Genomic DNA, 55455 nt, shown 5'->3' with positions numbered 1-55455 from the left:
GCCTTCGGCTTGCGGGCCAGGTAGTCGGTGAGGTCGAGGATCTTCGCCGCGTCCTCGACCTTCTGGCGGATCTCGGCCTTGTTGACGCCGGCGATCTTGAGCGCGAAGCCCATGTTGTCCGCGACCGTCATGTGCGGGTACAGCGCGTAGTTCTGGAACACCATGGCGATGTCCCGGTCCTTGGGCGGCAGGTGCGTGACGTCGCGGTCACCGATGTGGATCGATCCGCCGTTGACGTCCTCGAGACCCGCGAGCATGCGCAGGGAGGTGGACTTTCCGCAGCCGGAGGGACCGACGAGGACGAGGAACTCGCCGTCCGCGACGTCGAGCTCGAGCTGGTCGACGGCGGGCTTGTCGCCACCCGGGTAGATGCGGGTCGCCTTGTTGAACGAGACAGTGGCCATGGTGAGGGCCCCCTTCACCGGCAGGAACGTGCCGGACGATCCGTTGTAAAGGTGGTGTACCGCCACGGAATGATCCGTAGTGGTGTAGTCCACATGAGCGGACAGGATCGAGACGCTACCCCGCGTTCATACGTTCTGTCAGTACTCGGTGGGGAATGAAGTCCGGGGAAATTCTCGCCGGAGCACCACGGTGACGTGGGTACACTGCTTCGGGCGTGCCCGCGGGTACGCGCGGCACACCCGTGTGCAGGCCTCCTTAGCTCAGTCCGGCCAGAGCAACGCACTTGTAATGCGTAGGTCGTCGGTTCGAATCCGACAGGGGGCTCTCTCAAGTGGTTTCTCAGGCCCAGGTCACTCGGTGGCCTGGGTTTTCTGTGCCGGGATGCCGGCCGCCCGGGCGATCACCCCGGCCGTGCGCAGGCCCTCCCGGTGGGCCCGGCCGGAGTGGGCGGGGCGGCAGCGGCCCCATTCCGGGGAGTACTCGGCCATGACCGCGCCCGGGTGGTCCGTGGCGAGCTCCGTGAGGGGGGCCGTGCGGCCGCAGGAGGCCAGGACGCGCTGGAACTCGCCCGCGTTGGCGAAGTCGCACACCGTGTCCTGCGTGCCGTGCACCAGGTGGATCGGCAGCGGCGGGGCGGTGGCGCAGACGTCCATCGGGGAGGGCAGGCCGAGCAGCGGCTCGGGCTGGTTGTAGCGGGCGGAGACGCCGACCACGGCGGCCGGGCGCCAGCCCTCCGGCGGGTCGGGGCGCAGGGCGGTGGCCATGGCGGCGCGCCCGCCCAGGGACCAGCCGACGAGGACGACCTCCGCCGGGTCCCGTACGAAGTCCCAGGTGAAGCGGAGGGACGCGGCGAGCTGGGGGCGGCCGCCGTCGGGGGCGTCGGGGTGCCAGTCGGGGACTATGACGGTGGCGCCGAGGCGGGCGACCTCCGCGGCGAGGGCACCGAGGACGTCGCGTTCGGCGGGGCCGCGGCCGTGCCACAGCAGGACCGTCGGGGCGTCCGGGGCGGCGGCGCGATGGATGTCGAGGAGCTGGCCGTCGGACGAGTAGCGGACGGTGTCCATGACTGCGGTGCTCATGGGGTTCCCCTGTCTCTCAGCGGCCCGCGACCCGGTCGGCGATGCGCGCGATCCGGGACGACTGTGCGGCGTGGGTGGTGAGTTCGCGGCGGTCGGCGGCTCGATACGTCGCGTACATGCCGTGTACCCCGAGCCAGCGGAAAGGCTCGGGTTCCCACTTGCGGACCTTGTGTTCGACCCACGGGAGGGAGGTGAGGCCGGTTTCGCCCGACTGGCCCGAGTCCCGCTGGACCAGGTCCCGCAGGGTGCGGGCGGCGAGGTTGGCCGTGGCGACCCCGGAGCCGACGTAGCCGCCGGCCCAGCCGAGGCCGGTGGAGCGGTCCAGGGTGACCGAGGCGCACCAGTCGCGCGGTACGCCGAGGACGCCGGACCAGGCGTGTGCCACGGCGACGTCCGGGAGCTGGGGGAAGAGGCGGACGAGGAGTTCGCGCAGCGCCCGGACCGTCGACGGCTGCGTACGGCCGTCGTTGTCCGTGCGGGAGCCGTAGCGGTAGGGGACGCCGCGGCCGCCGAGCGCGATGCGGCCGTCGGCGGTGCGCTGGGCGTACATGTAGGCGTGCGCCATGTCGCCGAGGGTCTCGCGGCCCTCCCAGCCGACGGACTCCCACTGGGCGGGGGTCAGCGGCTCGGTGGCGATCATCGAGGAGTTCATGGGGAGCCAGGTGCGCCGGTGGCCCTTCAGGGAGGCGGTGAAGCCCTCCGTGCAGCGCAGTACGTACGGTGCGCGGACCGTTCCGTACGGGGTGACGGCGTGCTTGGGCCTGATCTCGGTGACGGGTGTCGACTCGTGGATGGTGACGCCGAGCGCCTCGACGGCCGCCGCGAGGCCCTTGAGCAGTTTGACCGGGTGCAGGCGGGCGCCGTGCGGGGTCCAGGTGGAGCCGGCGGCGTCCGCGACGCGGACGCGCTCGGCGGTCTCGCGGGCCCCGTACAGCTCACGGTCCTTCTCGCCGTACGAGAGTTCCGTCTCGTGGAAGGCCTTGAGGCGGGCCAGCTGGGCGGGTGTGTACGCGACTTCGAGGACGCCGCCGCGGTGGATGTCGGCCTCGATGCCCTCCTCCTCGGTGACCCTGACGACCTCGGCGACGGTGGCGTTCATGGCCTGCTGGAGGTGTACGGCGGCCTCGTGGCCGTGCAGGCGCGCGTAGCGGTCGCGGCCCGCGATGCCGTTGTAGAGCCAGCCGCCGTTGCGGCCGGAGGCGCCGTAGCCGCAGAACTTCTGCTCCAGGACGGTGATGCGCAGGAAGGGGGCGGCCTTTTTGAGGTAGTACGCGGTCCACAGGCCGGTGTAGCCGCCGCCGACGATCACCACGTCGGCGCTCGCGTCACCCGCGAGGGGCTCGCGGGGGGAGGGGAGACCCTCCTGGACGTACCAGAACGATATGCCGCCGTTGACGACGGCGCGGGGTGCGTCCGCTGCGGCCGGTGCCTGTGATGCGTGGGGCGCGGGGGGTGTGCGGTCGTCCGTACCGGACGCGCTGTCCGCGGTGCCCGCGTTGCCCGCGTTCTCCGTGCTGCTCATGCGCGGGACGTTAGCTTCTCGGGGTGGTGGGTGTCTCCTTCGGATTCCGTGGTGACGGGCAGGACGGGGTGGCGATGACGGGGTACGGGCGGCTGCTGGAGCGGGGCGGGCGGTTCCTCGGGCGGTGGGGGCTGCGGCAGGAGGGCGCGCCGATGCGCGGGCAGGTCTCGGTCGTGCTGCCGGTGGTGTGCCGTGACGGGACGCGGGCCGCGCTGAAACTGCAGGACATCGACGGGGAGACGGCCGGCGAGGGGCTCGCGTTGCGGACCTGGGACGGCGACGGGGTCGTACGGCTGCTGGACGAGGACGCGGAGACCGGCACGTTGCTGCTGGAACGGCTCGACGAGGACCGGCCGTTGTCCGGTGTACCGGATGTGATGAAGGCGACGGAGGTACTGGCCGGGCTGCTGGCACGGATCACGGCCGCGCCGGCGCCGGCGGGGCTGCGGCGGCTGGACGGCATCGTGGCGGGCATGTTCGAGCGGCTGCCGGCGGCGTCGGCGTCCCTGGCGTCGGACGAGGACCGGCGGCTGCTGGCGGACTGCGCGGCGGCCCTGCGGGAGGTTGCGGGGGAGCCCGGGGACCGGTTGCTGCACTGGGACCTCCATTTCGGCAACGTCCTGGCGGGCGGGCGTGAGCCGTGGCTCGTCATCGACCCGAAGCCGCTCGCCGGGGACCCCTGCTTCGAGCTGCTGCCGGCGCTCTGGGACCGGTTCGACGAGGGTGCGTCGGCGCGCCGCTTCGACCTGCTGACGGAGGCGTTGGGCGTGGACCGGGACCGGGCGCGCGCCTGGACGCTGGGGCGGGTGCTGCAGAACTCGCTGTGGCACGCGGCGCAGGGGGAGGAACTGGACGCCGGGCAGGTGGCCGTCGCGCAGGTGATGCTGGGGCGCTGAACGACAGAGCCTAGGGTTCCAGGACCACTTTTCCTGTGGTCGCCCTTGTTTCCAGGGCCCGGTGGGCGGTGGCCGCCGCGTGGAGGGGGAAGCGGTGGAGCGCGGGGGTGAGGCTGCCCTCCGCCGCCGCCGCGAGGGCGCGCAGTTCCAGGGTGCGGATCGGGTTCGGGCCGCCCGCCCGCTGCATCATCACGGGGCCCAGGACCTGCCGGGACAGGCCTTCGACGAGGTACGGGGCGCCCGGGCCGTCGTGCGGGCCCGCGCTCGACCAGCCGAAGACGAGGTGGCTGCCGCCGGGGCGGGCGAGCAGGGCGACCGCCTCGCGGGCCGTGTCGCCGCCCACGCCGTCGAGGACGACCGTGGCCCGGCGGTCGCCGAGGAACCGCCGCACCCGGTCCGGCCAGCCCGGGTCCGTGCGGTCGACGGCCAGGTCGGCGCCGTTCTCCTCGACCAGCGCCGTCTTCGCGGGGCCGCCCGCCAGGCCGATCACGGTGGCGCCCGCGTTCTTCGCGTACTGCACGAGGAGCGTGCCGATGCCGCCCGCCGCGGCCGGTACGACGGCCACGGAGTGAGGGGTGAGGTCGGCGAACTGGACGATCCCCATCGCGGTGCGGCCCGTCCCGATCATCGCGACCGCCTGGGCGGGGTCGAGGTTCGCGGGGATCTCGTGGAGGCGGTCCACGTCCGTGACGGCGAGTTCGGCGTAGCCGCCCGGTCGCAGGCCCAGGTGGGCCACCACGCGCTTGCCGAGCCATCGGGCGGCGACGCCCTCGCCGAGGGACTCGACGGTGCCGGCGACCTCCCTGCCGGGGATCGTGGGGAGGGCGGGGAGCGCCGGGAGCGGGCCCTTGGCGCCGGACCGGATCGCGGTGTCCAGGAGGTGCACGCCGGCCGCGGCGACCGTTATGCGGACCTGGCCGGGGGCGGGGCGGGGGGCGTCCGTCCGCTCGTGGACGAGGGTTTCGGGCGGGCCGAAGGTGTGGTGGCGGACGGCGTGCATGGTGGGCGTGGCCGGCACGGGGGCTCCCTGGGGGTCGTGGCGCGTGGTGGTGGCGCGGTGTGGTGGTTCCCAGGGTTCGACCTCGAGCTTGCTTGAGGTCAAGTGCTGCGGGGCGTTGTCAGTGGGTGGGTGCAGGATGAGGGGATGGTGAGCAGAGCGGCGAGGACGGGCGCGGGCGCGGCGGCGGGGGTCAAGGGGGCGCGGCGGCCCGAGGTGCGGTTGCCGGAGCTCGAGCCGTTCGGAGGCGGCGAGCTGGAGCCGGACGGGGACTACGACGGGCTGCGGTTCACCGAGGTGGACTTCGTGGGGCAGGACGGCGGGGGTGCGCGGTTCATGGACTGCGCGCTGACGGGGTGCGCGGTCGACGAGGCGCGGCTGCACCATGTGCGGGTGCTGGACTCCGTGCTGACCGGGCTGCGGGGGGTGGGGACGGACTTCGGGTCGGCGACCTTCCGGGACGTGGAGGTCGTCGACGCCCGGCTGGGCGGGGTGCAGTTGCACGGGGCCGTGCTGGAGCGGGTGGTCTTTCGCGGGGGGAAGATCGACTATCTGAATCTTCGGGAGGCCCGGATCCGGGACGTGGTGTTCGAGGGGTGCGTGCTCGTCGAGCCGGACTTCGGGGGCGCGCGGTTGGAGCGGGTGGAGTTCGTCGACTGTGTGCTGAAGGGGGCGGACTTCAGCGGGGTGACGCTGACGGACGTGGATCTGCGGCGGGCGGCCGAGGTGGGGTTCGCGCGGGGCGTCGACCGGTTGGCGGGGGCCGTGATCAGTCCCGCGCAGTTGCTGGACCTGGCGGGGGTGTTCGCCGCGGAGGTGGGGGTCCGGGTGGTGGGGACGGACGTGTGATGTCCCCTCGCGCCGGTCCGGCCGGTCAGGGCAGCCTGGGGAAGCGGGCCTGGAGGTTCCAGATCGCCGGGTTGTCGCCGAGCGCCTCGTGGAGGTCGGTCAGGTCCGCCAGGACGTCGTGGAGGAAGTCCCGGGCCTCGCGGCGCAGTTCGGTGTGGGAGAAGGTGAGCGGGGGCTCGTCCGGGTGCATCCAGTCGGACTCGATGTCGACCCAGCCGAAGCGGCGCTCGAAGAGCATACGGTCGGTGGACTCGGTGAAGTCCAGTTCGGCCCGCTGCGGGCGGGACGCCCTGCTGCCCAGCGGATCCTGGTCGAGTTGCTCGACGATGTCGCACAGGGCCCAGGCGAAGTCGAGCACCGGCACCCATCCCCAGGCCGTGGACAGTTCCCGGTCCGCCTTCGTGTCGGCGAGGTAGACGTCCCCGCAGAACAGGTCGTGGCGCAGGGCGTGGACGTCCGCACGGCGGTAGTCGGTCTGCGGGGGGTCCGGGAAGCCGGAGGAGAGGGCGTAGCCGATGTCGAGCACGTGGGTGATGGTGTCACGCCGCTCTAGGATCGCCGTCATGCCCCGGTCTGTCGCCCTCGGTCCTGTCGCCGTTCTGCTCGCGTGTGTGCTGATCGGCTGCGACGGGGGTGTGAAGGGGGCCGCGGGGGCCTCCGGGGTGCGTGATCCGTACTTTCCGAAGCTGGGGAACGGGGGGTACGACGTCACCCACTACGGGCTCACCCTCGACTACCGGCCCGCGGGGCGGAAGCTGGTGGGGAAGGCGGTCGTCGCGGCGCGGGCCGGGAGCGACCTCAGCGCGTTCGACCTCGATCTGAAGGGGATGGAGGTCGAGTCCGTCGAGGTGGACGGGAAGCCCGCCCGGTTCAACCGCAGTGGTGACCACGAGCTGGTCGTGCGTCCGCGGGACGACCTGGACGAGGGGGCCTCCTTCACCACCGTGGTCCGCTACGCGGGGTCGCCCGCGACCATCACCGACCCCGACGGGTCCGAGGAGGGCTGGCTGCCGACCGCGGACGGAGCCCTCGCGCTGGGCGAGCCCACCGGGGCCATGGCCTGGTTCCCCGGGAACCATCACCCGGGCGACAAGGCCACGTACGACATCACCGTCTCGGTGCCCGAGGGACTGCGAGTCGTTTCCAACGGGGAGTTGGCGCGGGAGACGGTGAAGGAGGGGCGGGCCGTCTTCGCCTGGCACGTGGGGGAGCCGATGGCCTCGTACGTGGCGACGGTCGCGGTGGGGAAGTTCGCCGTCCGTCGCTCGGAGGGGAAGGGCGGGGTGCCCGTGTACGCGGCCGTCGATCCGACGCAGGTGGCGGACAGCGAGGAGGTGCTCGACCGCATTCCCGAGATCGTGGAGTGGGGCTCGCGCACCTTCGGGGCGTACCCCTTCTCGTCGGTGGGGGCGATCGTGGAGCGGGAGGACGATGCGGGGTACGCCCTCGAGACCCAGAACCGGCCGGTGTTTCCCGGTGCGCCCGGCGTCGGACTCCTCCTTCACGAACTGGTCCACCAGTGGTACGGGAACTCCGTCACCCCCGAGTCGTGGCGTGACATGTGGCTGAACGAGGGCTTCGCCACGTATGCCGAGTGGTTGTGGGCCGAGGAGCACGGCGGGGACTCGGCCCAGGAGGTCTTCGATCTGCTGTACGCGGGCGACTACTTCGACAAGAAGAGCGACAACGACGCCGTCTGGGCCTTTCCGCCCGCCCGGCCGCCGAGCGCCGCGCGCATTTCCGACAGTCCCGTGTACGAGCGGGGCGCGATGGTGCTGCACAGGATCCGGCAGACGGTCGGCGACGAGGTGTTCCGGGGGATCCTGCGGGGGTGGGCCGCCGCCCACCGGCACGGCAACGCGGACACCGGTGACTTCACCGCCTTCGTGGAGGCGAAGGCGCCGGGCGCGGACTTCTCGGAGATCTGGGACGAGTGGCTGTACGGGGAGGGGAAGCCGGACAGGTCCTAGGACGTTTCTTCCGGATCGGCCCGGCCTTGGGGCAGGCTCTTGCTCCGAGCCCGGCCGCAGGACCTTGCTCCAGCCCGGCGCGGGCCCTAGCGATCCTTGCGCAGGACCTTGCGCAGCACCGCGCAGGGGCGGCCCAGCCGGCGGTCCTCGCGGTGGCCGATCGTCTCGTAGCCGAGCGTCGTCCAGAAGGCGAAGGCGCCGGGGTTGTCGTCCAGGGCGGCCAGGCGTACGGCGTCCCGGCCCGCCGCGCGGAAGCGGTCCTCGATGCGTGCCGCCAGCGCGCGTCCGTGGCCCTTGCCCTGCTGGGCCGCGTCCACCAGCAGCAGGCCGATCCAGGGGTCCGGGTCGGCCGGGTCGGGATGGTGCGCGAGGGTGATCGCGACCGCGACGAGCACTCCGGCGCTGCGGGCCCCCAGGACCTCCACGTCCGGGTTGGCCAGCTCGTCCGCCAGCGCCTTCGCCACCTGCTCCGGACGGATGTCGTGCGGGTCGGGGAAGTCGCCGCTCAGGGAGTAGAACGCGTGGTTCGACGCGTAGAGCGCGGTGAGTTCCGTGAGGAGGGGGCCCGGCAGATCGTGGTCGGGGGTGAGGGCGAGCGGTTCGAGGATCACGCGGGCAGGTTAGGGCACCTCGGCGTGACGAGGGGCCAGGGCGTGACGAGGGGCCAGGGCGTGACGAGGGGCCCGGGCATGACGAGGGGCCCCGGTCGGCCGTGGCCGGGCCGGGGCCCCTCGGGTGTCGTGCGCTTCGGGATCAGACGTTGACGCCGAAGTCCTTCGCGATGCCCGTGAGACCGGACGCGTAGCCCTGGCCGACCGCGCGGAACTTCCACTCCGCGCCGTTGCGGTACAGCTCGCCGAAGACCATGGCCGTCTCCGTGGCCGCGTCCTCCGAGAGGTCGTAGCGGGCGAGCTCGGCGCCGCCGGCCTGGTTCACGATGCGGATGTACGCGTTGCGGACCTGGCCGAAGTTCTGCGAGCGGGTCTCCGCGTCGTAGATGGAGACCGGGAAGACGATCTTGTCGATGTCGGCCGGGAGACCGGCCAGGTTGACGTTGATCGCCTCGTCGTCGCCCGCGCCCTCGCCCGTCCGGTTGTCGCCCGTGTGGACGATCGTCTGGTCCGGGGTCTGCTTGTTGTTGAAGAAGATGAAGTGGGCGTCCGAGTAGACCTTGCCCTCGGGGTTGACCGCGATGGCCGAGGCGTCCAGGTCGAAGTCGGTTCCCGTGGTGGAGCGGACGTCCCAGCCGAGGCCCACGGTGACGGCGGTCAGGCCCGGAGCCTCCTTGGTGAGCGAGACGTTGCCACCCTTGGACAGGCTTACAGCCATTGTTGGGAGTCCTTCCCTCGTTTATGTACGTACGGGTCGTGCGGTGCTGCGCGTCGGGCTTCGTACGGGACGAAGCTACCGCCAACCCTAAGAACGCCTGTGGGGGTCCCCAGGGTTCCGCTCCTCTTTACTTTCTTTACCTGCCGGGCGGGAGAGCGGGCCCGCGCCCGGCCCCGCCCCTTGCCCCTGCCTCGACCCCGCCTTGAAAAGCGGGTGACGTGGGCCGGACGGACAGGGGACCATGGGCGCATGTCCGGTCCCTACGTCATCCGCGGCTCCGTCTCACTGCCCGAGGCCGAGCTCATGTGGCGTTTCTCGCGCTCCTCCGGGCCGGGTGGCCAGCACGTCAACACGACGGATTCACAGGTCGAGCTGCGTTTCGACCTCGCGAAGACGGAGTCGCTGCCGCCGGTGTGGAAGGAGCGGGCGCTCGCCCGGCTCGCCGACCGGCTGGTCGACGGGGTGGTGTCCGTGCGCGCCTCCGAGCACCGGTCCCAGTGGCGCAACCGGGAGACGGCCGCCGTGCGGCTCGCCTCCCTGCTCGCCGAGGCCAGCGCGCCGCCGCCGCGGCCCCGCCGGGCCACCCGCATTCCGCGCGGGATCAATGAGCGCCGGCTGCGTGAGAAGAAGCAGCGGGGCGATACGAAGCGTGGCCGTTCCGGCCGCGATTGGGGATGAGCGCCGGGGAATGAGGCCGAGAGGGCGGCTCTGCCCGGCCCCGGCTTCTCCGCTTTCGGCCGCACGGGACGCGGCTCCCTCGGCACGTACGGATTTCTGACGCCGGAAGAAAAGGCCGGCAGGAAGACCGGCGGGAAGGCTGGCGGGAAGGCCGAAGAAAGCAGAGCCGGCCCCGGCGGTAGTTTTTGTGACTTCCCCGGTTTCCTTCGGTGAACCGGAAGTGCGGGAGCGCCCGTGCCGTGCCGCCCCGCCGGGCGGGCCCGCGCCCCCTCGGGCGCCGCGCCGGTCAGGGCGCGCCCCGCTTCACAGTCGTACACGCTCGGGACCGGCGCGCGGACCCGGCGCCGCGGCTAGCCCAGCCGCCGGTAACGGCCCCGGAAGTACGTGAGCGGGCCGCCGTCCGCGCCCGGCAGGGAGGACGTCAGGACCCGGCCGATCACCAGGGTGTGGTCGCCCGCCGTCACCCGCTGCTCGGTGCGGCATTCCAGGGTCGCGAGGGCGCCGTCCAGCAGCGGGGCGCCGGACGCCTTCCCGGTGACGTACGGCACGTCGGCGAAGAGGAGGCGGTCCGAGATGCGGTTCTTCATGGCGAAGCGGCTCGCGACGGAGCTCTGGTCCTCGGAGAGGAAGGAGACCGCCCACAGCGGCTGCTCGTCGAGCAGGTCGTCCATCCGGGAGCCCTCGCGCAGGCCGACGAGTACCAGCGGCGGGTCCAGGGACACGGACATGAACGAGGTCGCCGTCATGCCGACGTCGTCGCCGCGCGGGCCGTCCGGGTCGGTCTGCGGGTCGTGCGCGGTCACCAGGACCACTCCGGCCGCCAGCCGGGACAGGGCGGCGCGGAACTCGTCGTTGCTCACCCCCTCAGCATGCACGGACGGGGCGGGAGGAGCGGCATGGGAAGTGTTCGGCACGGGAAGACGCTATTCTCCGCCAACGTCCGCCACATCCGACCAACGCCCGAAACGGGTCCTAGGACTGGAGAAGGAGTGTGACTCAGATCTCCTACCAGGCGCGCGCACATGTTCCACAAATTTGCGTTCAGTAAACGCACCGCGAAAGTGCCGAAACTGCACTCAATTGTTCATCTTCCTCTGTGACTTGAGTCACAGGCGCCATAATTTGTTGACCCTGTGTACCGAGTGGGCAGCGCGCTGTGATTCAGTAACGGGGAAGTAAGCCGGGAGAGAACTCTGGAGTTGCTGTCGAGGTCTCGAGGGGAGGGCGAGTGGAGACCGACGAGTCGGAGCCGTATGTCCAACTTGCGAGCCTGCGGCAGCTGCACCGGGTGATGGCCGACATGAACAAGGCGCGCAGCCTCGCCCTCACGCTGCAGACCGTCGCCGACGGCGTCGTGAACGGCCTCGGTTACGAACTGGCCTGCGTCAACCTCGTCCAGCCCGACGGCGACCTCGTCGTCGCCGCCCTCGCCGGGAACTCCGCCGCCGAGGCGCTCATCGCCGGCCGGGTGGGCTCCCGCGCCTCCTGGGAGCGCCGGCTCACCATGGGGGAGGCGTGGGGCGACCTGCGCTTCATACCGCACACCGAGGGCTGGGTCCTCGACGAGGACGACGTCCCGCAGTGGTACACCGACGGGCCCGAACCGCGCTTCGAGGACGAGTGGCACCCCGCCGACCGTCTCTTCGCCCCGATGTACACCCCGGGCGTGCCAGGTGTGTCCTACGGCGAGCTGATAGGTGTCCTGTCCGTGGACCGTCCGCGCAACGGACGGCACCCCGGCGCGTGGGGCCGCGAGGCCCTGCAGATGTACGCGTTCCAGGCCGCCATAGCCATCAGCAACGCGCGCCTGCGGGCCAACATGCAGCGCGCGCTGGTCCGCCTGGAGCGCGAGCAGCAGGCGCTGCGCGCCAGTGAGGAAAGCTTCCGCCAGGCCTTCGAGTACGCGCCGTCCGGCATGGCCGTCGCCGAGATGGGCGGCGACCAGCACGGCCGGATCCTGCGGACGAACGACGCGCTGTGCCGGCTCCTGGGCCGCCCCGCCTCCTCGATGCGCCGCTACGCCTTCTCCGACCTCGTGCACCCCGAGGACATCGGGACCCTGCTCAGGACCTCCGCCGAGGGCGGCCGCACCGAGCTGCGGCTCTGTCGCCGCGACGGTACGTACGTGTGGGTGTCGCTGCGCAACAGCGTGGTCGCGGACGCCGCCGACGGGCCGCGCTTCCTGCTCACGCACGTCGAGGACATCGAGGAGCGCAAGCGCCGCGAGCTGCAGCTCGCCCACCGCGCCTCGCACGACTCGCTCACCGGGCTGCCGAACTCCGCGGAGCTGCGCTCCCGGCTCGCCGCCCGGCTGTGCGCGCGCCCCACGGCGACGGAACCCGGCGTGGTCGACATGATCGACGCGGCGTACGGGGAGGTGGTCGCCGCGCGCAACGCGGGCAGGCAGTACGACGCGAACGGCCGGTACGACGTGAACGGGCACGGCTTCGACTACCGGTCGGCCCCGGACGCGTTCGACGCGTACGACCACCATGTGCACACCGTCACACCCGAGGGCAAGCGCGACGACGGCACGAAGGGACTCGCGGTCCTCTTCTGCGACCTGGACGGCTTCAAGTCGATCAACGACCGCTTCGGGCACAACGCCGGCGACTCCGTGCTGATCGAGGTGGCCCGCCGGCTCAGCGGCGCCGTGCGGGACGGGGACACGGTCGCCCGGCTCGGCGGCGACGAGTTCGTGGTGCTCGCCGACGGCCTCGGACGGGCCGACGCGGAGGACCTCGCGGTGCGGCTGCGCAACGAGATAATCCAGCCCATCAGGGTCGACGGCCGGGCCATGCGCGTGGGCGCCAGCTTCGGGATCGGGTGGGCGCACTGCGGCATGACGGCGGACGAGGTCCTGCAGTCGGCCGACGAGCGGATGTACGTAGAGAAACGGTCTCGTCCCAAAGCGCACAGGCGTGCGGGCTGATCCGCAGGTCAGCGGGTTCGTGCGAGCTGAGTCACCCGTTCGGGGCAGCGGGACCGGGTAGGCTCGCCTTTCGATCCCCCGTACCGCATCTGTACCGCACCCGCTAGGAGACCAAGGGATGACGCCCGGCAGCAACGGCGCGAGCACGCCCGAGGACGACGACCCGTTCGGCTATCTGTACGAGGACGGGAAGGCCGCAGGAGCCCAGCCGCCGAGCGGCGGTGGCGGCTACGGCTACCCCGGCTCGGTCAACCGGGTGCGTCCGGTCGGTGAGCGCAAGTACGGCCAGGCCGCCGCCGCGCCCACCGCGCAGTACGGGCAGGCGCCGCAGCAGCAGAGCACGTACGGGCAGCCGACCGCGAGCTACTCCGCGGCGCCGGAGAGCTTCTCCGGCGGCGCCACCGCGACCCACCAGTCGGACGCCGGCAGCCGGCACGGCGGTGGCGGCCGGGGCCGCGGGCCCAACACCAGGGGACTGCTGATCGGCGCCGTCGCCGTGGTCGCGGCCGTGGTGATCGGCATCGGGATCGTGATGCTCGGCGGTGACTCGGACGACGACAAGAGCGGCGACGACACCGCGGGGCCGACCGCGTCGGCCGGCCGGAGCGCCGAGCCGAGCAAGTCCTCCACCAAGGAGGCCGCGGAGCCGGACGAGCTCCCCGAGATCGACGCGAAGTCCCTGAAACTGGGCGCCGGTGTGAGCACCGCCTCGGACGTCGAGGGCGCGAGCGCGGACGGCGGCCTCTACGTGACCGGCCTGAACCAGGTGGGCGCCGAGGTCACCTGGACCGTCAACGGCATCCCGGAGTCCGGCACGTACACCGTCTTCACGCGGTACAGCGTCGCCGGCAAGGACGCCAAGATGACGCTCACCGTGAACGGCAAGGAGTTCGGCACGAAGCTGAATCTCGGCAACTTCACGGGCGCCAAGGAGAACGAGTGGGAGAAGGGCTGGACGGAGACCTACTCCTGGCCCACCCTCACCAAGGGCACGAACACGATCTCCATCTCCTGCCAACAGGGCGACGACTGCGACGTCCTCCTGGACCAGCTGAGGCTGAAGGCGGGCCAGGTCAAGGACTGACGCCGTCCCGCGGGCGCCCCGCGAGGGGCGCGGGGAACAGCGCGCGGAGCGCGATCCCCGGGCCGATCCAAAAGAAACGCCCTAGGCCGCGGCGGTCTCCCGTGTCACGCGGACCCGCCCCAGCAGTTCCTCGTACACGTCCCGGTCGAACTCCCCGGCGACCGGTGCCGACACCGTCGCCGCGGACAGCGCGACGGCCCGCTCCAGCCGCTCGGGCCACGGCAGCCGCTCCACCAGCCCCGACAGCAGCCCCGCCACCGCGGAGTCGCCGGCCCCCGTCGGATTGCCCCGCACCGGACGGGGCGGGGCGGCCCGCCAGTCCCCGTCGGGCGTCCGCGCGAGCAGCCCCTCGGCGCCGAGCGAGGCCACCACCGCGTGGGCGCCCCGGCGGCGGGCGTCACGGGTGGCCTGCGCCGGATCGCGCGCCCCGGTCAGCTCGGCCAGTTCGTCCGCGTTCGGCTTCACGACGTCGGGCCGCGCCGCGATCCCCCGCCGCAACGGCTCCCCGCTCGTGTCGAGCAGCACCGGCACCGCCAGCGCCCGTGCGGTGCGCACCAGCTGGGCGTACGCCCCGACCGGTACCCCGGGCGGCAGGCTGCCGCACAGGGCCACCGCCGAGGAGGACCGCAGCAGCACCTCGTACGCCTCCTGGAAGGCGGCCCACTCGCGGGGCGTGATCTGCGGGCCGGGCTCGTTGAGCTGGGTCGTGTCACCGGTCGCCGTGTCGACGACCGCGATCGTGCGGCGGCTGGCACCGCTCACCGGGACCAGCGCGTCGACGACCCCCGGCGCGTGTGCGAGCCGCTCCCGCAGGGCGCGCCCGGTGGCGCCGCCCACGAATCCCGTCACCGACACCTCGTGGCCGAGGGCCGCCAGTACCCGGGCCACGTTCAGCCCCTTGCCGCCGGGCCGTTCGGTCACCTCGGTGACCCGGTGGGACGTGTGCGGGCGCAGCCCCCGTACGCGGTACGTGATGTCGAGAGCGGTGTTGAGCGTGACCGTCAGGATCACCTGGGCCGGCCTCCCCCGATGTGAACGCGCCCACCGGGCGCGCCTGTCTGGTTGAAGGCTCGATCATGCCAGGCACGGCACCGGTCGGCCCAGTCCCCCTCGCCGGTCAGCGCGGCCGGACGGGCGGTCCGACCAGCCATTCGCCCCGCCGCATCACGCCCTTGACCTCGAAGCCGGAGTCCAGGACCACCAGGTCGGCGTCCTTGCCCGGTTCCAGGGAGCCCACCCGGTCGTACAGGCCCAACTGCCGTGCGGGGTTGGCGGAGATGGCCGACACGACGTCCTCGACGGGCAGCCGGTCCACGGTCACCGCCCGCTTGAAGGCCCGGTCCAGCGTGAGCGTCGAGCCGGCGATCGAACCGCCCTCCACCAGGCGTGCCACGCCGTCCGCGACCTCCACCTCCAGCGGGCCGAGCATGTACCGGCCGTCGCCGAAACCGGCCGCGTCCATGGCGTCCGTGATGAACGCCACCCGTCCGCCGCCCGCGTGGTGGAAGGCCAACTGGAGGGAGGCCGGGTGGAGATGGACGCCGTCGTTGATCAGCTCGACGGTGATCCGCTCGTCCTCCAGCAGGGCCGCGATCGGTCCCGGTGTGCGGTGGCCGAGCACGGGCATCGCGTTGAACAGGTGCGTCGCCACGGTCGCGCCCGCGTCGACGGCCTCCACCGTCTGCTCGTACGTGGCGTCCGTGTGCCCGATCGCCGCGATGACGCCGTGCTCGACGAGGAGGCGTACGGAGTCGATGCCGCCCGGGAGTTCGGTGGCGAGGGTGACCATGCGGGCCTGGCCGCGCGCGGCGTCGACCAGCTTGCGGACCTCCGCCGGGTCGGGGTCGCGCAGCAGTTCCTCGGAGTGCGCGCCCTTGCGGCACGGGGAGATGAACGGACCTTCGAAGTGGATGCCCGCGAGGTCGCCCTGCTCGGCCAGCTCCGAGAGCAGCCCGGCGCGCTGGGCGAGGCCGTCCATGTCGCCGGTGACGGTGGAGGCGACGAGGGTGGTCGTGCCGTGCAGGCGGTGGGTGCGCACGCCCTGGAGGATCTCCTCGACCGTGCCCGAGGTGAAGGAGGCCCCGCCGCCGCCGTGGTTGTGCATGTCCACGAAGCCGGGCACCACCCAGTGGCCGGACAGGTCCACCGCGGGGATGCCCTCGGGAGCGCTGCCGGCGATACGGGTGCCGTCGACGATGACCCGTCCGCCGTGCACCGTGCCGGTGGGCAGGACGACGTTCGCTCCGGTGAGGATCGTCGGCCGCGGGGCGGTGGGGGCCGGTCGCGCGGTTCCCCGCGCCCCTGACGGGGCGCTCTCGTGCGGGCCGGCCGGAGGGATGCGCTCAGTGGTCATCGGGCGGATACCTCCGAAGTGGTGGCCAGCAGGTCCCAGGCGAGGAGGCCCGCGCCGAGGCAGCCGGCCGTGTCCCCCAGCGCCGCGGGGACGATGGACGGCAGTTTCTGGAAGGTGACGCGCCGCTCGACCGCGGCCCGCAGGGGGGTGAACAGGGTGTCCCCCGCCTCGGCGAGACCGCCGCCGATGATCAGGGTGCGCGGGTCCAGCAGGGTGAGCGCGGTGACGAGCCCGTCGGCCAGCGCGTCCACGGCCGCCTGCCAGACCGTCCGCGCGCGGGGGTCCCCGGACTCGACGGCCTTCGCACAGTCGGCCGCGTCGGCGGCCGGGTCGCCGGTGGCCGCGGCCCACGCCTCGCTGACGGCGGCGGCCGACGCGAACCGTTCGAGGCAGCCGCGCTGTCCGCACGGACAGGGGGCGCCCCCGGGGCGTACGACGATGTGGCCGATCTCGCCGGCGAAGCCGTGCGCGCCCGCCTCCACCCGGCCGTCGATGCCGATCGCGCCGGCGATGCCCGTGCCCAGCGGTACGAAGAGGAAGCGGTCGGTGCCCCGGCCCGCGCCGATCCGGCCCTCGGCGAGACCACCGGTGCGTACGTCGTGGCCGAGGGCGACCGGCACCCCGGACAGCCGCTCGCTGAGCAGGTCCCGCAGGGGCACGTCGCGCCAGCCGAGGTTGGCCGCGTAGGCGGCGATGCCGCGGTCGGCGTCCACGATGCCGGGGACGGCGACGCCGGCCGCCGCCGCGGGCTCGCCGAAGTGGCGTTCGCCGTGCGCCCGCAGGTCGGCGGCGAAGGCGAGGATCGACTCGACGACGGCGTGCGGACCGCGCTCCCGGCCCGTCGTGCGGCGGGCCTGGTGCAGCAGCCCGCCGTCCGCCCCCACGAGGGCGGCCTTCATCCCGGTGCCGCCCACATCAAGGGCGATGACGTGTCTCACACCCACAGTGTCGCCCCTTACCCCATGAGAGGTCTAGTCCACTCGCGTGGTGTAGACCTTAGAGCGAAAATTGCTCATCAGAAGATGCGATCGCACGAGCGAATCCCCGCGTACGCGGAGGAGCGGGTGCGACGGCAGGGTTGAGGACGGCAGCAGTGCAGCGGCGAGTGACAGGTCTGATCGCGGTGGTGTCCGCACTGAGTGCGACGGTGGCCCTCGGGGGCTGCGGAAGCTCCGCCGGGGACGGGCCCGTCACCCTGAGACTGGTGGCGGCCGACTACGGCGACTCCCGGGCGAACAGCTCGCAGAAGTACTGGGACGAACTGGCGAAGGCGTACGAGGCGGAGCACCCGGACGTCGACGTCCAGGTGAGCGTCTACTCGTGGAACGACGTGGACGCCAAGGTCAGGAGCATGGTCGCCGACGGCGACCCGCCCGACCTGGCCCAGATCGGCGCGTACGCCGACTACGCCGCCGAGGGCCGGCTCTACCGCGTCGACGACCTGCTCTCCATAGACACCCAGTCCGACTTCGTGACGCAGCTGTCCGACGCCGGGAGGGTCGACCGGACGCAGTACGGCATGCCGTTCGCCTCCTCCACGCGGCTGCTCTTCTACAACAAGAAGCTCTTCTCCGACGCCGGGCTCACCCCGCCGCGGAGCTGGAGCCGGCTCGCGTCCGACGCCGCGGTCCTCAAGGCGCGGGGCGTGAAGTACCCGTACGCGCTGCCGCTCGGGCCCGAGGAGGCGCAGGCCGAGACGATGATGTGGCTGCTCAGCGGCGGCGGCGGGTACACCGACGAGGTCGGCTCCTACAGCATCGACTCGCAGCAGAACGTCGAGACCTTCACCTGGCTGAAGGACAAGCTGGTCGACAAGGGCCTCACCGGGCCGGTCGCGCCCGCGCAGCTCAACCGGGCGCAGGCCTTCGCGGCGTTCACGCGCGGTGAGGTCGGCATGCTGAACGGTCATCCCACCCTCATGAAGGCCGCCGCCGACAAGGGCGTGAAGTTCGGCATGGTGCCGATGCCGGGCGTCGACGGGCGGTCCGAGACCACCATGGGCGTCGCCGACTGGATGATGGCGTTCAAGAAGGGCGGGCACCGGGAGCAGGTCGGGGACTTCCTCGACTACGTGTACAGCGAGAAGAACGTGCTGGAGTTCTCGCACGAGTACGACCTGCTGCCGGTGACCACGTCCGCGTCCGAGGCGATGGCCGCCGACGCGGGCGACGCGGATCTGCTGGACTTCCTCCAGGAACTGCCCAACGCGGAGCTGCCCCCGGTGGGCCAGACGTCGTGGGCGGAGGTCAGCGCGGACATCAAGCAGCAGATCGGTACGGCGGTGGCGTCGCAGGGGAGCCCGACGGCGGTGCTGGGACGGCTGCAGCGCAGCGCCGTCGCGAGGCAGAACGCGGAGTAGTTCCGGCGGTCGGCTGTCGGCGGTCGGGTGCGGGTGGGCGGGGCGTTGTCGGTGGGGGTCGTTACCGTTGGTGGGTATGGACGATCGAGGGCTGACCGCGCTGGAGCGGGCCGTGCTCGCCCTGGAGGGGCGCGGGTGGGGGTCGCCGGGGGCCAAGGAGCGGGCCGTCCGGGAGGAGCTGGGGCTCGTCCCGGTCCGTTACTACCAGTTGCTGAACGCCCTGCTGGACACGGAGCGGGCCCTGGCCCACGACCCGGTGACCGTCAACCGGCTGCGCCGCATCCGCGAGATACGCAGGACCGGGCGCGAGGAATAAGACCCCACCTCGGCGGATAGGGTCGCAGCATGGCCAGTCACCCCGGCGCAGCGTCGCTCCCGAGCCCCGTGACCACGGCGGGCCGGGACGGTCTCCACGCCATCCTCGCGCGGCCCCACGAGGCCGTCCTCGCCTTCGACTTCGACGGCACCCTCGCGCCGATCGTGCCGGACCCCGAGCAGGCCCGCGCCCACCCGGCCGCCGTACCCGCACTCGCGGCGCTGGCGCCGAAGGTGGCCTCGGTGGCCGTCGTCACCGGCCGGCCCGCGGGGGTCGCCGTGCGGTACGGCGGCTTCGCCGGAGTCGCGGGGCTCGACCACCTCGTCGTGCTCGGCCACTACGGGGCCGAGCGCTGGGACGCCGTCACCGGTACGGTCCGGGCGCCCGCCCCGCACCCCGGCGTGGCCGCCGCCCGCGCCGAACTCCCCGGTTTCCTCGACGGCATCGGCGCCTGGCAGGGCAGCTGGATCGAGGAGAAGGGCCGGGCCGTCGCGGTCCACACCCGCCGCGCCCAGGACCCGCAGGCCGCCTTCGAGGCACTGCGCGAACCGCTCGCGCGGCTCGCCCGCGAGCACGGCCTGATCGTCGAACCGGGGCGGATGGTCCTGGAGCTGCGTCCGCCGGGCATGGACAAGGGCGTCGCCCTCGGCGAGTACGTACGCGAGACCGGCGCCGGGTCGGTCATGTACTGCGGCGACGACCTGGGCGACCTGCCGGCCTTCGCCGCGGTCGAGAAACTCCGCTCCGACGGCGTCCCGGGCCTCCTGGTCTGCAGCGGCAGCACGGAGGTCACCGAACTGGCCGACCGCGCCGACCTGGTGGTGGACGGTCCGGAGGGAGTGGCCGGCCTGCTCACGGCCCTGGCCGGCCGACTGACGTCCCGCTAGGGCCTGTCCGACAATTCCCGTCGTCGCCCGGAGGGCGGCCTCGCGGCGTCAGGTGCGTGCTCTGGGGGTCCCCCCGGCCGAAGGCTGGGGGAGTGCCGGGCGCAGAGCCTCGTACTGGACGTACTTGGCTCTGTGCCCGGTGCGGCGAGTGGGGGTCCCCCGGCCGGAGGCTGGGGGAGCGTGCATGGCGTCGCGAGGCAGACGGGAATTGTCAGACAGGCCCTAGGGGCGCGGGGAACTGCGCGGTCGGCCCCCACCGGACCCGCGGCTCGGAACGAACCCGCGGCAGCGCCACCGCACAACCGCGGACGCTACCTCCGCAGCGCGTGCAACTGGTCCAGGAACCACTGCGCCGGAGGCAGCGCGGTGGCCGCCGCGGCCAGCCGCTTGGTCCTCTCGGCCCGCTCGTCCAGGGGCAGCGTCAACGCCTCGTGCAGCGCCGCCGCCGTACCCACCACGTCGTACGGGTTCACGACGACGGCGTCCTCGCCCAGCTCCTCGTACGCCCCCGCCTCCCGCGACAGCACCAGCACGCACCCGTCGTCGGACACGACCGGGACCTCCTTCGCGACGAGGTTCATGCCGTCGCGGATGGGGTTGACCAGGGCCACGTCGGCCAGCCGGTACGCCGCGAGCGAGCGCGCGAAGTCGTCCTTCACGTGCAGCACGACCGGGGTCCAGCCGGCCGTCCCGTACCGGGAGTTGATCTCGTCGGCGACCCGCTGCACCTCGGCCGTGTAGTCGCGGTAGACCGCGAGGTCCTGGCGCGACGGGTAGGCGAACGCCACGTGCACCACCCGCTCGCGCCACTCGGGCCGGTCCTCCAGCAGCTGCCGGTACGCCAGCAGGCCGCGCACGATGTTCTTCGACAGCTCGGTCCGGTCCACCCGCACGACGGTCCTGCGGGCGCCCCCGTCGGGGGCGGTGCCGATCTGCTCCCGCAGCGCGGCCATCCGCTCGTCGACGTCCGCGCGGTGCGAGCGTTCGCGCAGGAAGTCCGCGTCGGCGCCCAGGCCGTGCACGCCGATCTTCGTGTCCGGAGCGGCGTCCGGCCCCAGCACGGCCCGGCAGCACGCGGTGAACGCGTCCGCCCACCGCCGGGTGAGGAACGCGGCGCGGTCGGCGCCGAGGATCCCGTCGAGGACCTTCGCCGCGATGTCGTCCGGCAGCAGGCGGAAGTAGTCCGCCGGTGCCCACGGCGTGTGCGAGAAGTGCCCGATCCGCAGGTCGGGACGGAGCTCGCGGAGCATCCGCGGCACCAGCGTCAGGTGGTAGTCCTGCACGAGGACCGCGGCGCCGTCCGCCGCCTCCTCGGCCAGTGCCTCGGCGAAGGCCCGGTTGTACATCTCGTAGGCCGCCCACTGACGCCGGAACTCCGCGTCGAAGACGGGCTCCAGGGGCGTCTGGTACAGCATGTGGTGGACGAACCAGAGCGCGGAGTTCGCGATGCCGTTGTAGGCGGCGGCATGGGTGTCGGCGTCGATGTCGAGCATCCGGACGCCCTCCTCGCCGACTCCGCGCCGGACGGCCTCGCGGTCGCCGTCGGTGAGGGCCGAGCAGACCCACAGGGCGCCGGCGTCCGGGCCGATGGCGGAGAGGCCCGACACGAGTCCGCCTCCACCGCGTTTGGCGGTGAGCTCACCGGACTCGTCCTTCGTGTACGAGACCGGGCCGCGGTTGGACGCGACGAGGACGGGGTGGGTGCCGTGGGTAGGAGCCATGACTCGAAATCTAGCCGCAGCCCTGTCCGCTCAAACGTTCCACTCGTCGTGCGGCGGGAGTCGTGCGTCACCCGCCCGCCGGCGGGGGCCGACCGCGCGGTTCCCCGCGCCCCTGGGAAGCCGGGGGCGCGGGGCGCCGCCGCTAGGCCGCGCGGCGCGACACGTACTCCGTGACGTCGATCATCGGGGGGCGTTCCTCCAGGTCCACCGAGTACGTGCGCGGCTCGAAGCCGTGTTCCCCCCGCTCGAACTGGGTCAGCACGGGCCGGATCATGTGCCCGCGGGCGAGCCGCAGCTGAGCCGTCCGGTAGATCGCCGCGGACATCCGCCCGAGCGCCTGCCCGTCCTGGTGCCGGTGCCTGCGCACCCCCACGTCCACCTGTGCGAGCGCGTCGAGCCCGACGAGGTGCAGCGCGTCGACGAGCATGCCCAGCTCCACCCCGTACCCGACGGGGAACGGAAGCTGTTCGAGGAGCGAGCGGCGCGCCGCGTACTCCCCGCCCAGCGGCTGGACGAAGCCCGCCAGGTGCGGCCAGTGCATGTTGAGCAGCGGGCGGGCCATCAGCTCGGTGACCCGGCCGCCCTGGCCGGCGGCGGCGCCCAGCGGGCGGTCGTACATCGCCTTGACGAGGTCCACGCCCGGCTCGGTGAGCAGCGGACCGACGATCCCGGTGACGAAGTCCGCCGAGAACTCCCTCAGGTCCGCGTCGACGAAGGCGACGATGTCCCCGCGGGTGACGAGCAGCGAGCGCCACAGCACCTCGCCCTTGCCGGGCACGGCCGGGAGGCGCGGGAGTATCTCGTCCCGGTGCACCACCCGGGCCCCCGCGGCGGCGGCGACCTCGGAGGTGCGGTCCGTCGACCCCGAGTCGATCACCACCACCTCGTCGACGAGCGGCACCTTCGCGGTCATCAGCTCACGGCGGATCACGGCGACGATCTCGCCGACGGTCGCCTCCTCGTTGAGCGCGGGCAGTACGACGCTCACCGTGGAACCGGTGGAGCGCTTCGCGGCGATCAGCTTCTTGAGCGGGCGGTCCTTCACGGACCAGGAGCGCGTGCTCAGCCAGCGCTCGACGTCTTCCAGCACGTGCGGCTCTCCCTTGCGTTCATCGGGATGCGTGTGCCCGCCGCGACCGATGCCGGTGTGACGGTCATCTCGCGGTTCGGACGGCTCTCTCCACCATCCAGGCCTTCGGTTACAGTCTTGAGCAACGTTGATGACCATCGCATGTCGAGGGTCGTTGCGTGTAAAACTAAAAGCACGACGAACACCGCAGACGAACACCACAATCGAATACCGCTCATCCAGAGGGGCAGAGGGATACGGCCCGTTGAAGCCCCGGCAACCCTCCAGCCGGTCTCGTCCTGGTCATCGCCGATCAGCGCAGCGAGGCTCCCGGCTCGGGAAGGTGCCAAATCCGTCTCACGGCGAAGTGCGCCGTGAGGAAGATGAGGAGAAAGGGCCTCGCCTCCATGGCTGCGCAGACTGTTGCAAGCACCACGAATGCAACCACCACGAACCCCACCGCCCCCGCCGCGGACTCCGTCGACCTCGGCCCGGCCGCCGCGCTGTCCTGCCGCGAGTGCGGCCACCGCGTCCCGCTCGGTCCGGTCTTCGCCTGCGAGGAGTGTTTCGGCCCGCTGGAGATCGCGTACGACTTCTCGGGCTACGACACCGAAGAGCTCCGCAAGCGCATCGAGGCGGGCCCCGCGAACATCTGGCGCTACGCGCCGCTGCTGCCCGTCCCCGCGGACGTCGCCGACAAGCCGAACATCAACCCCGGCTGGACCAAGCTCGTCCAGGCCGACAACCTGGCGCGCGAGCTGGGCGTCGACGCCGGCAAGCTCTTCGTGAAGGACGACTCCGGCAATCCGACGCACTCCTTCAAGGACCGGGTCGTCGCCCAGGCGCTGGAGGCCGCGCGCGCGTTCGGCTTCACCACGCTCTCCTGCTCCTCCACCGGCAACCTCGCGGGCGCGGTGGGCGCCGCCGCCGCGCGGGCGGGCCTGCGCTCGTGCGTGTTCATCCCGCACGACCTGGAGCAGGGCAAGGTCGTCATGGCCGCGGTCTACGGCGGCGAGCTCGTCGGCATCGAGGGCAACTACGACGACGTGAACCGCTTCTGCTCCGAGCTGATCGGCGACCCGGCCGGCGAGGGCTGGGGCTTCGTCAACGTCAACCTGCGGCCGTACTACGCGGAGGGGTCCAAGACCCTGGCGTACGAGATCTGCGAGCAGCTCGGCTGGCGGCTGCCGGACCAGCTGGTCGTGCCGATCGCCTCCGGCTCGCAGCTCACGAAGATCGACAAGGGCCTGAAGGAACTGATCGCGCTGGGCCTCGTCGAGGACCGGCCGTACAAGATCTTCGGCGCCCAGGCCGAGGGCTGCTCGCCGGTGTCCGTCGCGTACAAGGCCGGGCACGACGTCGTACGGCCGCAGAAGCCGGACACGATCGCCAAGTCGCTGGCGATCGGCAACCCGGCCGACGGCCCGTACGTGCTCGACATCGCCCGCCGAACCGGGGGCGCGGTGGAGGACGTGGACGACGTCCAGATCGTCGACGCGATCAAGCTGCTGGCGCGGACCGAGGGCATCTTCGCGGAGACCGCCGGCGGGGTGACGGTGGGCGTGGCGAAGAAGCTGATCGAGAGCGGTCTGCTGGACCCGGCCCTGACGACCGTCGTCCTCAACACCGGGGACGGTCTGAAGACCCTGGACGCGGTCGCGTCCGACACCGGGCTCACCGCGACCATCCGCCCGAACCTCGACTCCTTCCACGAGGCCGGGCTCGGTTCCTAGCCGCTGTCCGCACGCCGCGGGCCGGTGAGGGCCGGCCGCGCGGTTCCCCGCGCCCCCCGACGGGGCGCCCTGCACCCAGCCACACCCGACGGAGGTCCCCGTGAGCGTCAACGTCCGTATCCCCACCATCCTGCGTACCTACACGGGTGGGCAGGCCGAGGTGGCCGCCGAAGGGGCGACCCTCGGTGATGTCATCGCCGACCTGGAGAAGAACCACACCGGGATCGCGGCCCGGGTCCTGGACGACCAGGGGAAGCTGCGGCGGTTCGTCAACGTGTACGTGAACGACGACGACGTCCGGTTCGAGCAGGGCCTGGAGACGGCCACGCCGGACGGCGCCGGCGTCTCGATCATCCCGGCGGTCGCCGGAGGCTGAGGGTCCGCCGCGGTGGCCGGAGGCCGGAACCGGCGCGCCGACCGGAATTACCCCACGTGACGCCGAACACGCAGAGTTCATCGAATTGCCCCCTCCGTGAGAGAAGCGGAGGGGGCAATTCTGTATGGTTGAGCGAGGTACAGTTGGGGAAGCTGCTTCGTTCCGCCCGCCCGACCTCTGTGAGTCCGCGCCCGGAGCCCGACAAGAAGCGGCCAAAGTACCCGGTCCTTTCAAGCCGTATATGGCAATTCCCGGGCCCGACTTGCCCTGAATCTTCTTGAATCCTTCACATATTTCCGATCAGCCGCGCCCGGAATTCTCGTCGGATTGACCTGTTGCAGAGGGCAGTTGGACGGATACATTCGGCCGCGGTCGACGCGTTCCGGCGCACACCCCCAACCGTTGGGGGGTGAGGTCTGACCCGGATCCGCGAAGTGCGGGTCTGTGCAAGGGCCAGTAATAGGGGAGTTAGGCATGGCTCAGGGCACCGTCAAATGGTTCAACGCGGAGAAGGGGTACGGCTTCATCGCGGTCGACGGTGGTGCGGATGTTTTCGTCCACTACAGCGCGATTCAGATGGACGGCTACCGCACCCTGGAAGAGGGTCAGCGGGTCGATTTCGAGATCTCGCAAGGCCAGAAGGGGCCGCAGGCGGACATGGTCCGTCTGGCGACCGGCTGAAGCACGCGCCGACTTACTGCAGCGACGTTCTTCTCCGAAGGGCCCGCACCTCCCGGGTGCGGGCCCTTCGGCATGCCCGGGGCGGTCCTCCGGTGCCCCCGGCGCGGGTGCCGGCGGGCCGGAACGCCGACAGCATGATCATCGACTCCCCGTCGCCGCACCCGCTCCCACCTGCGGATCATCGAGAGGCGCTTGCACTCTCATGGGTCGAGTGCTAATCATTGCGTTAGCACTCTGAAGGTGAGAGTGACAACGAGGACCGGGTCGGTGAGGCCCGCAGGCCAGGTGGGGCAAGGAACCACCGAGGTCGGCAGGCCGTCCGTCGCGGGCGCAGGCGCGGTCCTGGAGATTCCACCCCAGTCCGGGAGGACCACTTCACATGGCCAAGATCATCGCGTTCGACGAGGAGGCACGGCGCGGTCTCGAGCGCGGGATGAACCAGCTCGCCGACGCCGTCAAGGTCACCCTTGGTCCCAAGGGTCGCAACGTCGTCCTCGAGAAGAAGTGGGGCGCCCCCACGATCACCAACGATGGTGTTTCCATCGCCAAGGAGATCGAGCTCGAGGACCCGTACGAGAAGATCGGCGCCGAGCTGGTCAAGGAAGTCGCCAAGAAGACGGACGACGTCGCCGGTGACGGAACGACCACCGCGACCGTTCTCGCCCAGGCGCTGGTCCGCGAGGGCCTGCGCAACGTAGCCGCCGGCGCCAACCCGATGGCTCTCAAGCGCGGTATCGAGAAGGCCGTCGAGGCCGTCTCCGGTGCCCTGCTGGAGCAGGCGAAGGATGTCGAGACCAAGGAGCAGATCGCTTCGACGGCCTCCATCTCCGCCGCCGACACCCAGATCGGCGAGCTCATCGCCGAGGCGATGGACAAGGTCGGCAAGGAAGGCGTCATCACGGTCGAGGAGTCCCAGACCTTCGGTCTGGAGCTCGAGCTCACCGAGGGCATGCGCTTCGACAAGGGCTACATCTCGGCGTACTTCGCCACCGACATGGAGCGTATGGAGGCCGTCCTCGACGACCCGTACATCCTGATCGCCAACTCGAAGATCGCCAACGTCAAGGACCTGCTCCCGCTCCTCGAGAAGGTCATGCAGGGCGGCAAGCCGCTGCTGATCATCGCCGAGGACGTCGAGGGCGAGGCGCTGTCGACGCTGGTCGTCAACAAGATCCGTGGCACCTTCAAGTCCGTCGCCGTCAAGGCCCCGGGCTTCGGTGACCGCCGCAAGGCCATGCTCGGCGACATCGCCATCCTCACGGGCGGCGAGGTCATCTCCGAGGAGGTCGGCCTGAAGCTGGAGAACGCGGGTCTGGACCTGCTGGGCCGTGCCCGCAAGGTCGTCATCACCAAGGACGAGACCACGATCGTGGACGGCTCCGGCTCCGCCGACCAGGTCCAGGGCCGGGTCAACCAGATCCGTGCCGAGATCGAGAACTCCGACTCGGACTACGACCGCGAGAAGCTCCAGGAGCGTCTGGCGAAGCTGGCCGGCGGCGTGGCCGTCATCAAGGCCGGTGCCGCCACGGAGGTCGAGCTCAAGGAGCGCAAGCACCGCATCGAGGACGCCGTCCGCAACGCGAAGGCGGCCGTCGAGGAGGGCATCGTCGCCGGTGGTGGCGTGGCCCTGCTCCAGGCCTCCTCGGTGTTCGAGAAGCTCGAGCTCACGGGTGACGAGGCGACCGGCGCCAACGCCGTGAAGCTCGCCCTGGAGGCCCCGCTCAAGCAGATCGCCGTCAACGGTGGTCTCGAGGGTGGCGTCATCGTCGAGAAGGTCCGCAACCTGCCCGTCGGCCACGGCCTGAACGCCGCGACCGGTGAGTACGTGGACATGATCGCCGAGGGCATCATCGACCCGGCGAAGGTCACGCGTTCCGCCCTGCAGAACGCCGCCTCCATCGCCGCGCTGTTCCTCACCACCGAGGCCGTCATCGCCGACAAGCCGGAGAAGGCCTCGGCCGGTGCCGGCGCCGGTGGCGGCATGCCGGGCGGTGACATGGACTTCTGAGCCCCGGCTCGGTAGTCCACGGCTCGCGGTTCGCAGCCGGTAGTACGCGCAGGAGGGCGGTACCCCGTTCCGGGGGTGCCGCCCTTCGGCGTGTCCGGGGTCACAGCGGTGTGCGGCGGCCCGGTGGAATGTCCCGATCGCCCGGGCGGTTGCCAGGGGAAGGGTTCATGCGCATGCACATACCCGATGGGATGTGTGCGGGCGATCCCCTGGACCCGCCGACCGTTCGACCACTCCACCCCACGAGGAGCCCCTGCGTGACTGTCGACACCACCGCCTCCGAGTCCGCCTCCGTCTCCCGCGTGGCCGGGATCCTCTCCCGGCCCCTCGCCCTCAACGGCCTGACCGTCCCGAACCGGATCGCGATGGCGCCGATGACCCGGCAGTTCTCGCCGGGCGGCGTCCCCGGGGAGGACGTGGTGTCGTACTACGCGCGCCGGGCCGCCGCCGGGGTCGGCCTCATCGTCACCGAGGGCACGTACGTGGGCCACGAGTCGGCCGGGAACAGCGACCGGGTGCCGCGGTTCCACGGTGCGGAGCAGCTGGCCGGCTGGGCGAAGGTCGCCGAGGGGGTGCACGCGGCGGGCGGGACGATCGTGCCGCAGCTCTGGCACATCGGCATGGTGCGGTCCGCCGGGGAGCCGCCGTTCGCCGACGCGCCCGCGGTCGGCCCCTCCGGGCTGCGTCCCGACGGGACCGCCGGTCAGGGCAAGGAGATGACGCAGGCCGACCTGGACGACGTCATCGGTGCCTTCGCCGAGGCCGCGGCCGCCGCCGAGCGCATCGGCTTCGACGGGGTCGAGCTGCACGGCGCGCACGGCTACCTGCTCGACCAGTTCCTGTGGGCGGGCACGAACCGGCGCACGGACGCGTACGGCGGTGACCTCGTCGCCCGTACGAGGTTCGCGGCGGAGATCGTGGCCGCGGTGCGGGCCGCCGTCTCCCCGGCCTTCCCCGTGATCTTCCGCTACTCGCAGTGGAAGCAGGGCGTCTACAAGGCGCGCCTCGCCGAGACCCCGGCGGAGCTGGAGGCGGTGCTGGCGCCCCTCGCGGCGGCCGGTGTGGACACCTTCCACGCGTCGACGCGGCGCTACTGGCTGCCGGAGTTCGACGGGTCCGGCCTGAACCTGGCCGGCTGGACGAAGAAGCTCACCGGGAAGCCCGTCATCACGGTCGGGTCGGTGGGCCTGGACGGCGACTTCGTCAAGGGCTTCCGCGGCGAGGGTGCCCCGGTCAAGGGCATCGACGACCTGCTCGACCGGCTGGAGAACGAGGAGTTCGACATGATCGCGGTCGGCCGGGCGCTGCTGCAGGACCCGCAGTGGGCGGCGAAGGTGCTGGCGGGGCGGTTCGGTGAACTGGCCCCCTTCGACGCGAAGGCGCTGGGCTCGCTGAGCTGACCGGGATCCGGCACGCGGACACGTCCGCCGCCACGGGAGGGTGGCCCCTGTCGGGGGGCCACCCTCCCGTGGCGACGGGGCGGTGTCAGGCCGCCAGGCGCAGGTGCTGCCGCGTCCACTCCTCGAACGTGGTCAGCGGGATGCCGAACTCCCTGGCGTACTGCGGCCGGGCGGGCTGGCCGGTCACGTTCAGCCGGTCGTGCGAGGCCCCCATCGGCGGCATGCCCGCGGCAAGGGCCTCCTCCTCCGTCATGTCCGGCGCACGCAGGGGTGTCCCCAGGGCCCGGGAGAGGACCTCGGCGATCCGCGTCATCGTCAGGTAGTCGCTCGCCAGCTCCAGTTCGACGCGGTGGAACCGCTCCGGATCGGCGACCGCCGCGGCCGCCGCCGCGCCGATGTCGTCCGTCGCGACGAGGGACAGGTGCGTCGCGGGCCTGAGGACGCTCACGATGCCGCCCTCGACACCGCGCGGGAACAGGAACCCCGTGGACGGGCGGAAGTTGTCCATGAAGAAGCTCGGCTTGAGCAGCGTCCAGCGCGGGAAACCTGCCTCGCGGAGCCGGTCCTGGATCGCGGTCTTGGCTCTCAGGGGAGCCTGCGACGACTTCCACCGGCCCGCTGCCCAGCCGGGGTGCTCGACGTGTTGGCCGGCGCCGCTCACCGACGTGTGCACGAACTGCGGCACGCCCGCCGCCCTGGCGCCCTCGATGAGGTTGACCCCCTGCCGGACCTCTCCCTCGAAGTCGAAGCCGGTTTCGGTGATCCCGGCCATCTGCACGGAGAAGACCGCGCGGGCGCCCTCCGCGGCCCGCGCCACCGAGTCGCGGTCGTGGAGGTCCCCGGTGACCGGTTCCGCGCCGAGCGCCCGGACGGCCCTGGCGCGGGGGGAGGCCGGATCGCGCACCAGGGCCCGCACGGGGACGCCCGCCGCGAGCAGGGCGCGGACGGTGGCTCCGCCCTGCCTGCCGGTCGCGCCGGTGACCAGGACCGGTGCCTGTCCTGTACGGGGATCTGTGGGCATACGGGTGCTCCTTCGAGGCGCCGGCAAAAAAAACGGCGGGGCCCGCCGTTTCCTCTCGGCTAAGATACGGCGGGGCCCGCCATTTAACAACGGACGAGGTGAACGCCATGGTGGAACGCCGGCGTGCGGACGCGAGGCGCAACTACGCGCGCATTCTGACCGTGGCCGAGGAGGAGGTCGCCGCCCACGGGGCCGACGCCTCCCTGGAGCAGATCGCCCGCACCGCGGGGGTCGGGTCCGCCACCGTGCGCCGGCACTTCCCGACGCGTCGCGCGCTGCTCGAAGCGGTGGCGCAGACGCGGATCGCGGCGCTGGGCGTCCGCGCGGACGAGCTGACCGGCCGGGACGACAGCAGGGACGCCCTGCTGGAGTGGCTCGGGGAGGTCGTCGCCTACTGCGTGTCCGCCCGCGGGCTGGCGGTCGCGCTGTCCTACGACGACCCGGCGGCCGACCCGGTGCACGAGAACTCGTGCTCACGGTCCTTGGAGGAGGCGGGCGGCCCGCTGCTCCGGCGCGCCGTGCGGGACGGCGCGGTGGCGGCGGACGTCACGGTCGGCGACCTGATCACGCTGGCGGTCGGCATCGTCCTGGCCACGGAACACCGCGGCGACCCGGCCGCCGAGGCGGACCGGCTGTTCCGGCTGGCCGTGGAGGGGCTGAGCCCGAGGGGGCGATGAGCGGCGGGCCACCGCCGGGCGGGGGCGGACCCGGTGTGCGTGACGCCCTGTCATACAAGCGGGGTTGTCGGGACGCTGTCTATGGCCAGGTCGGCGGGGTAGTGGCAACTCTGTGTGAGAAGACCAGCACTCACAGTTGAGGAAGTGACGTGATGGACATGACGTCGAGTGAGCGGGCGCGGCCGGCGCGGGGGGCGGCGGACGAACCGTGCGGGGCGTACGTGATCGACGTACGCGACGGGCGGATCGGACAGGTCGTGGGACGCGAGGACGGTTGCGTGCGGCTGCGGCCCGTGGGCGGCGGACGGGAGTGGGACTGTCCGCCGGGCGCGGTGGGCGAGGCCTCGGCGGGCGAGGTGCTGCTGGCCCGGGTGCGGCGGATCAACCAGGAGGGGCGATTGCCGTGACCCGCGCCGGCCGGGGCCCGGGCGACTCCGTGGAGCGGACCGGGAAAGGCCGCGGGCCGCTCGGGGGAGGCGCGGACCACCGGTCCTACAGGTTGCCCATCGGCTCGATGTCGATCTTCACCGGGGTGCCCCAGATGCGCAGCACCTCGTAGTCCGTGAACTCGTGGACCAGGCGGTAGGCCATGCTCGGGCGCGGGCCGCGGCGCTGCGCCGCGAGGTACAGCTCGGCCTCCTGCTTGTCGCGGCGGGGCGTGCCGCAGAGCTGCCAGGTCTGGCCGGTCCACATCTCGGGGAGCCAGCGCTGCTGGGGCACGGGCCGGTCGCCGCGGACGCCGTAGCGGGATGTCGTACGCTCCCCGCCGCCCGGGGCGGCCGGGCGGCTCTGCGGGTAGGAATCCTGGTAGGAGTCCTGGAACGAGTCGTTCACCTTCGAGCGGCGGGCGAGGCGGCGCCGGGTCTCGCAGAGCAGGCACAGGTCCGCGGCGTCCTCGTCGACCGGACCCGTGGGGTGCTCCGCGCAGCGGGTGGTGGGCGCGGCCGTGGTGACGGTCTCCTCCAGGAGGTCGAGGGCGCGCTTCAGATCCGCCTTCACCTCGTGGAGCTTGGCGTCCGGCATCTCGGTGGAGAGGGCGTCCCCGTGCTCCCCGAGCACGCGGAGGGCTCTGCCCAGAGCGGTCAATTGCGCGTGGTTCACGGTGTCGGGTCCCTTCCGATCGGCCTGCCCAGCGTCGCACGTCCCACTGACAGGACGCGGGGCGGCCACGCGCCCCGGGAAGGACGAAGGACTGTGCCGTTCTCCGCGGCGCGGCGCCCAGGACCGTGTCCGGGGGCCGGTCACGGGCTCCGTTCCGCCGCCGCGGCCAGAGCCGCGCGCAGGTGGCCGTCCGTCTCCTTCAGGAGCTCGGCGGCGGTGGGGGCGTCCACGGCGGCCAGGATCGTCAGGATCGCGTTCTTCACCTCGCCGTCCGTCGCGGACAGCGCCGCCTCGATCTCCCCGTCGTCGGCGCCGGTGGCGAGGGCGACGATACGGCGGGAGCGGGCCCGGAGCTTCTCGTTCGAGGCACGTACGTCGACCATCAGATTCCCGTACGTCTTGCCCAGGCGGATCATCGTGATCGTCGAGAACATGTTGAGGACGAGCTTCTGCGCCGTGCCCGCCTTCAGGCGGGTGGAGCCCGTGAGCAGCTCGGGCCCCACCACCACCTCGATGCCGTGGTCCGCCGCGGCCGCCAGCGCGCTGTCCGCGTTGCAGGACAGGCCGACCGTGAGGGCGCCGAGCGCACGGGCGTGCCCGACGGCTCCGATCGCGTACGGGGTGCGGCCCGAGGCGGAGACGCCCACGACCACGTCGTCCGCCGTCAGGCCCAGGGCGGACAGGTCCTCGACGGCCAGCTCCGCGGAGTCCTCCGCGCCCTCGACCGACGTCGTCATCGCGGTCGGGCCGCCCGCGATCAGTCCGACGACCTCGGTGGGGTCGGTGTTGAACGTCGGCGGGCACTCCGACGCGTCCAGCACGCCGAGCCGGCCCGCGGTGCCGGCGCCGGCGTAGACCAGGCGCCCGCCCCGCCCCATCCGCTCCGCGACGGCGTCGATCGCGGCCGCGATGCGCGGCAGCTGTGCGGCGACGGCGGCCGGCACGGTGGCGTCCTCGCCGTTCATGATCTCCGCGATGTCGAGCGTCGGGAGTCGGTCGATGTCGGAGTGCTCCGGGCGGAACGCCTCCGTGGTCAGTCCGTCCAGCTCGGCGCGCACGTCGCGGTGGCCGGCGGGCGAGGAGGGGGAGGGGGCGTCGGCGCGTGAGGTCATGTGCGGCGGCTCTTTCCGGTGCGGGGCCAGTCTTGTGTCGTGTGCGTTCAGGGGGGCGGGGCCCGGCCGTCCGGTCAGCGCGGAGCGCTCCGGTGGCGGTGGGCCAGCGCCTCGTACGATGCCGAAAGGGCCGGCGCCGCCGTCTCGTACGTCCGTTGGGCGACGCCTATGAACAGGCAGTCGACCACCAGCAGCTGACTCGTCCGGGACGACATCGCGGCCGGCCGCAACTCGCTCTCCCGGGCCGTGGACGTGGTCAGGACGTGATCCGCGTACTGGGTCACCGGGCCGTCCGGGCGGCCCGTGATCGCGATCGTCGTGGCGCCGTGCTCGAACGCGACCCGCAGCGGTTCGATGACGTCGCCCGTCGATCCGGAGTGCGTGATCGCGATCGCCACGTCCTTGGCGCGCAGCTGCACGGCGTTGGTCACGGCGAGGTGGGGGTCGTTGTGCGCGTGGGCCATGAGCCCTATGCGCAGCAGCTTCTGCGTGAGGTCCTGGGCGACCAGCCCGGACGCGCCGACGCCGTACACGTCGATGCGGCGGGCCACCGCGAGCGCCCCGACCGCGGCGCCGAGCTGGACCGTGTCCAGCGCGGCGGCGGTGTCGGCGAGCGTCTGCTGTTCGTCGTACGCCAGCTTGGCGACGACGTCCGTGAGGGGGTCGTCGACCGCGATGTCGGCCGTCACGGCGGGGGCCCGGCCCGACTGCTGCTGGGCGGCGAGGCCGGCGAGGGCGAGGCGGAGGTCGCGGTAGCCGGGGTAGCCGAGGAGGCGGGCGGTGCGGACGACCGTGGCCTCGCTGGTGCCGGTCAGCTCCGCGAGGCCGGTGACCGTGAGGGCCGCGCAGCCGGCGGGGTCCTTGGCCACGGCCTCCGCCACTCGCTGCATGGAGCGGGTCATGGAGGGGGCGAGGGTGCGGACCTTTGCGGCGAGGGCTGCGGGGGGTGGCGGGGTTTCCCCCGCGAAAATTTCCTTCACTTGGTGGGTCACGTATGAAAGATATTTTCGGGCGGGGGGAGGGTCAAGGGGAGGGGTGGTCCGTCGGGTGCCGGTCCGGTGGGGGCTGGTCGCGCAGTTCCCCGCGCCCCTGAAAGACGAAAGACTGTGCGGTTCCCCGCGGCCTGGGAACGAAGGGCTGCGCCGTTGCCCGCGGCCCTGGGATCCGGGGGTGTGTGAGGCTGGCGCACAATGAACGTATGGCTTCGTCCTCCGTTCCCTCCTCCTCCCCTTCCCCTTCCGTCAGTGCGCTGGAGCAGGCTCTGCATGCCGCGCGGGCGCTCGTGATCGCCGATCTCGTGGCGGGGGAGGTCGCCGAGGCCGATGTGGTGTCGATGGTGGAGGAGTCGGTCGTACAGCGGCGGTGGTGGGTGGAGCAGTGGCCCGAGGGGGTCACGTACGTGGCCGGGCTGGTGGCCCAGGACGTCCAGGACGCGCTGCTGGAGACGTACGGCCGCTGGCCGCTGTGTCCCGTCTGCGACGACGGTGATCCGCACGCCCTGGAGGTGGAGCCCGAGCTGGGGCCCGACCCGCACTGGGTGTGCCACAAGGCCGGTGTGAGCGTCGCCCCGGTGGGTGCGCTCGGAGCGGCCACGGGCGGGTCCGGCGGCGGGGCGGACGGCTCGTGACCGTCTACATCGATCCGCCCGACTGGCCCGGGCACGGCCGCATGTGGTCCCACCTCGTGAGCGACGTGTCGTACGACGAACTGCACGCGTTCGCCCGGCTGCTGCGCATTCCCGCCCGCGCCTTCGAGCGGGACCACTACGACATCCCCTCGCACCGGTACGAGGACGCCGTGCGGGCCGGCGCGGTGCGGGTGCGCAGCCGCGAGGTCGTACGCCTCCTGCACGCGTCCGGGCTGCGCAGGCCCAAGGGGCGTCCGGGCCCGGGCGGACATCCGGACCCGGTCGGGCGTCCGGACTCAGCCGCGTAGTTCGTACGCGTACTGCTCCCCGTCCTCACCCTCCACCGTGCCCACCTCGGTGAAGCCCACCCGCGAGATCACGCCCTGGGAGGGGACGTTGGCGCGGTCGACCGTCGCGAACAGGTACGTGAGGTCCTCGCGGGCCAGCGCCCAGGCCGACAGGGCGCGCAGCGCCTCGGTGGCGTAGCCGTTGCCGCGGGCCGACTCCGCCAGGTCGTAACCGACCTCCGCGCGGCCCTCCCCGTCCGGGGCGCCATGGAAGCCCATGCCGCCGACCGCGCGGCCGTCCTCGCGCCTGACCAGCACGAACATGCCCCACTCGGGCCGGTGCACCCCGGCCTCGTACGCCTTGACGACCATGCCCGCCGCGTCCCGGGTGCCCTGGAAGGGGCCGCCCGTGATCCACTCGAAGCCGCCGGTGCCGCCCGCGCGCAGGTCGGCGGCGGCGGCCGGGGTGACGCCCTGGAGGGTGAGCCGTTCGGCCGGGACGACGAGGGTGTTGCTCCAGTGCCAGGAGGTGAGGGCGGGCCGGCCGGGCAGTTCGCCGCGGCCCGTGGCCCACAGGAGCGTCCGCCAGTGGTCGGGGCCCGGCTCCGGGCGGACGTGCGGGAAGATGCGGGTCAGCACATCGGCGCAGAGCGCGGCCGGCGGCTCGTACGCGATGCCGAGGCCCTCGGCCACGTCGTGCGCGTGCACGAGCACCTCCGTGACGCCCATCGCGGCGAAGCCCTCACGGTCGGCGCCGCGGAAGGGGTACGGGTGGAAGGCCCGCACCTCCCGCGGGGTGGTGCGCACGGCTGCCGCGAGCAGGGCGCCGGTCGCCTCGACGACCTGGAGCAGGTCCTCGGGGCTCTCGCACTCGTCGCAGTCGATGCGGAACGGTACGTAACGGTCGGCGGAGCGGCCCGCCAGCTGGCCCGCGTACGAGATGAGGTCCGAGGCGATGTGCTCGGCCGTCCTGCGGCAACTCCATTCGAGACGGCCCGCCCTGACGCCCCAGTCCCGGTCGGCCGCGCCCCGCAGGGCCGCCACCGCACCCGAGACGGCCTCTTCCACCTGGTCCCCGCCCATGGCTCGCATGCCGGTGAGGATAGATGATCAGTTCGCGGAGCGGTCCAGCGTTTTTCCGGTCGCGGCGGTCCGGGGCGGGGGTACGGTCACGGCTCCGGTGACCACCCGCGACGCCGCCGTCCCGCGTCGGTGCAGGTGCAGCGAGAGCGCGGTCAGTACGCCCGCCGCGACGGTCAGGCCCGCTCCGGCCCAGGCCGTGGAGGCGAAGCCGAGCCCCGCGTCGATGGTGGCGCCGCCGATCCAGGGGCCGGCGGTGTTGCCGAGGTTGAAGGCGGCGGTGGTGGTCGCGGCGGCCAGGGTGGGGGCGGCGGACGCGACGTCGAACAGCCGGGAGTTGAGGGCCGGGGCGGTGTAGAAGGCGGAGACGCCGAGCAGGAAGGCGAGGGCGGCCGCCGCGACGGCGTACTGCGCGAGCAGGGCGAGCGTCACGAGCAGGACCGTCGAGGCCGCGATGCCGGAGAGCAGCACCCCGAAGAGGTGGGCGTCCGCGATCCGGCCGCCGATCGCCGTGCCGAGGAGCGCGCCGATCCCGAACAGCGCGAGCACGGCGGGCACCCAGCCCTCGTCGAGCCCGGCCACGTCCGTGAGCAGCGGGGCGAGGTAGCTGAACGCGCAGAAGACGCCGCCCGCGGAGAACGCGATCAGCGAGACGGTGAGCCAGACCTGCCGGTCGCGGTAGATCCGCAGCTCGTTCCTGAGCCGGGGCCTCTCGTCGGGCAGCGGGATGCGGGGGATGAGCGTGGCCACCCCGGCGAGCGCGATCGCGGAGGCCCCGCCGACCGCCCAGAAGGCCGCGCGCCAGCCGAGCCTCTCGCCGAGGAAGGCGCCCGCGGGGACGCCGAGGACGTTCGCGATCGACAGCCCGCCGATCATCACCGCGAGCGCGCGGGCGCGGGCGTTCACCGGGACCATGGCGACGGCGACGGCCGCGCCGACCGCCCAGAACCCGGCGCAGGCCAGCGCGCTGACGACCCGGGACACGAAGAGCACGGTGTAGTCGGGGGCGAGGGCGCCCGCGATCTGGCCGAGGCCGAAGACCCCGATGAGTGCGACGAGGGTCGTACGGCGGGGCAGCCGCAGCGTCGCCACGGCCAGCAGGGGCGCGCCGACGACCATGCCGACCGCGAAGGCCGATATCAGCAGGCCCGCCCGCGGGATGGACACGTGCATGTCGTCCGCGACCGCCGGCAGCAGACCGGAGAGCATGAACTCGCTGGTGCCGAGCGCGAAGACGGAGAGCCCGAGGACGTAGACGGCCAGGGGCATACGTGCGGAGGAGGCGGAGGAAGGGGTACGGCCGGTGGTGCCGGTGTTCTTGCGCGTGGGGACGGGCATGTCAGGTGCCAACCTCGACGGGGGACACGCCATTCCACCGGGCGGGGTTCAGTCCGTCAACAGGCTCAGCTCGCTCGTCAGGTTGCGGCGGGCCGGGCCCTCCCACCGCCTGGCCCCGTACGGGGTGTGGAAGAGGCGGGGCAGGTCCAGGAGCCGGCGCAGGATCGCGGCGCGGCCCTCGCGGAAGGCGTCCGGGGGCACGAAGGCGTACTCCTCGCGGACCGCCGCGGTGTACGCGCTGTAGGCGTCGGCCGGTGAGGCGAGGACCGCCAGGTCGGCGTCGCACAGGACCTGGCCGTTCGGGTCGTCGCCGGCCGGGGCGTGCGTGACCGTCAGGCGCACGAGGCGGGCGACCTCGGCCGTGGCGGCTGCGCAGAGGCCGGCCTCGGGGAGGGCGCGCTCGGCGAGCCGGGCCGAGCGTTCCTCGTTCTCGGAGCGGTCGGGGAGGTAGACCGCGTCGTGGAACCAGGCGGCCAGCCGCACCAGGTCCGGGTCGGCGGCGGCCTCCGCCAGCACGTCGACGTGGTCCAGCACCGCCGTGAGGTGGTCGAGGGTGTGGTAGCGGCGCTGCGGCTCCGACCAGCGGGCGAGGAGGCGGTCGGCGTAGGGGGAGGGGTCGGGGAGGCCGGGGAGCTCCGTCCCGCGGCTGCCGTCGAGTGCGTGGGCCCAGCGGGTGCGGAGGGCGTCGAGGTCGGCCATGCGCCCCATTGTCCGCCCGGTGACGGCTGTAGGGTGCCCATTGGACTAGACCTGTCGCCGTCCGAGGGAAGAGGTCCTATGAGCGAGCGTGCAGTCCTGGAGGTGATCGCCCTCGACGCCGGGGACGCGGTCGCCGCCGAGGCCGGAGGCGCGGACCGGCTGGAACTGGTCACCGACATGGCCGCCGACGGGCTCACCCCGCCGGTCGCGGTCTTCGCCGGGGTCCGGGCCGCCGTCGGCATCCCGCTGCGCGTGATGCTGCGGCTGGCCGACGGGTTCGACGCCGGTGACGTACGGGCGCTCGTACGGGCCGCGCGGGAGCTGCGGGCGGCCGGGGCGGACGAGTTCGTGCTCGGGTTCCTGGACGGGGCGGGGGACCCGGACCTGCCCGCGCTGGAGTCGGTACTGGGTGAACTGGACGGCTGCCGCTGGACGTTCCACCGGGCGATCGACCGGGCCGCCGACCGGGACGCCCTGCGCAAGCGGCTCAGCGACCTGCCGGGGCTGGACACGTACCTCACGGCGGGGGCGGCGGGCGGGGTGGACGAGGGGTTGCCGACGCTGCTCGCGGAGGCGGGGCGCCGGGGCGAGCCCGGGTACGAACCGCGGCTCCTCGTCGGCGGGGGACTCCGCCTGGAACACGTGCCCCGGCTGGTCGCGGGTGGTGTGGACGCGTTCCACATCGGCGGCGCGGCGCGGCCGGGCGGCTGGTCGGCCCCGGTCTCCGCGACCGCGGTCCGCACCTGGCGCGCCGCCCTGGACACGGCCTGAGCCCACGGTCCGGACCCCGGCGGCCGGTTCGCCCGTGACGGGCGGAACGCCACCGGGCTCCTCGCTCAGCGGTCGGTGGGATCCGGCGGGGGCAGCGGCGGCAGGCGCAGCCCCTCGTGGACGACGGCCCGGGCCAGGTCGTGCAGATCCGTCCGGCGGGTGTGGGCATGGGCGCGCAGCAGAGCCAGCGCCTGACCGGTGGTGACGTCGTGGCGGTAGCTGATCATGCCCGTGGCCTGGTGGACGACGGCGTCGGCCGGCAGGAGCCAGGCGTCGGCGATGTCGTCCTCGCCGGGGACGGGCACCGTCAGGAGCAGCAGGTCGGCGGCGTGCAGGTGGACGCGCACGGCCTCCAGGTCCGCGTCGGGCAGGGGGCCGGGCCGGGCGCGGTAGACGGACAGGACGAGACCCGGCTGAGGGCCGGTCCGCCCGGGCTGGAGGACGGCGCAGAGCGCGAAGGCGGCCCGGATGCCGTCCGCGCGGGCCTGCTGGGCGTAGACGGGCCAGGCGGCGGTGGCGTCCGGGTCGTCGAGGTCGGGGACGAGAACCGCCCTGCGGTGGTTGAGGGCCTCGACGCACGGGCCTTCCCCGAGGTTGATCTGCAGGGCTTCGCCCCGGGCGGCCAGGGGGCCCGTGGCGGCCAGGGAGACGCGCTGGGCGAGAGCGGCGTCCACCGCCAGCGTCAGTCCCACCGAGCAGACGTCCCCCAGCTCCGTCCGGCACGACCGCACGAGGCTGCTCGACGGATCGGGGTAGTCCATGTGGAGGGCGGCCAGCTCGACAGCTGCCGTCCGGGAGGCTGTCATGAGAAGAGAGCGAAAGAGGCGGGGGAGGGCTGCGTGCCCGAAAGCGTGGACATGGCGGTGTGTCCGATCTTTGGCACCTACCGCCGATGCTGCCCGTGATCGGAAGCCAATGTCAGGGTTGTCGTGCGAGACGAAACCATCTGCTCGGAGGCGGGGACAGTCTGGCTCTCCACCCTACGCTCCTGGACCCCGCGGCGGATCGCCCGTCTACGACGGGCCGGTGCCCGCATAGACTGGAGGTGCCGTTCCCCGGACGGGTTCGGCCGGGCAGGAGGTGGCGCGCTGTGGCCCTGGGAGATCTTGCCGCCGTGCTGGAGAGCCTGCGCCCGGTCCCCGGCGGCGGGAGCCTGGTCGGCGCGGACGCCGAGCGGTGCGCCCACGCGCTGGGCGTCGACGGGGTGGCCGTGTCCGTGACACCCGGCAGTGGGCTGGACGAACTGCTGTGGGCCACCCGCGGTGTCAGCAGGCAGCTCGAGGACCTGCAGTTCACGCTGGGCCAGGGACCGGGCCCGGAGGTCGCAGCCTCGGGCACGGCCGTTCTGGTGCCCGACCTGTCGGCCGAACCGCCCGCCCGGTGGCCCGCCCTGCTGCCCGAGGCCCTGACGCTGGGCATCGGTGCGGTGTTCTGTCTTCCGCTGCGGCTCGGTGGGGTCTGCCTGGGCGCCATGACCCTGCAGCGGGCGAGGGCCGGCCCGCTGGAGAAGTCGCTGCTGACCGATGCGTGGATCGTCACGCACGCGCTGACCGCCGCACTGGTCCAGGACGAGGAGTCGTGGGAGGCCTTCGCCGCCGCCGAGGACAGTTCGCACTTCTACCGGGCCGCCGTGCACCAGGCCACCGGAGTGATCAGTGTGCAGGCGGGCGTGTCCCTGGCCGAGGCCCTGATCCGGCTGCGGGCGTACGCCTTCCGCCAGGGGCGGCCGCTGCTGGAGGTCGCCCAGGACGTGGTGGCCCGGCGGGTGCACTTCCGCCAGGATGATGGAGACGAGCCGGACTCTTTCGCCGGCGGAGGGACTGAGGGGCCATGACCCGAGAAGAACACCTGCTGGCGGCCGTCATCGACGCGGTCGACACGCTCGTCGACGACTTCGATCTGATCGACTTCCTGCACACGCTGTGCGATCGCTGTGTCGAGCTGCTCGATGTGTCGGCGGTGGGAGTCATGCTCGAGGACCCCACCGGCAGACTGCAGCTGATCGCCGCGTCCGACGAACACACCCGGCTGCTGGAACTCTTCGCCCTCCAGCACGACCAGGGCCCCTGCGTGGAATGCCACCACAGCGGCGCGGTCCGGCTGAACATCGACCTCACCTCGCCGGAGGAGACCGACGCCTTCCCCGTCTTCGCGGCCCAGGCCCGCGAGACCGGCTTCGTCATGACCCACGCGCTGCCGATGCGGCTGCGCGACACGGTCATCGGCGCGATGAACCTCTTCGACTCCCGCCCGCAGAACCTCTCCCCCTCGGACGCGCGGGTCGCCCAGGCGCTGGCGGACGTGGCGACCATCGCCATCCTCCAGCACCGCACCGTGGCCCACGTCAACCAGCAACGCACCCAGATGCACGCGGCCCTGAAGAGCCGTGTCGTCATCGAACAGGCCAAGGGCATCCTCGCCGAACGCTGGAGCACCGGTGTCGACGACGCCTTCGACGCCCTGCGCCGCCACGCCCGCTCCCACCGGCTCGGCCTGACCCAGGTCTGCCGCCAACTCATCGACGGCCGGCTCGACACCGAGGCCATCGACCGCCCCTGACCGGCACCGGTCTCCGAGCCCCCGAGCGGCACAGATCATTGAAACCCGGTCCCCGGTCCCCGGACCGCTACCTCTGGTGAGGCACCCCATGGATGACGACGACCATGCCGCCGCCTGGCGCCGTATCGGCGCCGCGGAAGGCGGCATCAGCCTCGCCACCGCCGCCCGGGCCTGCGCGGCGGACCTGGACGTCGACAGCCTCGGCGTGAGCCTGGTCGTCGCCGGCGAACTGCGCGTCATGGGCCACGCCACCGACGAGCGCGCCCGGCGTATGGAGGACGCCCAGCTCACCACCGGAGAAGGGCCCTGCACCGACGCCTACGTGCAGCGCACCCTGATCGAAGAGGCGGACCTGCACCAGGCGTTCGGCCGGTGGCCGGCGTTCACCCACGCCGCGGCCGAGCAGGGGATGCGCTCCGTGACGGCCCTGCCGCTGTCCCTCGGGCACCTGTGCATCGGCGCCGTGGACCTCTACCGGGCCGCGCCCGGCCTCCTCACGGACCGGCACAAGGCGCGGGCCGGCTCCTACGCCCGCATCCTCACCCTGCTCGCGTTCGACGAACACCCCCACCTGCTGACCGCCGAGCACCGCCCCACCCGGCCCGGCCCGCAGGGCTATCCGCCCAGCGTCCACATGGCCGCCGGTGTCCTCGCCGAGATCAAGCAGCTGCTCCCGGACGACGCCCTGGCCCGGATGCGCGCACACGCCTTCCAGCACGGCCAGTCCCTCCACCAGACGGCGGACCACGTCCTGGCCCACCACGCCCTCGACTGACCCCCGGGCCCCCGGCGGGGACGCGGCCTACCGCGCCAGCTGGGCCGGCAAGGCGCTCGCGTGGGCCACGATCAGGCCCGAGACCGCTCGGGTCAGGGCGACGTACAGGCGCCGCAGCCCCGTCCGCTCGTCCGGTTCCCCGGACACGACCGCCCGGGGTTCGTCCAGGACCACGTAGTCGTACTCCAGCCCCTTGGCGAGCGACGCCGGCACCAGCGTGAGCCGCGCCGCGGGCGTCGTCTCCTGGCCGGGGTCGAGGTACGGCAGGCCCGCCTGCGCCAGGGCCGCCGAAAGCGCCGGCACGCGCGCGTCCGCCGCGATCAGGCCCACCGAACCCTCGTGCGCCAGCAACTCCTCGCACGCCGCCACCACGTCCCCGGCGGAGGCGACCGCACGGACCTCGAAGAAGCCCGGGTTCTCCCGCACCGACGCCACCGGCGCCAGCCCCGGCGCGATGTGCGGGAGCAGCCGGGACGCGTACGCGATCACGTCCGTCGGGACGCGGAAGCCCGCCGTCAGCTCCTCCACCACCGCCTCCGGCTTGCCGAGGTGCGCCAGCGCCTCCTCCCAGCTCCGCGTCGCCCACGGCGTCGTGCCCTGCGCCAGGTCGCCCAGCACCGTCGCCGAACCGGTCGTGCAGCGCCGCCCCACCGCCCGGTACTGCATGGGCGACAGGTCCTGCGCCTCGTCGAGCACCACATGCCCGAGGGAGTGCGTGCGCCGTACGAGGTCGGTCACCTCGTCGATCAGCACGGCGTCCGCGGCCGACCACCTGGCGGACTTCACCGACCGTACGGGCTTCGCCCAGAGGATCGTCTCCTGCTCCTCCTGCGTGAGGACACCCTCGGCGTGCACGGCCAGGTACTCCGCGTCGCAGAGGAGACGCAGGACCAGCTTCGCCGGGTCCACCGGCGGCCAGACGGCCTTCACCGCCGCCTTCACCGCGGGGTTGCGGGCGACCGCGTCCTGCACCCGGTCGTCCGGCGCCTCGCCCGACCGCTCCATCTGCACCAGCACGGCGTGCGCGATGCGCTGCGGCAGTGCCTCGCGGGCGGCGCCGTACCGGATGTCCCGGGCCAGCAACTCCCGCACGATGTCGGTCAGTTCGTGTGCCGGGACGCGCCAGCGCCGCGAGCCGCGCACCACCACGACCGGCTCGGTGGGCAGCGTCACGTGCGCGCGGACGGCCCGGCGCAGCACCTCGGCCATCCGCGCGTCGCCCTTGACGACGGCCGCCGGGGCCGCGTCCGCCCCCCGCACCTCCACATGTGCGACCAGGTCGTCGACCGTGGCCTGCCTGACCTCCAGCTCGCCCAGCGCGGGCAGCACCTGCTCGATGTAGTGCAGGAAGGACGCGTTCGGCCCGATGACCAGGGTGCCGGTGCGGGCGAGCCGGTCGCGGTGGGCGTACAGGAGGTACGCGACCCGGTGCAGGCCGACGGCCGTCTTCCCGGTGCCGGGGCCGCCCTGCACGCAGACCGTGCCGCCCAGACCGGACCGTACGATCTCGTCCTGCTCCGGCTGGATCGTCGCCACGATGTCGCGCATCGGGCCCACGCGCGGACGCTCGATCTCCCGCTGGAGCAGCTTGCCGGTGGTGTCCGCCTCGGCGGGGTCGGAGAGGTGCTCGTCCTCGTACGCGGTGAGGTCGCCGCCCGTGTAGCCGAAGCGGCGGCGCAGCGCGATGTCCATCGGGCTCTTCCGGGAGGCCCGGTAGAAGGGCTGGGACACCGGGGCGCGCCAGTCGATGACCATCGGGTCGCCGCCGGCGTCGTGCACGTGCCGGCGGCCGATGTAGAAGCGCTCGCCCTGCGCGCCCTCCGCCTGCTCGGCGCCCGGGGCGTGCAGGTAGTCGAGGCGGCCGAAGAAGAGCGGGGTGTGGGACAGGTCGGCGAGGGCCTTGATGCGCTCGCCGATCTGGCGGGTCAGGACCTCCGCGTTGACCCAGTTCGCGGTGACGTCCCGGATGTCGAGGGACTGGACGTCCTCGCGCATCGAACGCAGCGCGGCACGGGACCGCGCGAGATGGGCCCGCTCGCGCGAGAGCGGATCGCCGGACGGTACGGGAGAAGGTGCGGGGGGTGCCGTGGGGGAGGGCACGGCGGAGTCGGACGGGGTGGACACGGGTGTTGCCTCCGGGGCCTGCGGGAACCGCGGGGCCGGGCGGGCCCCGCTGACTGTGGCGGTGGGCCGGCCGGTTTCCGTCCGGGCGGCGGCGCTCCACGAGGGGAGGCGGGCGAAGCGGAGATCCTAGGCGAACGGGGGAGGCCGTGGCCAACCGTTTTTCCCGTACGGGCGACGCGCGCTCCCGATCCCCTAGGGGACGCCGTCCCCCTCCCTGCGGGGTGGAGGTCGGCCCGGAGGCGTACGCGGGGGCAGGGAGGTTCGGTCCGCAGGCCGATGGAAGCGCGGCGCCCACCTCGCACCATGGACATATGAGTACCGCGACCTTCACCCCGGCCCCCGTCCGCCCGCTGCCGCCGCCCGGCGCGACCGCCCTGCGGGGCAGCCACCACCACCGGCTCGGCGACACCCTGCGCGCCGTCAGGGTCTTCGCCGGCGCCGCCCTCGGAGTGGTCCTCCTCGGCGAGTACGGCGAGGAGGCGGGCGTACGCCACCGGTAGGCGACGACCGCGCGGTCGTGTCCGGACCGGCCGGTCGTCGGTCCGGGTGTGCCGCCCACGGCGTGCGGGAGCGGGTGTTCACCGCGCTGAGGGCCGGGTCGGCACCGAGGTGGCCGCGGCGCACTTCGATTTCGTCGCGGCCAGAAGCGCTCCGACCGCCGTCGCCAGGGCGGTAGGGGCCGCGTCACCGCCGGGGAAGGCATGCCGTACGGCCGAGGTCACGTACCTCGAGACGGCGGCGGTCGCGGTCAGGCGCTCCTCGCCGCCCGAACCGCAGGGCTCGGCGAACATCGCGCGGCACAGGGCCGGGTTGCCAAGGCGAACCGCACGTGGGCGACGGCCACGGTCTCCAGGTCCTCAGGCGCTGCGGGGGCCGGACGCGCCGCGTTCAGGAACGCGGCGAGTTCTCGGTAGCCCTCCGCCGCGACCGCCGGGACGAGGGCGTCCCGGTCGGCGAAGTGGCGGTGGGGCGCGGTCGGTGAGACGCCGGCCCGGCGGACCACCGCGCGCAGCGACAGCGCCGTGTCACCCGTGCTGCGCGTCGACGGCGGCATCGGAGAGCTCGCGTACGAGCGCGTATGAGACGGGGACCCCTGCGGTGGGACGGAGCGCGGTCTCCTGCGAGACGCTGCCTCAACCAGGCGAGACGGTGGAGCATTTCGCGTCCCACCACCGCTGCCTACGGTCGGGGGATGGAGAAAATGATCCTCGGTGATGTCGAGGTTTCGCGGGTGGTCGAGTACCACGGTGCTTTCGGCACCACCGATGTCCTGTTCCCGTCCGTGCCCGCTGAACTGTGGCGCCGACACGAATCCTGGCTGGCGCCCGACTTCCTGAACGCCGGGACGGGTGAGTGGCAGTCGAGCGTTCAGACCTGGGTGCTGCGCAGCGCGGGCCGCACCGTGCTGGTCGACACCGGCCTGGGCGACACCGGTCCGGGCGACACCGGTCCGGGCGGTGGCAGGCCGTCGGAAGCCGAAGCGCCCCACCGGCACGACGGCGACCTCCTCGACCGGCTGGCGGCGATGGGGGTACGGCCGCAGGACGTGGACCTCGTCGTCAACACCCACCTGCACGACGACCACGTGGGGTGGAACACCCGGCTCGTCGACGGCGAGTGGGTTCCGACGTTCCCCCACGCGCGCTATCTGATCAGCCGTGCCGACTTCGACTTCTGGAACCCCGCCAACGGCCACGCCCCGAGGTTCGCCGACACGGCGGCCAGGTTCGACGACAGCGTCCTGCCCGTCCACCGGGCCGGTCAGACGGTGCTGTGGGAGGGCGACAGCCACCGCATCGACGAGGACCTGGTGCTGGAGCCGGCGCCCGGTCACACGCCCGGCTCGGCTGTGCTGCGGCTCGAGTCCGGTACGGACCGGGCACTGTTCGTCGGCGACGTCATCCACACCCCGCTTCAGATGATCGAGCCCGATCACGACATCTGCGTGAGCGAGGACCGGACCGGGGCCGCCCGGTCCCGGCGTCGCGTCCTGGAGCAGGCGGCCGCGACGAACAGCCTGGTGGTGCCGGCGCACCTGGGCGGGGCGGGCGCCGCCGAGGTCGTGCGGTCGAACGGGGCTTTCTCGATCAAGAGATGGGCGCCGCTCTCGGACGCCTGATCCAGTAATCCAGTAATCCGGTAGGGAAGAATTCCGCCATGGACGTGCTCAGCGACGCGATCAGCACCATGCGGGTGGGACGTCCCTCCGTATCGCTGACGACGGCGGACCCGTCCTGGAGCACGGAGGTCGAGATCTTCGGGGGCGCCCGGTTCTACGTGGTCACCACCGGAGGAATGCAGGTGACGGGGGCGGACGAACCGGCCGTCACCTTGGCGGCGGGCGACGCCGTGCTGTTCCCGTACGGGACCGCGCACACGCTGGCGAACGTCACCGACGGCACGGCCCGGTTCCTGGCCGGTGCCTACCGGCTCGACCAGGTCCGCCCCCACCCGCTGTTCCAGAACCTCCCCGCTCTGGTACGTCTGCTCGCGGGAGCGGACCGCCACCGGGGTCTCCAGGCGTCGATCGACCTGGTGCGCGGCGAGCTCGACGAACAGATGTACGGCAGGGACTTGGCGCTGCCGGCCCTGCTCGACGTGCTCCTCGTACACCTGGTCCGCGCCTGCCTCGCCGACAGCGCGGGACCGCAGGCCACCGGCTGGTGCGTCGCCCTCGACGACAAGGTGATCGCACGGTCGCTGCGCGCCGTGCACGAGCACCCCGCCGATCCGTGGACCGTGGAGTCGCTGGGCGCGCACGCGGGCCTGTCCCGTGCCGCCTTCGCCCGCAGGTTCACCGCCATGGTCGGGCAGCCACCGCTCACCTATCTGACATGGTGGCGGCTCACCACGGCGGCACGCCTGCTCCAGGCGACCGACATCCCGCTGTCCGCCGTCGCGCAGCGCAGCGGCTACGGCTCCGCGTACGCGTTCGCCAACGCCTTCAAACGCGAGTACGGAATCTCCGCCGGCCGGTACCGGCAGCAGCACCGCACCGACCGGCGGCACTCGTCCGAGGGCTAGGGTCCGACAGCCGTGAAACCGGCGGATCGTCCTGAAACGGACAAGGGTCGAGACGACCGGTCTAGTTTTTATAGACAACCGGTCTACTTGGCGGCTATGGTCGAGTCATGTCAGTCACCAAGGCGGAAACGCGCCAGAACCTTCTGGACACGGCACGGCGCATCGTGGCCGCGAAGGGCTACACCGCGGTGGGCATCAACGAGATCCTCACCGCGGCCGGTGTCCCGAAGGGGTCGTTCTACCACTACTTCGGCTCCAAGGACGCCTTCGGCGAAGCGATGATGCGGAGCTACTTCGACGACTACCTCGCGACCATCGACGGCATCGTCGCCGACAAGGGCAAGAAGTCCGCGGAGCACCTGATGGCGTACTGGCGGAACTTCTACGACACGCAGGTCGCGGACGACTGCCAGGGCGGCTGCCTGGTCGTCAAGCTCGGCGCGGAGATCGCCGACCTCTCCGAGGTGATGAGGGTGGTGACGAAGGCCGGGACCACGGCGATCGTCGACCGTCTGGAGCGGATGATCACCGCCGGCACCGCGGACGGGTCCGTGTCCGTCGACGGCGACCCCCGCATGACGGCCGAGGCTCTCTACAGTCTGTGGCTCGGGGCGGGCATGATGGCGAAGATCCGTCGTGGCCCGGACCCCCTCGACCGCGCCATGACGGTCACGCGCCAGGTCCTGCACGTCTGACGGACCCCGTCACCCCCGTCACCCCCGCCACCCCCGTCACCCGCGACGCACCGCCCCGGACAGCGCCGCAACAGCGAACCGATATCAAGTAGACCGGTCTAATTAAATCCAGTCCAGTCCAGTCCAGTCCAACCGAGTCCGATCAAGGAGATCGTCATGACCGCCGACCTCATCCGCTCCGACGCGAGCGAACTGGCCGAACTGATCCGCACCGGGAAGGTGTCGTCCGTCGAGGTGGTGCAGGCGCACCTGGATCGCATCAAGGCCGTCGATCCGAGGATCAATGCCGTCGTCACGCTCGCCGACGGTGCTCTGGAGGCCGCGAAGGCCGCGGACGAGGCGCTCGCGGCGGGCGCGGAGGTCGGACCGCTGCACGGTGTGCCGTTCACGGCCAAGGACTCGTTCGACACCGCCGGGGTGCTGACCCAGCGCGGTTCCCCGATCTTCAGGGGCCGTGTCCCGGACACGGACGCCACCAGCGTGGCGCGCATGAAGCGGGCCGGCGGCATCCTGCTCGCGAAGACCAACCTCCCGGAGTTCTCGTACTCGACCGAGTCCGACAACCTCCTGACCGGCAGGACGAACAACCCCTGGAACCTCGACCGCACGCCCGGCGGTTCCAGTGGCGGGGAATCGGCGGCGATCGCCGCCGGTATGTCACCGCTCGGACTCGAAAGCGACCTGGCCATCTCGGTGCGCGGGCCGGCCGCCCACACCGGCATCGTCGCCCTCAAGGCGACGCACGGGCGCATCCCGATGACCGGGGTCTGGCCGCGGGCGCCGCGCCGTGACTGGCACGTCGGCCCGATGGCCCGCACCATCCGCGACCTCGCACTGGCGTACTCGGTGCTTTCCGGCCCGGACGGCGCCGACGGCTTCGCCACCGTCCCGCGCGCATTCGACACCGGCCTGGGCGCGTCGCCGGACCGGCCCGTGCGCGTCGGCTGGCTGGTCGACTCCGGACTCGGCCCGATCGACCCGCAGGTCGCCGCCACCGTGCGTGCGGCCGCCGAAGCCCTCAAGGGCGCCGGGGCTCGGGTCGAGGCCGTGGACATCCCGGCACTGGAGCGGGACAACCCCCTCGACCTCTTCTACCGCCAGCACGTCATGGAGGTGAAGCCGGCCTTCCAGGACGTCACCGCCGGCCACGAGGACCAGCTGGGCAAGGTCTCCAGGTCCATGCTCGCCGGCCCCGACACCTCCGTCCGCGACTACGTCCTGGCCGAGCAGGGCATCGAACGTCTTCGGGACGCCTTCACCGAGTACTTCCGGCAGTACGACGCACTCCTGCTCCCGGTCCTGCCCGTCCCCGCCCACGAACACGGACTCACCCGGTTCACCATCGACGGCCGGACGGTGGACGCCGCCCACATCCAGACGGCGACCATCCCGTTCAACCTGACCGGCCTCCCGGCCCTGTCCATGCGGTTCGGCACCAGCGGCGACGGCCTGCCGATCGGCGTGCAACTGGCCGCCGACTGGCATGCGGAGTCGACGATCCTGCACATCGCGTCGCTGCTGGAATCGCTCAGCCCGGTCCGTGACCAGCACCCCGCCCTCTGACAAGAACCGACAACCGCGACAGGGCCGCACCGGACGGCTTCGCCTCCGCCTCCGCGCGGTTCGACCGATCGCTTCCGCTCGACGCAACCAGTCCCATCAAAGATCGACAAGATCGACAGGATCGACAAGAAGGAGCAGGACATGAACACGTTCATCATCGGGATCACCGGCGGGGTCGGGTCCCTCCTGGCACGCGAGCTGATCGAACGGGGCGACGACGTCAGCGGGCTCGTCCGCACGGCGGAGCAGCGACAGGCTCTCGCGGAGATCGGCGTCGACGGGAAGTCCGGAGACCTCACGAGCATTGCTGCGGACGAACTCGCGGAACTGATCGGTCCCGCGGACGCCCTCGTGTTCACCGCAGGAGCCGGCGGTGCCGGCAAGGAGGCCACCACCGCCATCGACGGCGACGGAGTCGTGAAGGCGATCGAGGCCGCACGTCTCGCCGGTGTCACCCGCTTCGCCCTGGTCTCGGTGTTCCCCGAGGCCTGGCGCGAGCGCAACCTCGGGCAGGGCTTCGACCACTACATCGCCGTGAAGAAGTCTGCCGACATCGCGCTCAGCAGAAGCGGACTCGACTGGGTCATCCTGCGTCCGGCCGCCCTCCTGAACGCCCCTGGGCAGGGGACCGTGGCGCTCGGCCCCGCCGAGACACACGGAGAGATTCCCCGGGCGGACGTGGCCCTGACCCTCGCGGAACTCCTCCACGAGCCCGGAATCACCCGGCAGATCCTCGAACTGACCGCCGGCGACACCCCGATCCCGGACGCGGTGCACGCAAACGTACGCACCCGCTGAGATCCGTACCGCGGCGATGTCCCGGACGTCCGAGGGGCCGTGACGGAACCGGCTCGTCCGGCTCGCACGGCCGCACGAGCCGGACGAAACGTCCTAGCTGTCGGCCAGCAGCTCGTCCGCGTCCACGATTCGGTACGCGTAGCCCTGCTCGGCCAGGAACCGCTGGCGGTGCGCCGCGAAGTCCTGGTCGATGGTGTCGCGCGCCACGACCGAGTAGAAGTGGGCCTGGTGGCCGTCCGCCTTCGGGCGCAGCACCCGGCCGAGACGCTGGGCCTCCTCCTGGCGGGAGCCGAAGGTGCCCGACACCTGGATGGCGACCGTCGCCTCCGGCAGGTCGATGGAGAAGTTCGCGACCTTGGAGACCACCAGGACATTGATCTCCCCCTGCCGGAACGCCTCGAAGAGCTTCTCCCGCTGCGCGTTCGACGTCTCGCCCTTGATGACCGGCGCGTCCAGGTGCTCGCCCAGTTCGTCGAGCTGGTCGATGTACTGGCCGATGACGAGCGTCTGCATCCCCGCGAACCGGCGGACCAGCGCCTCCGTGACCTTGCGTTTCGTCGCCGTCGTCGCGCAGAACCGGTACTTCTCCTCCGCCTCGGCGGTCGCGTACGCGAGCCGCTCGGAGTCCGTGAGGTTCACCCGGACCTCGACGCAGTCGGCCGGCGCGATGTACCCCTGCGCCTCGATCTCCTTCCAGGGCGCGTCGAACCGCTTCGGCCCGATGAGCGAGAACACGTCCGACTCGCGGCCGTCCTCGCGCACCAGCGTGGCCGTCAGCCCGAGGCGGCGGCGCGCCTGGAGGTCGGCGGTGAACTTGAAGACCGGCGCGGGCAGCAGGTGCACCTCGTCGTAGATGATCAGCCCCCAGTCGCGGGAGTCGAACAGCTCCAGGTGCGGGTAGACGCCCTTCCGCCGGGTCGTCAGCACCTGGTACGTCGCGATGGTGACCGGCCGGATCTCCTTGCGCGTACCGCTGTACTCGCCGATCTCCTCCTCGGTCAGACTCGTGCGCTTGACCAGCTCGTGCTTCCACTGCCGGGCCGAGACGGTGTTCGTGACGAGGATGAGGGTGGTGGCCTTCGCCTCCGCCATGGCCCCCGCCCCGACCAGCGTCTTGCCGGCGCCGCAGGGGAGCACGACCACACCGGACCCGCCGTGCCAGAAGTTCTCCACGGCCTGCTTCTGGTACGGCCGCAGGGACCAGCCCTCCTCGGCGAGCCCGATGGGGTGCGCCTCCCCGTCCACGTACCCGGCGAGGTCCTCGGCCGGCCAGCCCAGCTTCAGCAGCGTCTGCTTGATCTGGCCGCGCTCGGAGGGGTGCACGGCCACGGTGTCCGCGTCGAGCCGGTTGCCCACGAGCGGGGTGATCCGCTTCGAGCGCAGGATCTCCTCCAGCACGGGCCGGTCGGTGGTGGTCAGGACGAGTCCGTGGGCCGGGTGCTTGCTCAGCGTCAGCCGGCCGTAGCGGCCCATCGTCTCCGCGATGTCGACCAGCAGCGCGTGCGGCACCGGGTAGCGGCTGTACTGCACGAGCGCGTCCACGACCTGCTCGGCGTCGTGTCCCGCCGCGCGCGCGTTCCAGAGTCCGAGCGGGGTCACCCGGTAGGTGTGGATGTGCTCGGGCGCGCGCTCCAGCTCCGCGAAGGGCGCGATGACCCGGCGGCACTCGTCGGCCAGCTCGTGGTCGACCTCCAGGAGCAGGGTTTTGTCGGACTGGACGATGAGTGGACCATTCACGCGCGCGTCCCCTTCTGCACAGCCGTGACAGCCGTACGGCGTGCACGGCCAAACGTCCAGTGTGCCTGATCGCCGGCGTGTGATGTCGTGAACGGTCCGCGCCCCCCGAAGGTCTGTCCTACTGAATGTCTATTCATCCCAATGAGTGGTGTGAATTCAGGATTGTGGCCGCGGCCCCGAAGAATGGCGACCCCGCAGGTCACTGCCCCGGTCGTCGCCCAGGGAGAGTCCACCGTTGTCCGGTCACCGCCATGCCCCGCCGTCCGCCGTGCCGCCGCCCGCCGCCTCACAGCCGACCACGACGCTCGGATACGCGCTCTTCGCCACCCGCTGGCTCCAGGCCCCGCTGTACTTCGGCCTGGTGGCCGCGCAGGGCGTGTACGTCTACAAGTTCTTCTACGAGTTGTGGAATTTAATCCTCCGGTGCGTGACCGGGCAGGCGAACGAGACGTACGTGATGCTCGCGGTGCTCAAACTGGTCGACGTCGTCATGATCGCCAACCTGCTGATCATGGTGATCGTCGGCGGCTACGAGACGTTCGTCTCGCGCATCGGTCTGCAGGGCCACCGGGACCAGCCGGAGTGGCTCTCGCACGTCAACTCCAACGTGCTGAAGGTCAAGCTCGCCACGGCCATCGTGGGCATCTCGTCCGTGCATCTCCTCCAGATGTTCGTCGACGTGCACCACACCTCGCACCACTCGCTGCTGTGGGGGACGGTGATCCACATGGCGTTCATCGCCTCGGCGGCGATCCTGGCGTACATGTCGGGGCCGATGGCGGCGCAGGGGGATCGCTCGCACAGGGCCGTGGCGGAGCCCTCCGCGTCGACCGTCCCGACCGAGTTCTCCCCACCGCAGCCGCAGCCGCAGCTCCAGCACCAGCCCCAGTCCCGGTCGGTCCCGATTCCGGTTCAGGCGACCTCCTCCCCGTACGAGGCCGGTGCCGAGGCCCGGATCCGTGACGCCCGGTTCCCCGCCAGGAAGCTGCTGGAGGAGTTCGACGAGGAGCACCCCCGACTCTTCGACCGGGAGGCCGTGGCCCGGCTCGGGAAGCTGGACTTCGTCGCCGCCAGGCGCAACGTCGTCTTCGTCGGGCCGCCCGGCACCGGCAAGACGCACCTCGCCGTCGGCCTCGGCGTGCGGGCCTGCCAGGCGGGGCACCAGGTGCTGTTCGCGACCGCGGCGCAGTGGGCCGCGCGGCTCACCGAGGCCCGCGCGGCCGGCCGCCTCGCCGACGAACTGGCCGCCCTCGACGCCCATCCCCTCCTGATCATCGACGAGATCGGCTACACCCCCTTCGACCCGGACACCGCCCAGCTCTTCTTCCAGCTGGTCGCGCACCGCTACGAGCGGGCCTCCCTGATCGCGACCACCGACCGCCCCCTCGGCCGCTGGGACGAGGTCTTCGGCGCCGCCGCCCCCGCGACGGTCGACCGGCTCGCCCACCACGCGGAGATCGTCCGCCTCGAAGGCGACAGCTACCGCCTGCGCCGGACTACCTCAGCATGGGCAGAGTGACGTTGTTGATCAACGGCCCCTCGATCGTCACCCCCTCGCTCACGATCGGCTCGACGCCGGCCACCGGCAGCGGCAGCGGCAGCGGCAGGGCGCCCCGCACGGACCGGAGGGCCTGGGGGGCCTGGGGGGCCTGCCCGGCCTGAGCTGCGACGGCCTGGGCTGCGACGGCCCGGGGGGCGAGTATGCCGATGAGCGCCGCCGAGACGACGGCCGCGACCGCGAGGGCGATGGTGATGGCGAGGGTGATGGCGGTGTGCAAGGGCCGGACGGGACTCGGCGGACTCAACGGACTCGGCGGACTCACGGAACCCATGGAGACTTCGGGACCTTTCGAGAGCTGTGGGACCAGGGCTGGGACCCGGACGGGGGCCGGGTCCGGTCCGGGGCCGGACCGGACCCGGGGTGCGCCCGGTCCGGCCCGCGGGACGTACGGGGGCGAGTCAGAGCGTCAGGCCCCCGCCGAGATCGATGCCGATCGCCGCGGCCTGGGACGCGAGTGCCCCGAGCAGTGCGGCGGTGCCGATCAGGACGGTGGCGACACGACGGGCAGTACGCATGGGATTTCCTCTCTGTGGCGCAGTGTCACTGCTCGCGACGCTGCGTGATCGGTGCTCCCGGTGGCTGCCCGGCGACGCGCACGGTGATGCCGGAGACCTCGCAAGGTCCCTCATGGGTGGGAAGCTCCCGCGTGGCGCGCATGAACCGCCGCGTACACCCGAACGAGTGACCGGAAAGCCCGAACGGGCGGCCGGACCCCGTCGGCGGGCGGACTCAGGCCTGCTCGTCCGCCAGTTCCGCCACGCCCGTCACCCGGTGCAGGGGGTAGGTACGGACCTCGTCCGCGGTGTGGTCGTACGCCGTGACGAACCCGCCCTCGACCCGGACGGGGGCGATCACGCGCTGGCTGGCGGAGCCCTCCGCGTTGACGTAACCGATCAAGAGGGTGCTGCCGGTCAGGACGGCGGCCTGCATGGTGGCCAGCGTCTCGGCGGCCGTGGTGCGGGGGAGGCCGCCGTCCGGTCCGGGGGCGGCGGCGGACGGCTTGCGCGGTGTCGTGGAGGCGAGGTCGCCCGCGCGGACGGCCCGGATCGCGGCGCTCAGCAGGGTCGCGTCGGGGACCGGGGGGCCGTCGGGGACCGGCTCGGGCGCCCTGCGCGGCGGCGTGCGGCGGGCGTGCGCGCGGGTGATCAGCACGTCGCCCTCGGCGGACTCGGCGGCCGGTGCGAAACCCATGGCCCGCAGGCCTTCGAGGAGCGTGGCCGGATCGGCCTGGGCGGCCAGGACCGTCGGTGCGAGCCGGCGCAGCCGCAGCCCCTGCGACCGCTTGTCGGCGACGATCTCGTTCAGCAGCGCGTCGTCGTCGCAGCGCACGTACGCCGAGGCCGCGCCGATCCGCAGGTGGCCGTGCCGGCGGGCCACGTCGTCGATCAGGTAGGCGAGCGGCTGCGGCACCGGCGTACGGGAGTGGGCGGCGAGGAACGCCTGCAGGTCGGAGGCCGAGCGGCCCGCGTCCAGGGCCCGGCGGACCGAGCCCGGCGTGAAGCGGTACACCGTCGCCCCGCCCTTCGACTCCACGTCCGCGAGCACGTTCAGCACGTCGGCGAGGGGCCGCTCCAGCGGGCCGGGGGCCACCGCCGTCAGGTCCGCCTGGAGGAGGACGTGGTCCAGGGGTTCCGGGAGCAGCGGGGCGAGGAGCCTGCCCGCCCGGGCCGCCGCGGCGGCCAGTTCGGCGGGGGAGCGGGGCTCGGGCGGGGGCGCCGGGAGGTGGTGGTGCCGGTGGTGGACGGGGAGCTTGTCGCCGGGACCGGTGGCGGGCTCCGGGGCGGGCGCGGGCGGCGCCGCCGCGCCCAGGAGCGCGCGCCCGTGCGCGGACAGCGCGCCCCGGCCGGTGACGCCCAGCGACTCGGCCTCGGTGAGCGTCCACCGGGCGAGGCGGGCCCGCAGGTCGTCCGAGGACGCCGCGCCGCGCAGGGCGCGTTCCCAGTGGAGGCGTTCGACGAGGGCGTCGGGGGACGCGGTGCCGCCCTCGGGCAGCGCGGCGAGGAGCGTCAGGACCCGGTGCCGGACCTCCGGGGCGGCCGAGCGGTCCAGCCCGGGGCCCAGCGCCGACAGGGTGCGGTCCTTGGCGTCCCGGCCGCCGATCACGCCCGCCGTGCGGGTCGCCGACAGCCACGCCGTGGCCAGCCGGGTCCAGCGCTCGGCCGCCGGGAGGTCCAGCCACTCGTCGTGGGCGGGCGTCACCGCGTACCGCTCGTCGGCCTCGCCGTCCGAGGCCAGCAGGCCCGCCGCGTAGGCGAGTTCGAT

54 protein-coding genes, 1 tRNA gene, 1 pseudogene and 1 riboswitch (2 of these 57 cut by a window edge) are annotated in these 55455 nt (G+C 72.5%); of the genes and pseudogenes, 30 read left to right on the top strand and 26 right to left on the bottom strand.

Features of this window, described 5'->3' with window-relative positions:
* A protein-coding gene (locus QFZ75_RS17540; RefSeq protein WP_307544575.1) for an ABC transporter ATP-binding protein crosses the window boundary here: on the bottom strand, positions 1–404 show its 5' portion. Its footprint begins 733 nt before the window's first position; the window shows 404 of its 1137 coding nt (coding positions 1–404); it begins with the start codon at positions 402–404; its stop codon lies beyond the left edge, outside the window.
* Between the two features lie 250 nt (positions 405–654).
* On the opposite strand from QFZ75_RS17540, the gene QFZ75_RS17535 reads away from it, so the two are divergent.
* Positions 655–729, top strand: a tRNA-Thr gene (locus QFZ75_RS17535).
* Between the two features lie 26 nt (positions 730–755).
* Here the strand turns inward: QFZ75_RS17535 and QFZ75_RS17530 are convergent.
* Complete coding sequence (locus tag QFZ75_RS17530; RefSeq protein ID WP_307538036.1) at positions 756–1484, bottom strand: alpha/beta hydrolase; 729 nt, start codon at positions 1482–1484, stop codon at positions 756–758.
* 16 nt (positions 1485–1500) lie between these two features.
* Complete coding sequence (locus QFZ75_RS17525; RefSeq protein WP_307538035.1) at positions 1501–3006, bottom strand: FAD-binding oxidoreductase; 1506 nt, start codon at positions 3004–3006, stop codon at positions 1501–1503.
* 74 nt (positions 3007–3080) lie between these two features.
* Here QFZ75_RS17525 and QFZ75_RS17520 point away from each other — a divergent pair, with 74 nt between their 5' ends.
* Positions 3081–3902, top strand: coding sequence for an aminoglycoside phosphotransferase family protein (locus QFZ75_RS17520; protein WP_307544573.1), 822 nt, complete (start codon positions 3081–3083; stop codon positions 3900–3902).
* 10 nt (positions 3903–3912) lie between these two features.
* Here the strand turns inward: QFZ75_RS17520 and QFZ75_RS17515 are convergent, their stop codons facing one another.
* Positions 3913–4902: a zinc-binding dehydrogenase gene (locus tag QFZ75_RS17515; protein ID WP_307544571.1), complete on the bottom strand. Its 990-nt coding sequence runs from the start codon at positions 4900–4902 to the stop codon at positions 3913–3915.
* A 144-nt stretch (positions 4903–5046) separates the two neighbouring features.
* Between QFZ75_RS17515 and QFZ75_RS17510 the strand changes: the two genes are divergently transcribed.
* Positions 5047–5748 carry a pentapeptide repeat-containing protein gene (locus tag QFZ75_RS17510; protein ID WP_307538033.1) on the top strand — a complete coding sequence of 234 codons (702 nt, stop codon included), beginning with the start codon at positions 5047–5049 and terminating at the stop codon, positions 5746–5748.
* Positions 5749–5773: 25 nt separating this feature from the next.
* On the opposite strand, the gene QFZ75_RS17505 is transcribed toward QFZ75_RS17510, so the two are convergent.
* Positions 5774–6274, bottom strand: coding sequence for a hypothetical protein (locus QFZ75_RS17505; RefSeq protein WP_307544569.1), 501 nt, complete (start codon positions 6272–6274; stop codon positions 5774–5776).
* A gap of 37 nt (positions 6275–6311) precedes the next feature.
* On the opposite strand from QFZ75_RS17505, the gene QFZ75_RS17500 reads away from it, so the two are divergent.
* The gene (locus tag QFZ75_RS17500; protein WP_307538031.1) at positions 6312–7718 is read left to right on the top strand and encodes a M1 family metallopeptidase; all 1407 of its coding nucleotides are present in this window, start codon (positions 6312–6314) and stop codon (positions 7716–7718) included.
* Between the two features lie 86 nt (positions 7719–7804).
* Here QFZ75_RS17500 and QFZ75_RS17495 read toward each other — a convergent pair whose 3' ends face one another.
* Together QFZ75_RS17495 and QFZ75_RS17490 are read right to left on the bottom strand one after the other, a co-directional pair.
* Positions 7805–8329: an N-acetyltransferase gene (locus tag QFZ75_RS17495; protein ID WP_307538029.1), complete on the bottom strand. Its 525-nt coding sequence runs from the start codon at positions 8327–8329 to the stop codon at positions 7805–7807.
* Positions 8330–8471: 142 nt separating this feature from the next.
* Positions 8472–9047, bottom strand: coding sequence for a TerD family protein (locus tag QFZ75_RS17490; RefSeq protein WP_307538027.1), 576 nt, complete (start codon positions 9045–9047; stop codon positions 8472–8474).
* A gap of 249 nt (positions 9048–9296) precedes the next feature.
* On the opposite strand from QFZ75_RS17490, the gene arfB reads away from it, so the two are divergent.
* The gene (gene arfB / locus QFZ75_RS17485) at positions 9297–9725 is read left to right on the top strand and encodes an alternative ribosome rescue aminoacyl-tRNA hydrolase ArfB (protein WP_307538025.1); all 429 of its coding nucleotides are present in this window, start codon (positions 9297–9299) and stop codon (positions 9723–9725) included.
* Positions 9726–10075: 350 nt separating this feature from the next.
* Here the strand turns inward: arfB and QFZ75_RS17480 are convergent, their stop codons facing one another.
* The gene (locus QFZ75_RS17480) at positions 10076–10639 is read right to left on the bottom strand and encodes a flavin reductase family protein (RefSeq protein ID WP_307538023.1); all 564 of its coding nucleotides are present in this window, start codon (positions 10637–10639) and stop codon (positions 10076–10078) included.
* 314 nt (positions 10640–10953) lie between these two features.
* Here QFZ75_RS17480 and cdgB point away from each other — a divergent pair, with 314 nt between their 5' ends.
* Positions 10954–12657 (top strand): diguanylate cyclase CdgB, encoded by a 1704-nt coding sequence (gene cdgB / locus QFZ75_RS17475; RefSeq protein WP_307538022.1) that lies wholly within the window; start codon positions 10954–10956, stop codon positions 12655–12657.
* 118 nt (positions 12658–12775) lie between these two features.
* Positions 12776–13741, top strand: a complete 966-nt coding sequence (locus QFZ75_RS17470; protein WP_307538019.1) for a carbohydrate-binding protein — start codon at positions 12776–12778, stop codon at positions 13739–13741.
* Positions 13742–13822: 81 nt separating this feature from the next.
* Here the strand turns inward: QFZ75_RS17470 and QFZ75_RS17465 are convergent, their stop codons facing one another.
* The 3 genes from QFZ75_RS17465 to QFZ75_RS17455 form a co-directional block, all read right to left on the bottom strand.
* The gene (locus tag QFZ75_RS17465) at positions 13823–14752 is read right to left on the bottom strand and encodes a 1-phosphofructokinase family hexose kinase (protein WP_307538017.1); all 930 of its coding nucleotides are present in this window, start codon (positions 14750–14752) and stop codon (positions 13823–13825) included.
* Positions 14753–14858: 106 nt separating this feature from the next.
* The gene (nagA, locus tag QFZ75_RS17460) at positions 14859–16094 is read right to left on the bottom strand and encodes an N-acetylglucosamine-6-phosphate deacetylase (RefSeq protein WP_307538015.1); all 1236 of its coding nucleotides are present in this window, start codon (positions 16092–16094) and stop codon (positions 14859–14861) included.
* Positions 16091–17032, bottom strand: coding sequence for an ROK family protein (locus QFZ75_RS17455; RefSeq protein WP_307538013.1), 942 nt, complete (start codon positions 17030–17032; stop codon positions 16091–16093). Before QFZ75_RS17455 ends, nagA begins: the two co-directional genes overlap by 4 nt.
* 155 nt (positions 17033–17187) lie before the next feature.
* Between QFZ75_RS17455 and QFZ75_RS17450 the strand changes: the two genes are divergently transcribed.
* The 3 genes from QFZ75_RS17450 to otsB all read left to right on the top strand — a co-directional run bounded on the left by QFZ75_RS17450 (position 17188) and on the right by otsB (position 19656).
* Complete coding sequence (locus QFZ75_RS17450) at positions 17188–18453, top strand: ABC transporter substrate-binding protein (protein ID WP_307538011.1); 1266 nt, start codon at positions 17188–17190, stop codon at positions 18451–18453.
* Between the two features lie 76 nt (positions 18454–18529).
* Entirely contained in the window at positions 18530–18769 is a 240-nt protein-coding gene (locus QFZ75_RS17445) for a DUF3263 domain-containing protein (protein WP_307538009.1), read from the top strand.
* A gap of 29 nt (positions 18770–18798) precedes the next feature.
* Positions 18799–19656, top strand: coding sequence for a trehalose-phosphatase (otsB, locus tag QFZ75_RS17440; RefSeq protein WP_307538008.1), 858 nt, complete (start codon positions 18799–18801; stop codon positions 19654–19656).
* A 311-nt stretch (positions 19657–19967) separates the two neighbouring features.
* On the opposite strand, the gene QFZ75_RS17435 is transcribed toward otsB, so the two are convergent.
* Positions 19968–21377, bottom strand: a complete 1410-nt coding sequence (locus QFZ75_RS17435; RefSeq protein ID WP_307538007.1) for a trehalose-6-phosphate synthase — start codon at positions 21375–21377, stop codon at positions 19968–19970.
* A 142-nt stretch (positions 21378–21519) separates the two neighbouring features.
* On the bottom strand, positions 21520–22467 hold the full coding sequence (locus QFZ75_RS17430) for a glucosyl-3-phosphoglycerate synthase (protein WP_307538005.1): 948 nt from the start codon (positions 22465–22467) through the stop codon (positions 21520–21522).
* Positions 22468–22678: 211 nt separating this feature from the next.
* A riboswitch (SAM riboswitch) is annotated at positions 22679–22836 on the top strand.
* Positions 22837–22853: 17 nt separating this feature from the next.
* Here QFZ75_RS17430 and thrC point away from each other — a divergent pair.
* The 5 genes from thrC (at position 22854) to QFZ75_RS17405 (ending at position 28644) form a co-directional block, all read left to right on the top strand.
* Positions 22854–24179: a threonine synthase gene (gene thrC, locus QFZ75_RS17425; RefSeq protein WP_307538003.1), complete on the top strand. Its 1326-nt coding sequence runs from the start codon at positions 22854–22856 to the stop codon at positions 24177–24179.
* A 100-nt stretch (positions 24180–24279) separates the two neighbouring features.
* Positions 24280–24555 (top strand): ubiquitin-like small modifier protein 1, encoded by a 276-nt coding sequence (locus QFZ75_RS17420; protein WP_307538002.1) that lies wholly within the window; start codon positions 24280–24282, stop codon positions 24553–24555.
* Between the two features lie 474 nt (positions 24556–25029).
* Positions 25030–25236 carry a cold-shock protein gene (locus QFZ75_RS17415; protein ID WP_007493268.1) on the top strand — a complete coding sequence of 69 codons (207 nt, stop codon included), beginning with the start codon at positions 25030–25032 and terminating at the stop codon, positions 25234–25236.
* A gap of 379 nt (positions 25237–25615) precedes the next feature.
* Entirely contained in the window at positions 25616–27244 is a 1629-nt protein-coding gene (groL, locus tag QFZ75_RS17410) for a chaperonin GroEL (protein ID WP_107015329.1), read from the top strand.
* A 257-nt stretch (positions 27245–27501) separates the two neighbouring features.
* Complete coding sequence (locus QFZ75_RS17405; RefSeq protein WP_307538001.1) at positions 27502–28644, top strand: NADH:flavin oxidoreductase; 1143 nt, start codon at positions 27502–27504, stop codon at positions 28642–28644.
* 85 nt (positions 28645–28729) lie between these two features.
* Here the strand turns inward: QFZ75_RS17405 and QFZ75_RS17400 are convergent, their stop codons facing one another.
* Entirely contained in the window at positions 28730–29665 is a 936-nt protein-coding gene (locus tag QFZ75_RS17400) for an NmrA/HSCARG family protein (RefSeq protein WP_307537999.1), read from the bottom strand.
* 107 nt (positions 29666–29772) lie between these two features.
* Here QFZ75_RS17400 and QFZ75_RS17395 point away from each other — a divergent pair, with 107 nt between their 5' ends.
* Both QFZ75_RS17395 and QFZ75_RS17390 read left to right on the top strand, forming a co-directional pair.
* Positions 29773–30342, top strand: a complete 570-nt coding sequence (locus QFZ75_RS17395; RefSeq protein WP_307537997.1) for a TetR/AcrR family transcriptional regulator — start codon at positions 29773–29775, stop codon at positions 30340–30342.
* Between the two features lie 158 nt (positions 30343–30500).
* On the top strand, positions 30501–30749 hold the full coding sequence (locus QFZ75_RS17390; protein ID WP_307537995.1) for a hypothetical protein: 249 nt from the start codon (positions 30501–30503) through the stop codon (positions 30747–30749).
* An 85-nt stretch (positions 30750–30834) separates the two neighbouring features.
* Here the strand turns inward: QFZ75_RS17390 and QFZ75_RS17385 are convergent, their stop codons facing one another.
* The 3 genes from QFZ75_RS17385 to QFZ75_RS17375 all read right to left on the bottom strand — a co-directional run bounded on the left by QFZ75_RS17385 (position 30835) and on the right by QFZ75_RS17375 (position 33547).
* A complete protein-coding gene (locus QFZ75_RS17385; protein WP_307537993.1) occupies positions 30835–31443 on the bottom strand; it encodes a hypothetical protein in 609 nt (202 codons plus the stop codon).
* 140 nt (positions 31444–31583) lie between these two features.
* On the bottom strand, positions 31584–32555 hold the full coding sequence (gene murQ, locus QFZ75_RS17380) for an N-acetylmuramic acid 6-phosphate etherase (RefSeq protein ID WP_307537991.1): 972 nt from the start codon (positions 32553–32555) through the stop codon (positions 31584–31586).
* Positions 32556–32629: 74 nt separating this feature from the next.
* The gene (locus QFZ75_RS17375) at positions 32630–33547 is read right to left on the bottom strand and encodes a MurR/RpiR family transcriptional regulator (protein ID WP_307537989.1); all 918 of its coding nucleotides are present in this window, start codon (positions 33545–33547) and stop codon (positions 32630–32632) included.
* Between the two features lie 206 nt (positions 33548–33753).
* Here QFZ75_RS17375 and QFZ75_RS17370 point away from each other — a divergent pair, with 206 nt between their 5' ends.
* On the top strand, positions 33754–34182 hold the full coding sequence (locus QFZ75_RS17370; protein ID WP_307537987.1) for a hypothetical protein: 429 nt from the start codon (positions 33754–33756) through the stop codon (positions 34180–34182).
* Complete coding sequence (locus QFZ75_RS17365) at positions 34179–34490, top strand: DUF4031 domain-containing protein (protein ID WP_307537986.1); 312 nt, start codon at positions 34179–34181, stop codon at positions 34488–34490. Before QFZ75_RS17370 ends, QFZ75_RS17365 begins: the two co-directional genes overlap by 4 nt.
* On the opposite strand, the gene QFZ75_RS17360 is transcribed toward QFZ75_RS17365, so the two are convergent.
* From QFZ75_RS17360 to QFZ75_RS17350, 3 genes are all read right to left on the bottom strand, one after another.
* A complete protein-coding gene (locus QFZ75_RS17360; protein ID WP_307537985.1) occupies positions 34479–35561 on the bottom strand; it encodes a GNAT family N-acetyltransferase in 1083 nt (360 codons plus the stop codon). The two genes, QFZ75_RS17365 and QFZ75_RS17360, sit on opposite strands and share 12 nt — an antisense overlap.
* Positions 35562–35579: 18 nt before the next feature.
* Positions 35580–36818, bottom strand: coding sequence for a Cmx/CmrA family chloramphenicol efflux MFS transporter (locus tag QFZ75_RS17355; protein WP_307544567.1), 1239 nt, complete (start codon positions 36816–36818; stop codon positions 35580–35582).
* 117 nt (positions 36819–36935) lie between these two features.
* Positions 36936–37586 carry a hypothetical protein gene (locus tag QFZ75_RS17350; protein WP_307537983.1) on the bottom strand — a complete coding sequence of 217 codons (651 nt, stop codon included), beginning with the start codon at positions 37584–37586 and terminating at the stop codon, positions 36936–36938.
* Between the two features lie 78 nt (positions 37587–37664).
* On the opposite strand from QFZ75_RS17350, the gene QFZ75_RS17345 reads away from it, so the two are divergent.
* On the top strand, positions 37665–38357 hold the full coding sequence (locus QFZ75_RS17345; protein WP_307537982.1) for a copper homeostasis protein CutC: 693 nt from the start codon (positions 37665–37667) through the stop codon (positions 38355–38357).
* A gap of 65 nt (positions 38358–38422) precedes the next feature.
* Here the strand turns inward: QFZ75_RS17345 and QFZ75_RS17340 are convergent, their stop codons facing one another.
* Positions 38423–39163 carry an ANTAR domain-containing protein gene (locus tag QFZ75_RS17340; protein WP_307537980.1) on the bottom strand — a complete coding sequence of 247 codons (741 nt, stop codon included), beginning with the start codon at positions 39161–39163 and terminating at the stop codon, positions 38423–38425.
* Between the two features lie 284 nt (positions 39164–39447).
* On the opposite strand from QFZ75_RS17340, the gene QFZ75_RS17335 reads away from it, so the two are divergent.
* From QFZ75_RS17335 to QFZ75_RS17325, 3 genes are all read left to right on the top strand, one after another.
* A complete protein-coding gene (locus QFZ75_RS17335; protein ID WP_307537979.1) occupies positions 39448–40191 on the top strand; it encodes a GAF and ANTAR domain-containing protein in 744 nt (247 codons plus the stop codon).
* Positions 40188–40916, top strand: a complete 729-nt coding sequence (locus QFZ75_RS17330; RefSeq protein ID WP_307537977.1) for a GAF and ANTAR domain-containing protein — start codon at positions 40188–40190, stop codon at positions 40914–40916. Before QFZ75_RS17335 ends, QFZ75_RS17330 begins: the two co-directional genes overlap by 4 nt.
* A gap of 88 nt (positions 40917–41004) precedes the next feature.
* On the top strand, positions 41005–41691 hold the full coding sequence (locus QFZ75_RS17325; protein WP_307537976.1) for an ANTAR domain-containing protein: 687 nt from the start codon (positions 41005–41007) through the stop codon (positions 41689–41691).
* 27 nt (positions 41692–41718) lie between these two features.
* Here the strand turns inward: QFZ75_RS17325 and QFZ75_RS17320 are convergent, their stop codons facing one another.
* Positions 41719–43791 (bottom strand): ATP-binding domain-containing protein, encoded by a 2073-nt coding sequence (locus QFZ75_RS17320; RefSeq protein ID WP_307544565.1) that lies wholly within the window; start codon positions 43789–43791, stop codon positions 41719–41721.
* Between the two features lie 335 nt (positions 43792–44126).
* Here QFZ75_RS17320 and QFZ75_RS17315 point away from each other — a divergent pair, with 335 nt between their 5' ends.
* Complete coding sequence (locus tag QFZ75_RS17315) at positions 44127–44315, top strand: hypothetical protein (RefSeq protein ID WP_307537975.1); 189 nt, start codon at positions 44127–44129, stop codon at positions 44313–44315.
* Between the two features lie 141 nt (positions 44316–44456).
* Here the strand turns inward: QFZ75_RS17315 and QFZ75_RS17310 are convergent.
* Positions 44457–44845: pseudogene (locus QFZ75_RS17310) on the bottom strand (TetR/AcrR family transcriptional regulator); the annotation flags it as partial.
* Positions 44846–45007: 162 nt separating this feature from the next.
* Between QFZ75_RS17310 and QFZ75_RS17305 the strand changes: the two are divergent.
* The 5 genes from QFZ75_RS17305 (at position 45008) to QFZ75_RS17285 (ending at position 49895) form a co-directional block, all read left to right on the top strand.
* On the top strand, positions 45008–45934 hold the full coding sequence (locus QFZ75_RS17305; RefSeq protein WP_307537974.1) for an MBL fold metallo-hydrolase: 927 nt from the start codon (positions 45008–45010) through the stop codon (positions 45932–45934).
* Between the two features lie 38 nt (positions 45935–45972).
* Positions 45973–46839: an AraC family transcriptional regulator gene (locus tag QFZ75_RS17300; RefSeq protein WP_307537972.1), complete on the top strand. Its 867-nt coding sequence runs from the start codon at positions 45973–45975 to the stop codon at positions 46837–46839.
* Positions 46840–46946: 107 nt separating this feature from the next.
* A complete protein-coding gene (locus QFZ75_RS17295) occupies positions 46947–47534 on the top strand; it encodes a TetR/AcrR family transcriptional regulator (protein ID WP_307537970.1) in 588 nt (195 codons plus the stop codon).
* Positions 47535–47690: 156 nt separating this feature from the next.
* Positions 47691–49097, top strand: coding sequence for an amidase (locus QFZ75_RS17290; RefSeq protein ID WP_307537968.1), 1407 nt, complete (start codon positions 47691–47693; stop codon positions 49095–49097).
* A 141-nt stretch (positions 49098–49238) separates the two neighbouring features.
* Complete coding sequence (locus QFZ75_RS17285) at positions 49239–49895, top strand: NAD(P)H-binding protein (RefSeq protein WP_307537966.1); 657 nt, start codon at positions 49239–49241, stop codon at positions 49893–49895.
* A 93-nt stretch (positions 49896–49988) separates the two neighbouring features.
* Here QFZ75_RS17285 and QFZ75_RS17280 read toward each other — a convergent pair whose 3' ends face one another.
* Positions 49989–51632 (bottom strand): DNA repair helicase XPB, encoded by a 1644-nt coding sequence (locus QFZ75_RS17280; protein WP_307537964.1) that lies wholly within the window; start codon positions 51630–51632, stop codon positions 49989–49991.
* A gap of 268 nt (positions 51633–51900) precedes the next feature.
* Here QFZ75_RS17280 and istB point away from each other — a divergent pair, with 268 nt between their 5' ends.
* A complete protein-coding gene (gene istB / locus QFZ75_RS17275) occupies positions 51901–53151 on the top strand; it encodes an IS21-like element helper ATPase IstB (RefSeq protein WP_307544563.1) in 1251 nt (416 codons plus the stop codon).
* On the opposite strand, the gene QFZ75_RS17270 is transcribed toward istB, so the two are convergent.
* Complete coding sequence (locus tag QFZ75_RS17270; protein WP_307537962.1) at positions 53129–53410, bottom strand: hypothetical protein; 282 nt, start codon at positions 53408–53410, stop codon at positions 53129–53131. The genes istB and QFZ75_RS17270 overlap by 23 nt on opposite strands.
* Positions 53411–53922: 512 nt before the next feature.
* A protein-coding gene (locus QFZ75_RS17265) for a helicase-associated domain-containing protein (RefSeq protein WP_307537960.1) crosses the window boundary here: on the bottom strand, positions 53923–55455 show its 3' portion. It continues 1077 nt past the right edge of the window; only the last 1533 of its 2610 coding nucleotides appear in the window; its start codon lies beyond the right edge, outside the window; the stop codon is at positions 53923–53925.

The organism is Streptomyces sp. V3I8, from assembly GCF_030817535.1.
Lineage (GTDB): Bacteria > Actinomycetota > Actinomycetes > Streptomycetales > Streptomycetaceae > Streptomyces.
This window is presented reverse-complemented; position numbering and strand designations above follow the sequence as displayed.

Coding starts and splice junctions, on each gene's coding strand:
- murQ (WP_307537991.1), bottom strand. CDS start 32,555: ATGACCTCACGCGCCGACGCCCCCTCCCCCTCCTCGCCCGCCGGCCAC.
- groL (WP_107015329.1), top strand. CDS start 25,616: ATGGCCAAGATCATCGCGTTCGACGAGGAGGCACGGCGCGGTCTCGAG.
- QFZ75_RS17490 (WP_307538027.1), bottom strand. CDS start 9,047: ATGGCTGTAAGCCTGTCCAAGGGTGGCAACGTCTCGCTCACCAAGGAG.
- QFZ75_RS17330 (WP_307537977.1), top strand. CDS start 40,188: ATGACCCGAGAAGAACACCTGCTGGCGGCCGTCATCGACGCGGTCGAC.
- QFZ75_RS17350 (WP_307537983.1), bottom strand. CDS start 37,586: ATGGCCGACCTCGACGCCCTCCGCACCCGCTGGGCCCACGCACTCGAC.
- QFZ75_RS17295 (WP_307537970.1), top strand. CDS start 46,947: ATGTCAGTCACCAAGGCGGAAACGCGCCAGAACCTTCTGGACACGGCA.
- QFZ75_RS17360 (WP_307537985.1), bottom strand. CDS start 35,561: ATGCGAGCCATGGGCGGGGACCAGGTGGAAGAGGCCGTCTCGGGTGCG.
- QFZ75_RS17290 (WP_307537968.1), top strand. CDS start 47,691: ATGACCGCCGACCTCATCCGCTCCGACGCGAGCGAACTGGCCGAACTG.
- QFZ75_RS17445 (WP_307538009.1), top strand. CDS start 18,530: ATGGACGATCGAGGGCTGACCGCGCTGGAGCGGGCCGTGCTCGCCCTG.
- QFZ75_RS17285 (WP_307537966.1), top strand. CDS start 49,239: ATGAACACGTTCATCATCGGGATCACCGGCGGGGTCGGGTCCCTCCTG.
- arfB (WP_307538025.1), top strand. CDS start 9,297: ATGTCCGGTCCCTACGTCATCCGCGGCTCCGTCTCACTGCCCGAGGCC.
- QFZ75_RS17525 (WP_307538035.1), bottom strand. CDS start 3,006: ATGAGCAGCACGGAGAACGCGGGCAACGCGGGCACCGCGGACAGCGCG.
- QFZ75_RS17400 (WP_307537999.1), bottom strand. CDS start 29,665: ATGCCCACAGATCCCCGTACAGGACAGGCACCGGTCCTGGTCACCGGC.
- QFZ75_RS17500 (WP_307538031.1), top strand. CDS start 6,312: ATGCCCCGGTCTGTCGCCCTCGGTCCTGTCGCCGTTCTGCTCGCGTGT.
- QFZ75_RS17355 (WP_307544567.1), bottom strand. CDS start 36,818: ATGCCCCTGGCCGTCTACGTCCTCGGGCTCTCCGTCTTCGCGCTCGGC.
- QFZ75_RS17325 (WP_307537976.1), top strand. CDS start 41,005: ATGGATGACGACGACCATGCCGCCGCCTGGCGCCGTATCGGCGCCGCG.
- QFZ75_RS17435 (WP_307538007.1), bottom strand. CDS start 21,377: ATGGCTCCTACCCACGGCACCCACCCCGTCCTCGTCGCGTCCAACCGC.
- QFZ75_RS17510 (WP_307538033.1), top strand. CDS start 5,047: ATGGTGAGCAGAGCGGCGAGGACGGGCGCGGGCGCGGCGGCGGGGGTC.
- nagA (WP_307538015.1), bottom strand. CDS start 16,094: ATGACCACTGAGCGCATCCCTCCGGCCGGCCCGCACGAGAGCGCCCCG.
- QFZ75_RS17305 (WP_307537974.1), top strand. CDS start 45,008: ATGGAGAAAATGATCCTCGGTGATGTCGAGGTTTCGCGGGTGGTCGAG.
- QFZ75_RS17345 (WP_307537982.1), top strand. CDS start 37,665: ATGAGCGAGCGTGCAGTCCTGGAGGTGATCGCCCTCGACGCCGGGGAC.
- QFZ75_RS17300 (WP_307537972.1), top strand. CDS start 45,973: ATGGACGTGCTCAGCGACGCGATCAGCACCATGCGGGTGGGACGTCCC.
- otsB (WP_307538008.1), top strand. CDS start 18,799: ATGGCCAGTCACCCCGGCGCAGCGTCGCTCCCGAGCCCCGTGACCACG.
- QFZ75_RS17520 (WP_307544573.1), top strand. CDS start 3,081: ATGACGGGGTACGGGCGGCTGCTGGAGCGGGGCGGGCGGTTCCTCGGG.
- QFZ75_RS17470 (WP_307538019.1), top strand. CDS start 12,776: ATGACGCCCGGCAGCAACGGCGCGAGCACGCCCGAGGACGACGACCCG.
- QFZ75_RS17530 (WP_307538036.1), bottom strand. CDS start 1,484: ATGAGCACCGCAGTCATGGACACCGTCCGCTACTCGTCCGACGGCCAG.
- QFZ75_RS17515 (WP_307544571.1), bottom strand. CDS start 4,902: ATGCACGCCGTCCGCCACCACACCTTCGGCCCGCCCGAAACCCTCGTC.
- thrC (WP_307538003.1), top strand. CDS start 22,854: ATGGCTGCGCAGACTGTTGCAAGCACCACGAATGCAACCACCACGAAC.
- QFZ75_RS17390 (WP_307537995.1), top strand. CDS start 30,501: ATGACGTCGAGTGAGCGGGCGCGGCCGGCGCGGGGGGCGGCGGACGAA.
- QFZ75_RS17370 (WP_307537987.1), top strand. CDS start 33,754: ATGGCTTCGTCCTCCGTTCCCTCCTCCTCCCCTTCCCCTTCCGTCAGT.
- QFZ75_RS17395 (WP_307537997.1), top strand. CDS start 29,773: ATGGTGGAACGCCGGCGTGCGGACGCGAGGCGCAACTACGCGCGCATT.
- QFZ75_RS17415 (WP_007493268.1), top strand. CDS start 25,030: ATGGCTCAGGGCACCGTCAAATGGTTCAACGCGGAGAAGGGGTACGGC.
- QFZ75_RS17315 (WP_307537975.1), top strand. CDS start 44,127: ATGAGTACCGCGACCTTCACCCCGGCCCCCGTCCGCCCGCTGCCGCCG.
- QFZ75_RS17340 (WP_307537980.1), bottom strand. CDS start 39,163: ATGACAGCCTCCCGGACGGCAGCTGTCGAGCTGGCCGCCCTCCACATG.